The organism is Halotalea alkalilenta (assembly GCF_001648175.1).
Lineage (GTDB): Bacteria > Pseudomonadota > Gammaproteobacteria > Pseudomonadales > Halomonadaceae > Halotalea > Halotalea alkalilenta_A.
In genome coordinates, this window is sequence record NZ_CP015243.1 from 1,708,238 (window position 1) to 1,765,908 (window position 57,671).

At 67.4% G+C, this 57,671-nt stretch carries 46 protein-coding genes (2 of these 46 running past the window's edge); 35 read left to right on the top strand and 11 right to left on the bottom strand.

Going from position 1 to position 57,671, the window contains the following annotated elements; genetic code table 11:
- Positions 1-95, bottom strand: the 5' portion of a protein-coding gene (gene epmB / locus A5892_RS07510) for an EF-P beta-lysylation protein EpmB (protein ID WP_064122278.1). 970 nt of this gene lie to the left of the window's left edge; 95 of the gene's 1,065 nt are visible here — the first part of the coding sequence; the start codon lies at positions 93-95; its stop codon lies off the left edge, out of view.
- A 124-nt stretch (positions 96-219) separates the two neighbouring features.
- Here epmB and efp point away from each other — a divergent pair, with 124 nt between their 5' ends.
- A complete protein-coding gene (efp, locus tag A5892_RS07515; RefSeq protein ID WP_027351121.1) occupies positions 220-786 on the top strand; it encodes an elongation factor P in 567 nt (188 codons plus the stop codon).
- Positions 787-876: 90 nt separating this feature from the next.
- Entirely contained in the window at positions 877-1,872 is a 996-nt protein-coding gene (epmA, locus tag A5892_RS07520) for an EF-P lysine aminoacylase EpmA (RefSeq protein WP_064122279.1), read from the top strand.
- On the opposite strand, the gene A5892_RS07525 is transcribed toward epmA, so the two are convergent.
- The gene (locus A5892_RS07525) at positions 1,789-2,811 is read right to left on the bottom strand and encodes a LysR family transcriptional regulator (RefSeq protein ID WP_064122280.1); all 1,023 of its coding nucleotides are present in this window, start codon (positions 2,809-2,811) and stop codon (positions 1,789-1,791) included. The genes epmA and A5892_RS07525 overlap by 84 nt on opposite strands.
- Before the next feature lie 255 nt (positions 2,812-3,066).
- Here A5892_RS07525 and A5892_RS07530 point away from each other — a divergent pair, with 255 nt between their 5' ends.
- The 14 genes from A5892_RS07530 to A5892_RS07595 all read left to right on the top strand — a co-directional run bounded on the left by A5892_RS07530 (position 3,067) and on the right by A5892_RS07595 (position 22,284).
- Complete coding sequence (locus tag A5892_RS07530; RefSeq protein WP_064122281.1) at positions 3,067-4,554, top strand: M81 family metallopeptidase; 1,488 nt, start codon at positions 3,067-3,069, stop codon at positions 4,552-4,554.
- A 122-nt stretch (positions 4,555-4,676) separates the two neighbouring features.
- Positions 4,677-6,275, top strand: coding sequence for an ABC transporter substrate-binding protein (locus A5892_RS07535; RefSeq protein ID WP_064122282.1), 1,599 nt, complete (start codon positions 4,677-4,679; stop codon positions 6,273-6,275).
- 50 nt (positions 6,276-6,325) lie between these two features.
- The gene (locus A5892_RS07540; RefSeq protein ID WP_064122283.1) at positions 6,326-7,243 is read left to right on the top strand and encodes a LysR family transcriptional regulator; all 918 of its coding nucleotides are present in this window, start codon (positions 6,326-6,328) and stop codon (positions 7,241-7,243) included.
- 98 nt (positions 7,244-7,341) lie between these two features.
- Positions 7,342-8,733 (top strand): amidase, encoded by a 1,392-nt coding sequence (locus A5892_RS07545; RefSeq protein ID WP_064122284.1) that lies wholly within the window; start codon positions 7,342-7,344, stop codon positions 8,731-8,733.
- Positions 8,734-8,793: 60 nt separating this feature from the next.
- Positions 8,794-10,404, top strand: coding sequence for an ABC transporter substrate-binding protein (locus A5892_RS07550; protein ID WP_223302820.1), 1,611 nt, complete (start codon positions 8,794-8,796; stop codon positions 10,402-10,404).
- Between the two features lie 167 nt (positions 10,405-10,571).
- Positions 10,572-11,513: an ABC transporter permease gene (locus A5892_RS07555; RefSeq protein WP_064122285.1), complete on the top strand. Its 942-nt coding sequence runs from the start codon at positions 10,572-10,574 to the stop codon at positions 11,511-11,513.
- Between the two features lie 44 nt (positions 11,514-11,557).
- Positions 11,558-12,421, top strand: coding sequence for an ABC transporter permease (locus A5892_RS07560; RefSeq protein ID WP_223302821.1), 864 nt, complete (start codon positions 11,558-11,560; stop codon positions 12,419-12,421).
- The gene (locus A5892_RS07565; RefSeq protein ID WP_064122286.1) at positions 12,421-14,118 is read left to right on the top strand and encodes an ABC transporter ATP-binding protein; all 1,698 of its coding nucleotides are present in this window, start codon (positions 12,421-12,423) and stop codon (positions 14,116-14,118) included. Before A5892_RS07560 ends, A5892_RS07565 begins: the two co-directional genes overlap by 1 nt.
- Before the next feature lie 289 nt (positions 14,119-14,407).
- Entirely contained in the window at positions 14,408-15,529 is a 1,122-nt protein-coding gene (locus A5892_RS07570; protein WP_064122287.1) for a M20/M25/M40 family metallo-hydrolase, read from the top strand.
- Between the two features lie 42 nt (positions 15,530-15,571).
- On the top strand, positions 15,572-16,894 hold the full coding sequence (locus A5892_RS07575; RefSeq protein WP_064124367.1) for an ArgE/DapE family deacylase: 1,323 nt from the start codon (positions 15,572-15,574) through the stop codon (positions 16,892-16,894).
- A 121-nt stretch (positions 16,895-17,015) separates the two neighbouring features.
- On the top strand, positions 17,016-18,608 hold the full coding sequence (locus A5892_RS07580) for an ABC transporter substrate-binding protein (protein WP_064122288.1): 1,593 nt from the start codon (positions 17,016-17,018) through the stop codon (positions 18,606-18,608).
- Between the two features lie 51 nt (positions 18,609-18,659).
- On the top strand, positions 18,660-19,823 hold the full coding sequence (locus tag A5892_RS07585) for a M20 aminoacylase family protein (protein ID WP_064122289.1): 1,164 nt from the start codon (positions 18,660-18,662) through the stop codon (positions 19,821-19,823).
- Positions 19,820-21,262, top strand: coding sequence for an amidase (locus A5892_RS07590; protein ID WP_064122290.1), 1,443 nt, complete (start codon positions 19,820-19,822; stop codon positions 21,260-21,262). Before A5892_RS07585 ends, A5892_RS07590 begins: the two co-directional genes overlap by 4 nt.
- Complete coding sequence (locus A5892_RS07595; RefSeq protein ID WP_064122291.1) at positions 21,259-22,284, top strand: P1 family peptidase; 1,026 nt, start codon at positions 21,259-21,261, stop codon at positions 22,282-22,284. Before A5892_RS07590 ends, A5892_RS07595 begins: the two co-directional genes overlap by 4 nt.
- A 4-nt stretch (positions 22,285-22,288) precedes the next feature.
- On the opposite strand, the gene A5892_RS07600 is transcribed toward A5892_RS07595, so the two are convergent.
- The 3 genes from A5892_RS07600 to A5892_RS07610 form a co-directional block, all read right to left on the bottom strand.
- Positions 22,289-23,110: a hypothetical protein gene (locus A5892_RS07600; RefSeq protein WP_064122292.1), complete on the bottom strand. Its 822-nt coding sequence runs from the start codon at positions 23,108-23,110 to the stop codon at positions 22,289-22,291.
- Positions 23,111-23,436: 326 nt separating this feature from the next.
- Complete coding sequence (gene asd, locus A5892_RS07605) at positions 23,437-24,282, bottom strand: archaetidylserine decarboxylase (protein ID WP_064122293.1); 846 nt, start codon at positions 24,280-24,282, stop codon at positions 23,437-23,439.
- Between the two features lie 89 nt (positions 24,283-24,371).
- The gene (locus A5892_RS07610) at positions 24,372-25,193 is read right to left on the bottom strand and encodes a sulfurtransferase (RefSeq protein WP_064122294.1); all 822 of its coding nucleotides are present in this window, start codon (positions 25,191-25,193) and stop codon (positions 24,372-24,374) included.
- A 291-nt stretch (positions 25,194-25,484) separates the two neighbouring features.
- On the opposite strand from A5892_RS07610, the gene A5892_RS07615 reads away from it, so the two are divergent.
- The 4 genes from A5892_RS07615 (at position 25,485) to A5892_RS07630 (ending at position 34,148) form a co-directional block, all read left to right on the top strand.
- The gene (locus A5892_RS07615) at positions 25,485-26,810 is read left to right on the top strand and encodes an NCS2 family permease (RefSeq protein WP_082890327.1); all 1,326 of its coding nucleotides are present in this window, start codon (positions 25,485-25,487) and stop codon (positions 26,808-26,810) included.
- 221 nt (positions 26,811-27,031) lie between these two features.
- Entirely contained in the window at positions 27,032-28,441 is a 1,410-nt protein-coding gene (locus A5892_RS07620) for a hypothetical protein (RefSeq protein ID WP_064122296.1), read from the top strand.
- Entirely contained in the window at positions 28,438-29,301 is an 864-nt protein-coding gene (locus A5892_RS07625; RefSeq protein WP_064122297.1) for a hypothetical protein, read from the top strand. The genes A5892_RS07620 and A5892_RS07625 overlap by 4 nt, the downstream gene beginning before the upstream one ends.
- Positions 29,298-34,148: a hypothetical protein gene (locus A5892_RS07630; RefSeq protein ID WP_064122298.1), complete on the top strand. Its 4,851-nt coding sequence runs from the start codon at positions 29,298-29,300 to the stop codon at positions 34,146-34,148. The genes A5892_RS07625 and A5892_RS07630 overlap by 4 nt, the downstream gene beginning before the upstream one ends.
- Positions 34,149-34,244: 96 nt before the next feature.
- On the opposite strand, the gene A5892_RS07635 is transcribed toward A5892_RS07630, so the two are convergent.
- The 4 genes from A5892_RS07635 to A5892_RS07650 all read right to left on the bottom strand — a co-directional run bounded on the left by A5892_RS07635 (position 34,245) and on the right by A5892_RS07650 (position 37,789).
- Positions 34,245-34,844 (bottom strand): class I SAM-dependent methyltransferase, encoded by a 600-nt coding sequence (locus A5892_RS07635; RefSeq protein WP_064122299.1) that lies wholly within the window; start codon positions 34,842-34,844, stop codon positions 34,245-34,247.
- A 190-nt stretch (positions 34,845-35,034) separates the two neighbouring features.
- Complete coding sequence (locus A5892_RS07640) at positions 35,035-35,751, bottom strand: HAD family hydrolase (RefSeq protein WP_064122300.1); 717 nt, start codon at positions 35,749-35,751, stop codon at positions 35,035-35,037.
- A gap of 50 nt (positions 35,752-35,801) precedes the next feature.
- Positions 35,802-37,421 (bottom strand): ABC transporter substrate-binding protein, encoded by a 1,620-nt coding sequence (locus tag A5892_RS07645; protein WP_064122301.1) that lies wholly within the window; start codon positions 37,419-37,421, stop codon positions 35,802-35,804.
- 68 nt (positions 37,422-37,489) lie between these two features.
- Positions 37,490-37,789, bottom strand: a complete 300-nt coding sequence (locus tag A5892_RS07650) for an FAD-dependent oxidoreductase (protein WP_064122302.1) — start codon at positions 37,787-37,789, stop codon at positions 37,490-37,492.
- A 650-nt stretch (positions 37,790-38,439) separates the two neighbouring features.
- On the opposite strand from A5892_RS07650, the gene A5892_RS07655 reads away from it, so the two are divergent.
- Together A5892_RS07655 and A5892_RS07660 are read left to right on the top strand one after the other, a co-directional pair.
- Positions 38,440-39,768 (top strand): IS110 family transposase, encoded by a 1,329-nt coding sequence (locus A5892_RS07655; protein WP_064122303.1) that lies wholly within the window; start codon positions 38,440-38,442, stop codon positions 39,766-39,768.
- 414 nt (positions 39,769-40,182) lie between these two features.
- Positions 40,183-41,334: a hypothetical protein gene (locus tag A5892_RS07660; RefSeq protein WP_064122304.1), complete on the top strand. Its 1,152-nt coding sequence runs from the start codon at positions 40,183-40,185 to the stop codon at positions 41,332-41,334.
- A gap of 157 nt (positions 41,335-41,491) precedes the next feature.
- Here the strand turns inward: A5892_RS07660 and A5892_RS07665 are convergent, their stop codons facing one another.
- A complete protein-coding gene (locus tag A5892_RS07665) occupies positions 41,492-41,821 on the bottom strand; it encodes a YnfA family protein (protein WP_150123509.1) in 330 nt (109 codons plus the stop codon).
- 207 nt (positions 41,822-42,028) lie between these two features.
- On the opposite strand from A5892_RS07665, the gene mnmH reads away from it, so the two are divergent.
- The gene (mnmH, locus tag A5892_RS07670; protein WP_064122305.1) at positions 42,029-43,129 is read left to right on the top strand and encodes a tRNA 2-selenouridine(34) synthase MnmH; all 1,101 of its coding nucleotides are present in this window, start codon (positions 42,029-42,031) and stop codon (positions 43,127-43,129) included.
- A gap of 62 nt (positions 43,130-43,191) precedes the next feature.
- Here the strand turns inward: mnmH and A5892_RS07675 are convergent, their stop codons facing one another.
- A complete protein-coding gene (locus A5892_RS07675) occupies positions 43,192-47,532 on the bottom strand; it encodes an Lhr family helicase (protein WP_223302822.1) in 4,341 nt (1,446 codons plus the stop codon).
- Between the two features lie 256 nt (positions 47,533-47,788).
- Here A5892_RS07675 and phnC point away from each other — a divergent pair, with 256 nt between their 5' ends.
- The 12 genes in view from phnC to phnN are tightly spaced (at most 56 nt apart) and all read left to right on the top strand, a layout consistent with a single transcriptional unit that may run on beyond the window.
- A complete protein-coding gene (gene phnC, locus A5892_RS07680) occupies positions 47,789-48,628 on the top strand; it encodes a phosphonate ABC transporter ATP-binding protein (RefSeq protein WP_064122307.1) in 840 nt (279 codons plus the stop codon).
- Between the two features lie 40 nt (positions 48,629-48,668).
- Positions 48,669-49,700, top strand: a complete 1,032-nt coding sequence (gene phnD, locus A5892_RS07685) for a phosphonate ABC transporter substrate-binding protein (RefSeq protein ID WP_064122308.1) — start codon at positions 48,669-48,671, stop codon at positions 49,698-49,700.
- A 56-nt stretch (positions 49,701-49,756) separates the two neighbouring features.
- On the top strand, positions 49,757-50,554 hold the full coding sequence (gene phnE, locus A5892_RS07690) for a phosphonate ABC transporter, permease protein PhnE (RefSeq protein WP_064122309.1): 798 nt from the start codon (positions 49,757-49,759) through the stop codon (positions 50,552-50,554).
- Between the two features lie 39 nt (positions 50,555-50,593).
- Positions 50,594-51,352 (top strand): GntR family transcriptional regulator, encoded by a 759-nt coding sequence (locus A5892_RS07695; protein ID WP_082890328.1) that lies wholly within the window; start codon positions 50,594-50,596, stop codon positions 51,350-51,352.
- On the top strand, positions 51,349-51,828 hold the full coding sequence (gene phnG, locus A5892_RS07700) for a phosphonate C-P lyase system protein PhnG (protein ID WP_064122311.1): 480 nt from the start codon (positions 51,349-51,351) through the stop codon (positions 51,826-51,828). Before A5892_RS07695 ends, phnG begins: the two co-directional genes overlap by 4 nt.
- A 2-nt stretch (positions 51,829-51,830) precedes the next feature.
- Entirely contained in the window at positions 51,831-52,451 is a 621-nt protein-coding gene (phnH, locus tag A5892_RS07705; protein ID WP_064122312.1) for a phosphonate C-P lyase system protein PhnH, read from the top strand.
- Positions 52,451-53,617, top strand: a complete 1,167-nt coding sequence (locus A5892_RS07710) for a carbon-phosphorus lyase complex subunit PhnI (RefSeq protein WP_064122313.1) — start codon at positions 52,451-52,453, stop codon at positions 53,615-53,617. Before phnH ends, A5892_RS07710 begins: the two co-directional genes overlap by 1 nt.
- Entirely contained in the window at positions 53,614-54,513 is a 900-nt protein-coding gene (locus A5892_RS07715; RefSeq protein WP_064122314.1) for an alpha-D-ribose 1-methylphosphonate 5-phosphate C-P-lyase PhnJ, read from the top strand. The genes A5892_RS07710 and A5892_RS07715 overlap by 4 nt, the downstream gene beginning before the upstream one ends.
- Positions 54,510-55,322: a phosphonate C-P lyase system protein PhnK gene (gene phnK, locus A5892_RS07720; RefSeq protein WP_064122315.1), complete on the top strand. Its 813-nt coding sequence runs from the start codon at positions 54,510-54,512 to the stop codon at positions 55,320-55,322. Before A5892_RS07715 ends, phnK begins: the two co-directional genes overlap by 4 nt.
- Positions 55,319-56,080: a phosphonate C-P lyase system protein PhnL gene (gene phnL / locus A5892_RS07725; RefSeq protein WP_223302823.1), complete on the top strand. Its 762-nt coding sequence runs from the start codon at positions 55,319-55,321 to the stop codon at positions 56,078-56,080. The genes phnK and phnL overlap by 4 nt, the downstream gene beginning before the upstream one ends.
- Positions 56,077-57,219, top strand: a complete 1,143-nt coding sequence (locus tag A5892_RS07730) for an alpha-D-ribose 1-methylphosphonate 5-triphosphate diphosphatase (RefSeq protein WP_064122317.1) — start codon at positions 56,077-56,079, stop codon at positions 57,217-57,219. The genes phnL and A5892_RS07730 overlap by 4 nt, the downstream gene beginning before the upstream one ends.
- A protein-coding gene (phnN, locus tag A5892_RS07735) for a ribose 1,5-bisphosphokinase (protein ID WP_064122318.1) crosses the window boundary here: on the top strand, positions 57,219-57,671 show its 5' portion. Its footprint extends 147 nt past the window's final position; the window shows 453 of its 600 coding nt (coding positions 1-453); its start codon is at positions 57,219-57,221; the stop codon falls past the right edge of the window. The genes A5892_RS07730 and phnN overlap by 1 nt, the downstream gene beginning before the upstream one ends.

The following is a 57,671-nucleotide window of genomic DNA, read 5'->3' on the forward strand; positions in this document are numbered from 1 at the left end:
ATCGCGCCGGCCAGCTGGCGGCGCCAGTCGCCGCTGTGCTCACCACCCTGGTCGCTGGCGACGGTCTGCACTCTGTTCACACTTCGGGTTATCATCTGCGCACTTCTTTGGGGTTGTCACCGCCGGGCGGTGAGGGTCTGGAGAGTCACGCGGGCGTGCCGCGACCATTTCAAATAGCGTTAGGCGGCGGTGAGTCCGCCGTCCATTCGAGAGGCGTTCATGGCGAGTTATTCTACCAACGAATTCAAGGCCGGGCTGAAAGTGATGCTCGACGGCGACCCCTGTTCGATCGTCGAGAACGAGTTCGTCAAGCCGGGCAAAGGGCAGGCGTTCAACCGCGTCAGGCTGCGCAACCTGATGACCGGCCGGGTATGGGAACGCACCTTCAAGTCGGGCGAGTCCCTCGAGGGCGCCGACGTCGTCGATCTGGACATGGAGTATCTCTACACCGATGGCGAAATGTGGCACTTCATGAAGACCGACGGCTCGTTCGAGCAGTTCGCCGCCGACAAGAAAGCGATCGGTGACAACGAGAAGTGGCTCAAGGAGCAGGTCAAGTACATCATCACGCTCTGGAACGACAACCCGATCTCGGTGACGCCGCCCAACTTCATCGAACTCGAAGTGATCGAGACCGATCCGGGCCTCAAGGGCGACACCGCCCAGGGGGGCTCCAAACCTGCGAAGCTCTCCACCGGCGCGGTAGTGCGCGTGCCGCTGTTCATCAACCAGGGTGAAGTGCTCAAGGTCGATACCCGCACCGGCGACTACGTCAGCCGCGCCTGAATTCCCCTCGGGCGTGCTGTCACGCCCTGCTGTCCACCCGCGCGGGCCTCTGGCCTGCGCGGGCGTTGATTCACCGTACTGGACGCCCCGATGATCGAACCCACAGATTGGACCCCGAGCGCCTCGCTCGAGGCGCTGCGCTTTCGCGCCAATCGCCTGCGCGAGATTCGCCGCTTCTTCGACGAGCGGCAGGTACTCGAGGTCGAGACCCCGGTGCTCGGCCACGGTGGCAGCGTCGACCCGCTGCTCGATTCGCTCAGCCTCGAGGCGCGCGGACCCAAGGGGGTCGAGCGGCTGTGGCTTGCGACCTCGCCGGAGTTCCATATGAAGCGGCTGCTCGCCGCTGGCAGTGGACCGATCTTTCAGCTCGCCCGCGCCTTTCGAGATGGCGAGCGAGGTCGGCGCCACAACCTCGAGTTCACCCTGCTCGAATGGTATCGGCCCGGCTATGGTCTGGAGCTTTTGCGCGAGGAGTGCGTCGAACTGATCGAACGGGTGATCGAGCGGCCGGTGCAGCTGCGCGTGCACCGCTATCGCCAGCTGTTTCGCGACGCTCTCGACATCGACCCTTTCGACGTCGGCGGCGATGAGCTCGCTCGCCTGGCCGGTGAGCTCGCCGCGGTCGACTGTGCCGGCTGGGAGCGCGACGACTGTCTCGACCTGCTGTTCAGCCATGTGATCGAGCCCGCCCTCGGCGCCGACCCGGGCGGTCCGGTGGCGCTGCTCGACGCGGTGGTCGACTACCCGGCGAGTCAGGCGGCGCTTGCCCGCAAGCGTCTCGATCCCGAGGACGGGGCCGAGCTCGCCGCGCGCTTCGAGCTCTACTGGCAGGGGGTCGAGCTCGCCAATGGTTATCATGAGCTGGTCGATGCCGGCGAGCAGGCGACGCGCTTTGTCGCCGACAATGCCGCGCGGCGCGCGCGTGGCAAGCCCGAGGTCGACATCGACCGCGCGCTGCTGGCCGCGCTCGATCATGGTCTGCCGGCCTGCAGCGGTGTGGCGCTAGGCGTCGATCGGCTGCTGATGCTGGCCGCGGGTGAAGCTCGCATCGATGCCGTGATCGCCTTCCCCTTCGAGCGCTGTTGAGCCCTCACCGAACGGTGGCAGGCGGCGGATCTCCTCGAGCAGGTGCCGGCACGCCCGCGACAGCGGGCGATGCTGGCGCACCATCAGGTGCACCTCGGCGGCATTGAGGATCGGATGGTCGATCGACAGCGCCCTGAGCCGCCCCGGCGCCAGCGACTCGGTGTAGGGCGGATTGGCGAGGAAGGTCACCGCCTGGGTGTCGCAGACGTATTCACGCAGCATCGCCAGCGAATTGCTCTCGAGGCTGGGTTCGAAGTGGCACTTGTCGAGCGCCTCGACGGTGTCGAGCAGCTGGCGTAGCCCGTAGCCGCTGGCCACCAGCGCCACTGGATAGTCGAGGATGGTGTCGAGGGAGAGCGGCTGCGCGAGCCGGGTCAGGGGGTGGTTGGCGTTGACCACCGCACAGACCGGCTGCGGCGCCGATGCCACCGATTCGATCCCCGGCACTAGCCGCGGCGAGTAGCCGAGCCCGATATGCGCATCTCCCTCCAGCACCTGGCGTACCACGACCTGCACGTTGGCGATCATCAGCTCGATCCGCAGCCGCGGATGGCGCCTGGCGAAACGAGTGATCACCTGCTGCATCAGCCGCTCGCTGTAGCCTTCGCTCACCGCCAGGCGCAAGGTGCCGCGCTCGAGCCCATCGAGGGCGGAAAAATCCCCGAGCAAAGCCTCCTCGGCAACCCGTCTTTCGCGGTGGAAATCGAGCAGCAGCAAGCCCGCCTCGGTGGCGCGTACGCCGCGGCCATGGCGCTCGAGCAGGCGAACCCCAAGGCTCGCCTCGAGCCTTCGAATCTGGCGGCTGATCACCGAGGGTTCGACCTCGAGCCGCTCGGCGGCGCGGCGGATCGAGCCGGATTGGATCGCCTCGGCGATGTAGCGCAGCCGGCGTGGGCTGAGATGCTCGTCGAGGTCGAGCAGGGGAAAAGGTGTGACCACTGGCGTGCTTCCTTCGAATGACGGGCCGGCATCATGCGGGCCTTAAGCTCAGTGCCCTACTGGTTTTTTCAGCAATGATTCAGCACCCGGCTGCAGTAAGGCGTTACTTGCGCCGATCGGCATGAGCGTTGCCCTCAGGGCAACGCAATCATGATGCGGCGGTCGTTGCATGTCCAACCGTCACACGCATAACGTTGGGGCGGTTCGGACCATTCGTGTCCACGCATCGACCTACAATCAAAAGGCCAAGACGTCATGCGCATCCTGATTGCTGGTTTCCAGCATGAAACCAATACCTTCGCGCCTACGCCGGCCGACTATCGAAGCTTTCTCCACGGTGGTGGATTTCCCGCGCTATGCCGGGGGCAGGCGCTGTTCGAGCTCGCCGAGGTCAATCTGCCCCTCGGTGGCTTCATCAGCGCGGCGCAAAGCGCCGGGCATACCCTGGTGCCGGTGCTATGGGCGGCGGCGGCACCCTCGGCCGCGGTGACCGAGGAGGCATTCGAGCGCCTGGCGGGGGAGATCGTCGAGGCCGCCCGGCAGGGCGGGTTCGATGCGATCTATCTCGATCTCCACGGGGCGATGGTCTGCGCCCATTGCGACGATGGCGAGGGCGAGCTGCTCTCCCGGCTGCGCGAGGTGGTAGGGCCTGAGCTGCCGATCGCCGCATCGCTCGATCTGCACGCCAATGTCACCGCTGGGATGCTCGAGCACGCAAGCGCTCTGGTCGCCTATCGCACCTATCCCCACGTCGACATGGCGGCCACTGGCGCCCGCGCGCTGGGCCTGCTCGAGCGCATTTTCGCCGGTGAGCGGTTGTATCACCATGCGGTGCGGCTACCGTTTCTGATCCCGATCAACGCAGGCTCCACCATGCTCGAACCCGCGGCTTCGGTGTATGCGGGGCTCGAACTGCGCGACCGCGAGAGCGCGGCGACCCTCTCCTTCGCCGCGGGCTTTCCAGCCGCCGACTTTCCCGAATGCGGCCCGGTGGTCTGGGGGCACGGCGCGGATCGCGCTCGGCTGGTCGAGGCGGTCGAGGCGCTCGCCGCCGAGATCGTCGCGCTCGAGTCACGCTGGTCGGTGCCATTTCTCGACGCCTTCGATGCGGTCGCCGAGGCGCAGCGCCTCGCCCAGGGCGCGAGCCGCCCGGTGGTGATCGCGGATACCCAGGACAATCCCGGCGCAGGGGGCGATGCCTCAACCGTTGGGCTTCTGCGCGCGCTGCTCGCAGCCAACGTCGAGCGTGCGGCGCTGGGGCTGATCTGCGATCCTGAGGCAGCCGAATTGGCGCATGCCGCGGGGGAGGGCGCACGGCTGCGGTTCAGCCTGGGTGGCACCCCGAGTCTCGGCGAGCCGCCGCTCGAAGTCGACTGCGAGGTGATCCGCTTGAGCGACGGGTGCTGTCGCTACGATGGGCCGATGATGCACGGTACGCTGGCCGAACTCGGTCCCTGCGCCCAGCTGCGGATCCAGGGTGTCAGCGTGCTGGTCAGCTCGCGCAAGGCCCAGCTGATCGATCGCAACCTGCTGCGGATGGTCGGGATCGAGCCCGAGCGGATGGCGATCCTGGTGCTCAAGAGCTCGGTACATTTTCGCGCCGATTTCGCCCCGATCAGCGAGGCGATCCTGGTCGCCAAGGTGCCGGGGCCGATGGCGGCCGATCCCGCCGATCTGCCCTGGCGGCGGCTAGGCGAGGGCATGCGCTCGAAGCCGATGGGGATGCCCTTCAGCCCGGCTTGAGCTCGCCCTGGCCAGCGGCTTCCATCAAGGAGCGAAAGCAGCGACAGTCATTCCCAGGGATCCTTTCCCACCAAGCATTCAAGACCCGGCATCGATAACAAAGACAAAGAGGAAGTACGAAGATGATCGACCCCAAACTGTTCCACATCGACCTGCGCAAGCTGCTTGGCGCCGCCCTGCTCGGCGCGGGAGCGATGACGGCGAGCGTGCCGGCCTCGGCACAGACGGTGAATGCGATGATGCACTCGGGTCTGCGTGTGCTCGACCCGATCCTCACCACCGCGCACATCACCCGTAACCACGGCTACATGGTCTACGACACGCTGCTCGGCATGGACGAGAACTTCCAGCCCCAGCCGCAGATGGCGGACTGGCAGGTATCCGATGATGGGCTGACCTACACCTTCACCCTGCGCGAGGGGCTCAAGTGGCACGACGGTACCCCGGTCACCGCGGCCGACTGCGTCGCCTCCTTGCAGCGCTGGGGCAGCCGCGACTCGGGCGGCCAGATGCTGATGAGCCACGTCGCGAGCCTCGAGGCGAACGATGACCGCACCATCACCCTGACGCTGGCCGATCAGTTCGGCTACGTGCTCGAGCTGATCGCTAAACCCTCCTCGGTGCCGGCCTTCATGATGCCGGCCCGGCTCGCCGAGACCCCGAGCGACCAGCCGATCCCGGAGCAGATCGGCTCCGGGCCGTTTCGCTTCGTAAGCCAGGAGTTCGATCCCGGCAGCCGGGTGGTCTATGAGAAGTTCGAGGACTACGTGCCGAGGAGCGAGCCGCCGAGCTGGACCGCTGGGGGCAAGGTGGTCAACGTCGATCGGGTCGAGTGGCTGACGATGCCCGACCAGCAGACCGCGGTCAACGCGCTGAACTCGGGCGATCTCGACTTCATCGAGCAGGTGCCGATCGATCTGCTGCCGCTGCTCGAGGGCAGCGACGGGGTCTCGACCGGGGCGATCAATCCGCTGGGCTACCAGACCATGGGTCGGATGAACTTCCTCTACCCTCCCTTCGACGACATCAAGGTGCGCCAGGCCGCGCTGGTCGCGCTCGACCAGGAGGACGTGCTCGCCTCGCTGATCGGCAACCCCGAATACTATGAGGTCTGTCCTTCCTTCTATGGCTGCCAGTCGCCGCTGGCCAGCGACGAAGGGACCGAGGGCTTCACCGCCAACGGTGACATCGAGCGCGCCCAGGCGCTGCTGGAAGAGGCCGGCTACGACGGCACCCCGGTGGTGATCCTCCAGCCCACCGACGTGGCCACGGTGAGCCCGCAGCCGGTGGTCGCGGCGCAGGCGCTGCGCCAAGCCGGCTTCAACGTCCAGCTGCAGCCGATGGACTGGCAGACCCTGGTGTCGCGTCGGGCCAGCCAGCAGCCGCCGAACGAAGGCGGTTGGAACCTGTTCTTCACCAACTGGATCATCCCGGAGGTGTGGAACCCGATCGTCAACCCGATGCTCAACGGCCACGGACGCGAGGGCGGCTTCTTCGGCTGGCCGACCGATCCGGAGCTCGATCGGCTGCGTGGAGAGTTCGCCGCGGCCCAGGACGACGCCGAGCGCGAGCGCATCGCCGGGGTGATCCAGGCCCACGCGCTCGAGCAGGTCAACTACATCCCGCTCGGTGACTACCGCTCCGTTTCCGCTTGGTCGGACCAGGTGAAGGGACTGCTGCCAGGACCGGTACCGGTGTTCTGGAACCTGACCAAGGACTGACCACCGTGATCACGCCTCGCGTCGAGCGAGGCGTGAGGAGGGAGTAGCCCATGCAGCTGCGTTCGCTTCACTATTTCGATGCCGTCGCCCGCTGCCGCTCGCTGCGCCAGGCGGCGGCGCTCCTGCACATCGTGCCCACCGCGCTGAGTCGCCAGATCGTACAGCTCGAGCATGAGCTCGGCGCCAAGTTGATCGAGCGCAGCCCCAAGGGTGTGCGCTTGACCGCCGCTGGCGAGCTATTGGCCGAACAGGCCTCGCGCACGCTCAAGGAGCTCGATCGGGTTCGCGAGCGGATCGACGACCTGCGCGAGCTCGGCGCCGGCCACGTCAGCCTCTACGTGACCGAAGGGCTCGCCGCCGGGCTGGTCGCGCCGGTGCTCGCCAGGCTCACGCGCGATCATCCGCGGCTGCGCTTCACCCTTTGCATCCAGAGCGCCCCGGCGATCGTCAGGGCCCTGCGCGAAGGGGTGTGCGACATAGGCGTTGCGTTCTTCATCGACGAAGAGGAGGGCATCGAGCGTCGGCGGGTCGGGCGCCTGGAGCAGTGCATGATCGTCGCGCCCTCGCATCCGCTGGCCAACGCCCAGCGGGTGTCGCTGGCGACGCTCGCGGCCCAGCAGCTGGCGCTGCCCGACCAGGGCTATGGTGTACGGCGCACCCTCGACGCCTTGGCCAAGGTGGCCGGGGTGGAGATCGACCCTGCCTATGTGACCGCTTCGATCGAGATGCAGAAGGCGCTGGCGCGCTCGGGCGCCGCCGCCCTGGTGCTGCCGCGGCTCGCGGTGGCCCACGAATGCGTGCAAGGGGAGTTCGTCGCGGTGCCGATCGACGAACCCAGGCTGAGCAGGGTGGCGATCGATCTCTGCGTGCCGGCCCATGCGCAGCCCGGTTTCGCCGTGGTCGAGACCCTGGCGCGGCTCGCCCACGCCTTCGATGAGGGGGGTGTGGCCCAAACGTGTGCAGCCTGAGCGCTAAATTGAACTGCCGAGCTTGTCACCAGCCTGGGTAGAGTGGCATGGCCGTATTACGACAATCACAACGATGCCTCGATGGGAGGTGAAACCCGATGTTGCCATGCCATCAACTCGACGCGACCCAGGTGCTCGAACTGTTCCGTCATCGCGAACTGTCACCGAGCGAGTATCTGGCTGAGATCGAAGCCCAGATCGCTCGCTGGGAGCCGCGGATCAATGCGCTCTACGGCTACGATCCCGAGCCGCTGCGCGCCGCCGCCGCTGCCTCCAGCCAGCGCTGGGCGAGGGGCGAGCCGATCGGCCCGCTCGACGGGGTACCGGTGACGCTCAAGGAGCTGATCAGTACGCCTGGGCTGCCAATTCCGCTTGGCACCTCGACCACCGAGCTGGTCCCGATGCAGCATGAAGCACCGCCGGCGGCGCGGATGCGCGAAGCTGGTGCGCTGATGCTGGCCAAGACCACCTGCCCGGATTTCGGCATGCTCTCCTCGGGGCTTTCGAGCTTCCACGGCACCACGCGCAACCCCTGGAACCTCGATTGCAACACCGGCGGCTCGAGCTCCGGCGCCGGAGCGGCGGCGGCGGCGGGGTTCGGTCCACTGCACGTCGGCACCGACATCGGTGGCTCGGTACGCCTGCCGGCGGCCTGGTGCGGGGTCGTCGGCTTCAAGCCGAGTCTTGGACGGATTCCGATCGATCCTTACTATGTCGGTCGCTGCGCCGGGCCGATGACCCGCAGCGTCGAGGACGCCGCGCTGATGATGGCGGCGCTGGCCCAGGACGATCGACGGGATGCGATGCGCCTGCCCCCGGCGCGGATCGACTGGTCGAACCTGCCCACCTCGGTGGCGGGGATGCGGATCGGCGTGATGATCTCCTCCGGCTGCGGCCAGCCGCTCGACGACGAGATCGCGACCGTGGTCGAGCGCGCGGCCAAGTGTTTCGAGGCCGCCGGCGCCATATTGGTGCCGCTCGAACCGGTGCTCACCCGCGAGATGCTCGACGGCCTCGACGACTTCTGGCGCGCCCGCCAGTGGAGCCAGCTCGAGCGGCTGCCGGCGGACAAGCGCGAGGAGGTGATGCCCTACATCCTCGACTGGGCCCGGCGTGGCGGCGAGATCGACGGTGTCACCGCGGTGCGGGGGTTCGAGCAGACCATGATGATGCGCGCGGTCACCGAGGCGGTGTTCGATCGGGTCGATGCGCTGCTCTCGCCGACCACCCCGGTGGTGTCGTTCGCAGCCAGCGCCCACTCGCCGCTCGACGATCCCCAGCGTCCGTTCGAGCACATCGCCTATACCTTGCCGTGGAACATGGGCGAGCAGCCAGCGCTCTCGCTCAACGCCGGCTGGAGCCGCGATGGCATGCCGATCGGATTGCAGATCGTCGGTCCGCGCTTCTTCGACCGCGAGGTGCTCGGTCTCGGCCGCGCTTTCGAGCTGTTCGGCGAGGTAGAGCGTCGCAGCCCAACGCTACCCGGCTGATCGCGGCATCCGTCGATGCCACGACCGCCCCCAAATAGTCACCCTCATGAAAGGCCGCCCATGACCATCATGTATCCCGGCGTTCTGCGCCATTCCCGCCAGCTGGCCGTCGCTGCAGCGCTCGGCCTCGGCACCCTCGCCTCGCCGCTCGTCGCCGAGGCGGCCACCACCATCCGTGGGGTGATGGACTCGCCGCTGCGGATGCTCGATCCGATCGCCACCACCGCGCACATCACCCGCAACCACGGCTACATGGTCTACGACACCCTGCTCGGCATGGACCTGGAGCACCAGCCGCGCCCGCAGATGGCGGACTGGACGGTGTCCGACGACGGGATGACCTATACGTTCACCCTGCGTGATGGGCTGAAATGGCACGACGGCGCGCCGGTCACCGCCGCCGACTGCGTCGCCTCGATCCAGCGCTGGGCGGCGCGCGACGCGGGCGGCCAGATGCTGATGGACAACGTCGCTGAGCTCGAGGCCAGCGACGACAAGACCATCACGTTGAGCCTCTCCAAGCCGTTCGGCTACGTGCTCGAGCTCTTGGCCAAGCCCTCCGGGGTACCGGCGTTCATGATGCCGGAGCGGATCGCGCGGACCCCGGCCGACCAGACCATCAGCGAGGCGATCGGCTCCGGGCCGTTCAAGTTCGTCGCCGATGAGTTCCAGCCTGGCGTCCAGGCGGTTTATGAAAAGTTCGCCGACTACGTGCCGCGCTCCGAGCCACTCAATGGCACCGCCGGTGGCAAGCAGGTCGAGGTCGATCGGGTCGAGTTCGTCGCCATGCCCGACGCCCAGACCGCGATGAATGCGCTGCAATCGGGCGACATCGACTTCTTCGAACAGGTACCGATCGACCTGCTGCCGCTGCTCGAGGGCAACGACGAGATCCACACGCAAGTGCTCAACGAGCTCGGCTACCAGAGCATGGGGAGGATGAATTTCCTCCAGCCGCCGTTCGACGACGTCAACATACGCCGCGCCGCGCTCACTGCGCTCGGCCAGAGCGACGTGCTCGCCGCGATGGTTGGCAACCCTGAATACTACGAGACCTGTGGGTCGGTGTTCGGATGCGGCACGCCGCTTGCAGATGAAACCGGCGGCCAGAGCCTGGTCGACGGCGGTGATCCCGCCAGGGCCAGGCAGATGCTCGAGCAAGCGGGGTACGACGGCACGCCGGTGGCGATCCTCCAGGCCACCGATGTGCCGATACTGGTCGCACCGCCCGTGGTGGCGGCCGAACAGCTGCGCAAGGCCGGGTTCAATGTCCAGCTGATGCCGATGGACTGGCAGTCCATCGTTGCCCGCCGGGTCAACCAGGGACCGGTGGCGCAGGGCGGCTGGAACATGTTCTTCACCAACTGGATCGTCCAGGAAGTATGGAACCCGATCAACAACCCGATGCTCAACGGCGGTGGCCCAGCCAAGGCGTGGTTCGGCTGGCCCGAGGACGAAGAGATCGATCGCCTTCGCGCCGAGTTCGCCGCGGCGACCGACGAAGCCACCCAGCGCGAGGTGGCGAGCCGGATCCAGGCCCACGCGATGGACTACGTAAGCTACGTGCCGCTTGGCCAGTACCGGGTGGTGAGCGCCTGGCGCAGCGAGCTCGAAGGTATTCGGCCCGCGCCGGTGCCGGAGTTCTGGGGCGTGAGCAAGCGCCAGGATTGAGCCGCTGGAGCGCGATTGGCGGCCGGTCATAACCACAAGGCAAGGCACTGCTACGAACAGGTATGCGACAGGCCTCGCTCCATTGTTAAGCTGTCCCGGGCATCCTCGAGCGGGTGCCCGGGAGTCAACCTAAACCGCCCTTTACAACCACAACCAAAGGAGGCGTCATGCTCAGCTATTTCGTGCGTCGCGTCATCGCGGCGATTCCAGTGATGCTGGTGGTCGCGCTGTTCGTCTTCCTGCTGCTCAGGCTCTCGCCGGGCGACCCGGCGGCGATCATCGCCGGCGACATGGCCACTCCCGAGCAGCTTGCCCGTATCCGTGCCGCCCTGGGCCTCGATGAGCCGCTCTACATCCAGTTCTTCGTCTGGCTCGGCGAGCTGCTGCGCGGTGACTTCGGCACCTCGTTGATCTCCCAGACCCCCGTGCTGACGATGATCCACCAGCGCCTCGAGCCGACTCTGAGCCTTGCGCTGGTGTCGATCCTGTTCACCGTGCTGATCTCGGTACCGCTTGGTGTGATCGCTGCGTGGCGTCACGGCAGCTTCATCGACAACTTCGTGATGTCCGCCTCGGTGGTCGGCTTCTCGGTGCCGGTGTTCGTGATCGGCTATCTGCTGATCCAGCTGTTCGCCATCGAGCTGCGCTGGTTCCCGGTCCAGGGCTTTCGCAGCCTGTTCGATGGTGTCGGTCCGTTCGCCAGCCGCATCGTGCTGCCGGCGCTGACCCTGTCGTCGATCTACATCGCGTTGATCAGCCGGATGACCCGCGCCAGCATGCTCGAAGTGCTCGATGAGGACTACATCCGCACCGCACGGGCCAAGGGGCTGGGCGAGCGCGCGGTGCTGTTTCGCCATGCGCTGCGCAACGCCGCTGTGCCGATCCTCACCGTGATCGGCACCGGCTTCGCGCTGATGGTCTCGGGCGTAGTGGTCACCGAGAGCGTGTTCAACATCCCCGGCCTCGGCCGGCTGATCGTCGATGCGGTGCTGGCCCGCGACTATCCGGTGATCCAGGGGCTGATCCTGCTCACCTCCGGGCTCTACGTGGTGATCAATCTGCTGATCGATCTCTCCTACGCCGCCACCGATCCGAGGATCCGCTACTGATGAACATGCAGACCCTGAACCCATCCCGGACGGGAGGCGACGCCATGCCCGAAGGTCGCGGCGCCAGCCGCCTGCTCTCCCGGCTGTTCGCCACCCGGCCCAAGGCGGTGACGCTGATCGCCGCGGTGGTGCTTGCGCTGATCGTCGCGATCGCGCTGCTCGCGCCCTGGCTCGCCAACCACGATCCGCTGGCGCTGTCGCCGGCCAACCGCCTCCAGGGCATGAGCGAGAGCTTCTGGCTCGGCACCGACGCCTATGGACGCGATCTCTACTCACGCATCCTCTATGGTGCCCAGGTGTCGCTGATCGTCGGTGTCGGGGTGGCGATACTGAGCGTCGCGATCGGCCTGCCGCTGGGCCTGCTCGCCGGCTACTTCCGCGCCATCGATGCGATCCTGATGCGGATCATGGACGGCCTGATGGCGATTCCCGGGATCCTGCTCGCGATCGCGATCGTCTCGCTGACCAGCGCCAACCTATGGACGGTGATGCTGGCGATCATGGTGCCGGAGATCCCGCAGGTGGTGAGGCTGGTGCGCTCGCGGGTGCTCTCGGCCCGCGAGGAGCCGTTCGTCGAGGCTGCGGTGCTGATGGGCACCCCGACGCTCAAGCTGATGATCCGCCATCTGATGCCGAGCACGATCGCGCCGCTGATCGTCCAGGGCACCTACATCTGCGCCTCGGCGATCCTCACCGAGGCGATCCTCTCGTTCCTCGGCGCCGGGATCGGCACCGAGATCCCCTCGTGGGGCAACATCATGTCGGAGGGCCGGATCTACTTCCAGATCAAACCCTCGCTGATCTTCTGGGCAGGGCTTTTGCTCTCCGCCTGCATCCTGTCGATCAACCTGCTCGGCGACAGCGCTCGTGACGCGCTGGATCCGAAGATGAAACGGAGGAACGCCTGATGAGTACCGCCACAGTGACGTCCGAACGCGATTCTGCCGACCCGGCCGCGGAGAAGGTGCTCGAGGTCGAGGGGCTGGTGGTCGAGACTGGCGGCAAGCATCCGGCGCCGATCCTTCGCGGCGTGTCGTTCTCGATCCGCCCCGGTGAGACCCTTTGCCTGGTCGGCGAGTCAGGCTCGGGCAAGTCGGTGACCTCGCTCGCCACCATGGGACTGCTGCCGCGCGGTGCGCTGGTGGCGCGAGCAGGGCGCATCCTGCTCGACGGCGAGAACCTGCTCGAGGCCACCCCTTCGCGGCTCAAGGCGCTGCGGGCCAGCCGCATGGCGATGATCTTCCAGGAGCCGATGACCGCGCTGAACCCGGTGCTCAGCGTTGGTCGCCAGCTCGATGAAGTGCTCGAGACCCACACCCGGCTGTCGTCGCGTGAGCGCAAGGCCAAGGTGCTCGACGCCTTCTCCCAGGTCCATCTGCCGGAGATCGAGCGCATCTATTCGAGCTTCCCGCACCAGCTCTCGGGCGGCCAGCGCCAGCGGATCATGATCGCGATGGCGCTGGTGCTCGAGCCTCGGCTGTTGATCGCCGACGAGCCGACCACCGCGCTCGACGTCACCACGCAAAAGCAGATCCTCTCCTTGATCAAGGAGCTGCAGCAGAAGCACGGCACCGCGGTGCTGTTCATCACCCACGACATGGGCGTGGTGGTCGACATCGCGGACCGGGTCTGCGTGATGAACAAAGGCGAGGTGGTCGAGAGCGGCGAGGTCGCCCAGGTGCTCGGTGCGCCTCGCGAGACCTATACCCAGACCCTGCTCGACGCGGTGCCTAGCCTCACCCCGCGTGCGCCGCGCATCGAGGCGAGCCAGAAGACCGTGCTCGAAGTCCAGGCGCTGGAGAAGGTGTTCGAAGGCGGCCGCGGACTGATGCGCTGGCTGGGCAAGTCGAGCGAGGGCACGCGCGCGGTGGACGATGTCAGCTTCCGGCTCAAGCGCGGGCGCACGCTCGGCATCGTCGGGGAGTCGGGCTCGGGCAAGTCGACGCTCGCGCGCTGCGTGATGCGCCTCGAGACGCCGAGCGGCGGCGCGATCCGGGTCGATGGCAAGGAAATCTCCGAACTCTCGCGCTCGATGCTCAAGCCGCACCGCAAGCGGATCCAGATGATCTTCCAGGACCCCAATCGCTCGCTCAACCCGCGCCGCACCGTCGGCGACAGCCTGGTCGAGGGGCCGATGAACTACGGCACGCCGCGCAAGCAGGCGTGGGCGCGCGGGCGCGAGCTGCTCGAACTGGTGGGCCTGCCGGCGGATGCGATCGATCGCTACCCGCACCAGTTCTCCGGAGGCCAGCGTCAGCGTATCGCGATCGCACGTGCGCTGATGATGGAGCCCGAGGTGATCGTCGCCGACGAGGCGGTATCGGCGCTCGACGTCTCGGTGCAGGCGCAGGTGCTGGGGCTGATCGATGAGATCCAGCAGCGCCTCGGGATCGCGGTGCTGTTCATCACCCACGATCTCAGGGTGGCGGCGCAGATCTGCGACGAGGTGCTGGTGATGCAGCGAGGCAAGCTGGTGGAGTACGGTCCGGCGGCGGCGGTACTGGCCAACCCCCAGGCCGAGTACACCCGCGCGCTGATGGAGGCGGCCCCGGGACGGCATTGGGACTTCGCCGCCCGTGCACCGTTGCAACCGATCGCTGGATGATCATCGGGCCGCGCCAAGGCGCGGCCCGATGACGTAGTGCCGGCAGTGGGCTTGGTACGAAGGCCATCCGTGCCCGACTACATGGCGTTGAAAATCAGCTCGTGCGCGAATCCGATCGCAGCGCTCATTCACCCCACGCGCGCTTCGTCGTTTCGCTGATTTCTGCCCTGTCCAGTCACCGCCCGTCGACTTTTCGTGCGAAGTCCGAGGCCAAGCCCGGAGCCCAGCGTGCTGGGCCGGTTTCTTCCTCCCGGTTTTTCCACTTGGTTTCATTCCCTAGGGAAATGGCATGCATACCCACGATCTACCCTTCGACGTCGATGAGATGCTGGCAGGGCTCAAGACCTGGATCGAATGTGAAAGCCCGAGTCTCGATCCGGCGGCGGTCGACCGGATGATGGACCTCGCCGCCTTCGATCTCGCCGCCGCGGGCGCCACGGTGGAGCGCATCCCGGGCCGAGCGGGATACGGTGGCTCGGTTCGGGCGAGATTTCCCCATCGCGACTTCGGCAAGCCGGGGATCCTGATCGCGGGGCACATGGATACCGTGCACCCGCTCGGTACGCTCGAGGTGCTGCCGTTCAGGCGCGAGGGCGAGCTGTGCTACGGCCCCGGCATCATGGACATGAAGGGCGGTAACTACGTAAGCCTCGAGGCGCTGCGCCAGCTCCTGCGCGCCGGCCTCGAGACGCCTTTGCCGGTGACCGTGCTGTTCACTCCCGACGAGGAGCTCGGCACGCCCTCGACCCGCGCGCTGATCGAGAACGAGGCGCGCAAGCATCGCTACGTGCTGGTGCCCGAGCCGGCCCATCCTGGCGGTGCGGCGACGATCGGCCGCTACGCGATCGCACGGTTCGACCTGGCGAGCAAAGGGCGCCCGAGCCATGCCGGGGCGAGACTGTCGGAAGGGCGCTCGGCGATCGCGGTGATGGCGCGCAAGATCCTCGAGATCGAAGCGATGAGCACCGACGACTGCACTTTCAGCGTCGGCGTGGTCCACGGCGGGCAGTGGGCCAACTGCGTGGCTTCCGCCTGTCGCGGCGAGGCGCTGAGCATGGCCAAGACCCAGCAGGACCTCGATCGCGGCGTGGCTCGGATGATGGCGCTGGCCGATGACGATTTCTCCATCGTCCGTGGTGTCACTCGTCCGGTCTGGGAGCCCAACCAGCCCGGTACCATGGCGATGTTCGAACTGGCCAAGGAGATCGCCGCCGAGCTCGGTTTCGAGTTGTCCGGCCAGAGCAGCCCGGGCGGCTCCGACGGCAACTTCACCGGCGCACTGGGCATTCCCACGCTGGATTCGCTCGGCGTGCGCGGCAATGGCCTGCATACGCTGAACGAGCATATCGAGGTGTCGAGTCTGGTCGAGCGGGCCCGGCTGATGGCGGCACTGCTGATGCGGCTCGAGTGAGCCGGTCATTTCCCTCGCATGGAGAAGGGCATGGAGCACGGCATGAATAGCGACATAGAGATTTCCGCAGAGCTTGAGCGCGCGCTGATCGACTCGGTGGAAGCCGGTTTCGCCGAACAGCTGGCGTTCACTCGCCGGATGGTGGAGTTCCGCTCGTTGCGAGGCGACGAGTCCGAGCTGCAGGCGTTCTTCCACCAAGCGCTGCAACAGCGCGGCTACGAGGTGGAGAGCTTCGGCATGGACCGGGAGCTGATCGAGCGCCATCCCGGCGGTTCGAAATGGTCGGATACCCATTCCAGCGCACCGATCGTCGTCGGCACCCATCACCCCCGCGAAGAGCGGGGGCGTTCGCTGATCCTGCAGGGGCACGTCGACGTCGTACCGACCGGGCCGCAGAGCTGCTGGGAGCGCGACCCCTTCGCCGGCGAGATCGATGGGCAGTGGATGTACGGACGCGGCGCGGGAGACATGAAGGCCGGTTGCGCGGCCAATCTGTTCGCCCTCGACGCGCTGCGCAGGATCGGCCTGCAGCCGGCGGCGAGAGTCCATATCCAGTCGGTGGTCGAGGAAGAGTCCACCGGCAACGGCGCATTGATGGCGCACCTGCGCGGCTACCGCGCCGACGCGGCGCTGGTGCCCGAGCCCGAGGGGGAGCAACTGGTGCGCGCCAACGTCGGCGTGCTGTGGTTCCAGGTCATGGTGCGCGGCCTGCCGGTGCATGTGCACACCATGGGCGAAGGCGGCAACGCGATCGACGGAGCCTATCGTCTGATCGGTGCGCTGCGTGAGCTCGAGCAGCAGTGGAACGAGCGCAAGGTCGACCATCCGCTGTTCGCTGAGCTTGCGCATCCGATCAACCTCAACATCGGCAAGATCGAAGGCGGGGACTGGGCCTCGTCGGTGCCGTGCTGGTGCCGGGTCGACTGCAGGATCTCGCTCTATCCTGGCGTGGATGCCGACTCCGCCGCCAAGCAGATCAGCGACTGCATCGCCGCCTTCGCGGCGAGCGACCCGCTGCTGTCCGAGTTTCCACCGGAGCTGACCTTCAATGGCTTCTACGCCGAGGGATACGTACTCGAGCCCGGATCGCAGGCCGAGGCGGTGCTCGCCCGCGCCCACCGTGCGGTGTTCGGCAGGGAGCTCGAGACCATGGTCTCTCCGGCCTATCTCGATGCCCGGGTCTACGCGCTCTACGACCGGATTCCGGCGCTCTGCTACGGGCCGGTGGCGAAGAACGTCCATGGCTACGACGAAGCGGTCGACCTCGATTCGCTCAAGGAGATCACCAAGGCGATGGCGCTGTTCATCGCCCAGTGGTGCAAAACCGAACCGGTGGCGGCAGAAGGCCCCGGCGGCCAGGGGTGAGCCATCGCCGCTCGGTCGAGCGGCAAGGCGCGGATCGAACCGTTGTGAGATGAACGCCGGGCTGCGGCGTAGACGCAGCTATATACCAATAACAATCAAACCAAGGCAGAGGTCGATCACGATGAAGGCTATACGCTGTTTCCACCGCTTGGGTCGCTGCGCGGCGGTCGCACTGCTCGCGAGTGTCGCGTCCACGTCCGCCGCGCTCGCCCAGACCACCATCACCGCGGTGATGCACTCGCCGCTGCGGGTGCTCGACCCGGTGATGTCCACCGCCCATATCACCCGCAATCACTCCTACATGATCTACGACGTGCTGGTCGCGGCGGACGAGGAGTTCACTCCCCGCCCGCAGATGGCGAGCTGGACGACCTCCGACGACGGGCTGGTCTACACCTTCACCCTGCGCGACGGCCTCAAGTTCCACGACGGCGCGCCGGTTCGCGCAGCCGACGCGGTGGCGAGTCTCAAACGCTGGGGCCAGCGCGATGGCGGCGGCCAGATCCTGATGGACTTCACCTCGTCGCTCGAGGCGGTCGACGACAAGACCCTGGTATGGCAGCTGCGGGAGCCGTTCCCGGCGCTGCTCGATACCCTGGCCAAGCAGTCGGGTCTGCCGCCGTTCATCATGCCCGAGCGAATCGCCTTGACCGCGTCGGAGACCGCGATCAGCGAGCATATCGGCTCAGGTCCGTTCCGCTTCATCGAAAGCGAGTTCCAGCCCGGTGTCAGCGTCGCCTACGAGAAGTTCGAGGATTACGTGCCGCGTGAGGAGCCGGCGAGCTGGATGGCGGGAGGCAAGGTGGTCAACGTCGACAAGGTGGTCTGGGTCACCATGCCGGATGCGCTGACCTCGGTGAATGCGCTGGCGGCAGGCGAGATCGACTACCTTGAGCAGGTCCCGGTCGATCTGGTGCCGATGCTCGAGTCGGAGGATGAGGTCACAGTCGAGGTGCGCAGCGATCTTGGCTACCAGAACTTCGGCCGGATGAACTTCAAGCATCCGCCCTTCGACGACGTCAGGCTGCGCCAGGCGGCGCTGCTGGCGATGGACCAGCAGGCCATCCTTTCCGCCCAGGTCGGCGATCCGCGCTACTACACCCTGTGCGGCGCGATCTTCGGCTGCGGCACTGCGCTCGAGGACCAGACCGGCGCAGAGACCCTGCTCTCGGGCGGCGACCAGGAGCGGGCGCGGGCGCTGCTCGAAGAGGCGGGGTACGACGGCACGCCGGTGGTGATCCTCCACGCGACCGACGTGGTCAGTCTCAGTACCCAGCCGATCGTCGCCGCCCAGGCGCTGCGGCAAGTGGGCTTCAACGTCGAAGTGCAGTCGATGGACTGGCAGACGCTGATCTCCCGCCGGGTCAGCATGGCGCCCCCTGCGCAGGGCGGCTGGAACATGTTCTTCTCGACCTGGATCGTGCCCGAGATCAACACCCCGCTGGTATCGAGCATGTTGAGCGGCCGGGGCGATACCGCCTTCTTCGGCTGGCCGGACGATCCGGTGGCCGAGGAGATCAAGATGGCGTACATCCGTGCCGAGACCGCCGAGGCCCAGCGTGAAGCGGCCTTGCGCTTCCAGCAGCATGCCATGGAGCAGGTGCTCTACATTCCACTCGGTGAGTTCGGGCTGCCGCAGGCGCGGCGCAACACCCTCGCCAACATGATTCCTTCACCGGTGCCGGTGTTCTGGAACATCGAAAAGAACGAGTGAGCCGTACCTCCGCTACTATCGCAAACCTAGCACCAGCCAAGGAGCCAACGAATGAGCAACATCGCCCGGATCGACGAGTACTTCGAGGAACTTTGCGCGATTCGCCACGACCTCCACGCCCATCCCGAGATCGGCTTCGAGGAGACCCGTACCGCCTCGATCGTCGCTGGTCTGCTGCGTGAGTACGGCGTCGACGAGGTGCACGAGGGCATCGCCGGTACCGGGGTGGTCGGGGTGATCCACGGCCGCCTCGGCGGCGGCGGGCGGGTGGGCCTTCGCGCCGACATGGACGCGCTGCCGATGGACGAGGCGACCGGCCTCGAGTTCTCTTCGACCATCCCCGGGCGCTTTCACGGCTGCGGCCACGACGGCCACACCACCATGCTGCTCGGCGCGGCGCGCTACCTGGCCGAGACCCGCAACTTCGCCGGCCGGGCGGTGCTGATCTTCCAGCCCGCCGAGGAGGGGCTGGGCGGTGCGCGGCGGATGATCAAGGAGGGGCTGTTCGAACGCTTCCCGGTCGATGAGATCTACGCCATGCACAACTCTCCCCAGCACGCCCCGGGGCAGATCGCGGTGTTCGCGGGCCCGGCGATGGCGGGGGCCGACTTCTTCGATATCCTGATCCACGGCCGCGGCAGCCACGGCGCCGCACCGCACTTCTCCCGCGACCCGGTGGTGATCGCTGGCGCCTTGATCCAGGCGCTGCAGGGAGTAGTCAGCCGCAACGTCGACCCGCTCGATCCCGCGGTGCTGTCGATCACCCAGGTGCACGCAGGCTCGGCCTACAACGTGATCCCCCAGACCGCGACGCTCGCCGGTACCGTGCGGGTGTTCTCCCAACAGGCGCGCGAGCTGATCCGCTCGCGGATGCGCACCATCGTCGCGGGGATCGCGGCGAGCTTCGAAGTCGAGATCGAGCTCGACATCCGCGATGTGTTCAGCGTGCTGGAGAACGCCGAGGGGCCGACCAAGGCGATCGAGGAGGCCGCTCGCGAGCTGGTTGGAGAGCAAAACGTGCTGACCGCGGTCAAGCCGTTGATGGGCAGCGAGGACTTCGCCGACATGCTCGCCTCGGTACCCGGTGCCTATTGCTGGGTCGGCCATAGCGGCGACGTGCCGGTGCACAACCCGGGCTTCACGCTGGGCGACGAGATCCTGCCGCTCGGCGCCAGCCTGTTCGCCCGCCTGGTCGAGCGGCGGCTCGCGCCATGAGCCTGACCGAACTCGACGCGCGAGCGCTGTCGCGGCAGATCCACGCCCGCGAGGTCTCGTGCGAGGAGGTGATGAGCGCTCATCTGGCACGAATCGAGCGGCTCAATCCCAAGGTCGATGCGATCGTCTCGCTCGAGCCCTTCGATGCGCTGCTCGACCAGGCCCGCGAGCGCGACCGCGAGCTCGCCGCCGGCCAGGACCGCGGCTGGATGCACGGCTTTCCGCTGGCGGTGAAGGATCTTGCCTTGACCCGCGGGATTCGCACCACCTTCGGCTCGCCGCTGTTCAAGGATTTCATCCCCGATCAGGATGCGGTCGTCGTCGAGCGGATGAAGGCGAGCGGGGCGATCGTGATCGGCAAGACCAACGTACCCGAGTTCGGGCTGGGCTCGCAGACCTACAATCCGCTGTTCGGCGCCACCGGCTGCGCCTTCGACCCCGAGCGCACCGCCGGCGGTTCGAGCGGCGGCGCGGCCGCGGCGCTGGCGCTCGAACTGGTGCCGGTGGCCGACGGCAGCGACATGATGGGCTCGCTGCGCAACCCTGCCGCGTTCAACGGGGTGGTCGGCTTTCGTCCCTCCCAGGGCCGCGTGCCCGCCGCTCACTCGCCCGACGGCTTCTACTCCCAGCTCGGTACCGAAGGCCCGATGGGCAGGAGCGTCGCCGATGTCGCCCGGCTGCTCGCGGTACAGGCCGGGTTCGACGCCCGCGCGCCGCTGTCGCTGGCGGGCGACGGCACGGAGTTCGCTTCGCCCTTGGCGTCTCCCACTGCGCCGCGCTTTGGCTGGCTTGGCGACTTCCAAGGCCATCTCGCCACCGAGCCGGGGGTGCTCGCGCTCTGCGAGGGCACCTTCGCTGCGCTCGAAAGCCTCGGCGGCGGCGTCGAGCCGGCCAAGCTCGAGTTCGACCTCGATCGGCTGTGGTCGGCGTGGTGCACGCTGCGCAACTTCTCGGTCGCCGGCACCCACGCCGGCGGCTATGCCGACCCGGCCAGGCGCGAGCGGATGAAGCCTGAGCTGCGCTGGGAGATCGAGGGTGGGCTCGCGCTCAGCGCCCTCGACGTCCATCGCGCCGGGGTGGTCAGGACCCACTGGTACCGGACGATGTGCAAGGCGTTCGAGCGCTACGATTTCCTGCTGCTGCCGAGCGCCCAGGTGTTCCCGTTCGACAAGCGCGAACACTGGCCGAAGTCGGTCGGCGGGCGGGCGATGGATACCTATCACCGCTGGATGGAGGTGGTGATCGGTCCGAGCCTCGCCGGGCTGCCGGCGATCAGCGTACCGGCGGGCTTCGACGCTCGCGGCCTGCCGATGGGGATCTCGATCATCGGCCCGCCGCGCGCCGATCTTGCAGTGCTCCAGGTCGCCCACGCCTTCGAGCGTGCGGCCGGCGGCTTCCGCCAGCGTCGCCCTGGCCTTGCTGAGGCGGACCGCTCATGAACCGCGCAGTGGCGCACGGGCTGATCCCGGGCTCGATCACCGACGTACCGGGGATCGAGGCCGGCCATCACACCCTCAGCGGACGCCCCACCGGCTGTACCGTGGTGCTCTGCGAGCAGGGTGCGGTGGCGGCGGTCGACGTACGCGGAGGCGCGCCTGGCAGTCGCGAGACGGCGCTGCTCGATCCGGCCAATCTGGTCGAGCGCATCCATGCGGTGGTGCTCAGCGGTGGCAGTGCCTATGGGCTCGACAGCGCAGGCGGGGTGATGCGCTGGCTCGAGAGCCGAGGCATCGGCTTCCCGATCGGCAGCGACGCGGGGATGCTCGGCCGGGTACCGATCGTATGCGGTGCGGTATTGATGGACCTGGGGGTGGGTGATTTCTCGCTACGCCCGGACATCGAGGCCGGCTGGCGTGCCTGCGAGGCGGCGGGACCCGAGGCGTTGCCCGAGGGCAACCTGGGCGCTGGCGCAGGGGCGACGGTGGGCAAGCTGTTCGGCGCGCAGTGGGCGATGAAAGGGGGCTTCGGTGGTTCGAGCTGGCGCTTCGCCGAGCAGGGCTGGACGCTGGGTGTGGCGGTTGCGGTCAACGCGGTGGGCGACGTGCGCGATCCACGCGACAACCGGCTGATCGCCGGCGCCCGTGATCTCCACGGTCTGCGCGACAGCCAGGCGGCGATGTTCGGCGTGGCGCCCAACGGCGGCGTACCCGGCGGGAACACCACCATCGGCGTGGTGGCGACCGATGCACCGCTCAGTCGTGGGCAGGCCGGACGTCTTGCCCAGATGGCCCAGGACGGCTATGCGCGGGCGATTTCTCCGATCCACACCCCGTTCGACGGCGATACCCTGTTCGCGCTCTCCACCGCGCCACCGGGGAGCGGTGAAGTCAGCGCGCGAGAGCTCACCGCGCTCGGCAGCGTCGCCGCCACCCTGGTCGCCCACGCCATCGCCCGAGCGGTACTCGCCGCCGAAGGGCTGCCCGAGTACGGCCTGCCCGCGGCTCGCGACCTGCCCGCCTAGCGGCTCAGCAGCTCTTCGCGCTGGCCCAGATCGGCTCGCCGATCACCCCACCCTGGCCATAGCGATAGCTGACTCGGATGCCGACGCCCTGGGTGCGCATCTCGCGGAAGAAGGCGCCCTTGCAGTATTCGCTTCTGATGTTGCCGGTCATGCCGGCGACGAACTCATCCTCATCGACTTCCATCGCATCGAAGTTGTCGACCGAGTACTCGAGTTTCATCGTCTTGTTGGCCGCGACGTACTCAGCGTGGGTCAGTCGCGAGTAGTCGTCGGCCCGCCTTGGCAGCTGGCGGTTGAGATCCGCGGCCCAACGGGTGAAATCGGTGCCGCCCGACGCCGCCGGCCGCGATGGCGGCGCTGACGAGGAAGGAGCGGGCGGGGAGGGCGCCGGCCGGCTCGCGGGCGGCGGCGCGGGGCGCTCGCTCGCGGTCGGGGCCGCAGGTGCTGGGCGCGAGGTGCTGGGCGCGGTGGAGGGCTCACCGGAAAGCAGCCCGATCACGCGCTGGATGCCCTGGTCGAGCAGCACGCGGCCCTGCTGCTTGACCTCGTCGCCCTTGAGGATCAGCAGCATCGCGACGGCGAGGAAGACCACCAGCGCGATGTTGGCGAACGCTTTGTCGCGATTGGCGCGTTTGCGTAGGAGGCTGCCGAGGTAAGCGCACACCAGGGCCACCCCCAGAGCCGCACCGTAGGTCGGCAGATAGGCCATTGCGACCGACAAGGCGTCGTCGAGTCCGCCGTTGCTGCGCGAGCTGAACAGATAGCTGGTACCGCCGAGGAAGGCGAAAAAGGCAACCGTTACGGGCAGGAACTTGGAGCTGGGCATGGCTTCCTTGGCGTTGCTTGCGTCTTCATCCCCCGATGATAGCCGTTTGCGCGCCGCGGTGGCAGCCGCTGGAGTGCAGGCGGCGAGGCGTGGTTCGAGACGCTCGTTCCTCGCTCCTCACCACGAGCGGATATTGAAGCGTCCTCGCTCCTCGCCGGCTATCCGAGCATCCCGAGTAAGCGAAGCGCATCGAGGGGCACGAGCGGCTCGATAAATCCGTTCGTCCCGAGCGGCGCCCATACGCGCCAAGGTCGGGCACCGACTCGGCAATGAGGGGCGCCAGTCGAGGGAGTAAGCGGCGGCGATGAGGCCTTGGTTAGACTCGCTTAGATCCGCTGCATCAGCCGTTGGCCCAGGCGCAGCGGGAGACCCGCTGCGAGCTGGGCGATGGGCGCTACTCCCTCGCCAAAGCAGAGGATCACGGTCGAGCCGAGCTTGAAGCGTCCCATCTCCGCTCCTTTGTCCAGGCTCACACCGTCGCTGAAGTCGTGGCGCTGGATCTGCTCGCCGTGCGGCGGTACCTGTCCGGCCCAAACGGTTTCGATGCCGGCGACGATCATCGCGCCGACCAGCACCATCGCCATCGGTCCGTACTCGGTATCGAAGTGGCACACCAGCCGCTCGTTGCGAGCGAACAGGTGCGGTACCTCGGCGGCGGTGGCGCGATTGACCGAGAAGATCCGCCCCGGTACGTAGACCGTGCGCCGCAAAGTGCCGGCGCAGGGCATGTGTACCCGGTGATAGTCGCGCGGAGAGAGATAGAGGGTGGCGAAGCTGCCGTGGCGAAACGGCTCCGACCAGACGTCGCCACCACCGAGCAGGGTATCGACCGAATACTCGTGGCCCTTGGCCTGGAGGATGCTGGCGTGGCGAATCGCACCGCACTGGGAGATCGCTCCGTCGGCGGGGGAGACGATCCCTTCCTCGATCGGTCGGGCGCCGGGCTTGAGCGCGCGGGTGAAGAAATCGTTGAAGCAGGCGTAGGCGCGCGGGTCTTCGATCTCGGCCTCGGTCATGTCGATGCCGTAGAGCCGGGCGAATCGCTGGATCAGCAGGTTCTTGAGCCACGGCGTGCGTGCGCTGGCGATTCGACCCGCCAGCCGGGAGATCAGCGCATGGGGCAGCGGGTACTGGAGAGCGGCGAAGAGCTTGTCGCGATTAAGATCGGGCATCGGTCTCGGCAACGAATGGTGAGCGGGCGGTACGCCGGGTTATCGGGGCAGGCAGTATAGCCTGCCCCGCATCGGCGGCGCAGACGGCTTCAGCGTTCTATCGGAGTATCGTCGCGGTTGCCCCACTCCTTCCACGAGCCAGGGTAGGCGCGGATGTGGGTGAAGCCGAGCGCGCGGCCGACCAGCCAGCTGAGTCCGCTGCGGTGGTGGCTCTGGCAGTGGGTGACGATATCCTCCTCGGTGGTCAGGCCGCGGGCCTCGAGCAGGGTCATCAGCTCGACGTTGTCGCGCAGCCTCAGGTCGCGGTCGCGGTCCATCAGCTCCAGCCAATCGAGGTTGACCGCGCCTGGGATATGACCAAGATGGCGGTTGTCGCCTTTCTCCCCGCGGTACTCGGCGGGGGAGCGCGCGTCCCACACCACCACCTGGTCGAGTGACTCGAGCAGCGTCTCGCGGTCGATCGAGACCTCCGGATGGAGCAGCTCCGCGCGATAGTCGCTCGGCGTGGGGGTGTTCGACTCGCGCTCGAGCCGCAGGCCTTCGCCGCGCCAGGCGTGGATCCCTCCGTTGAGATAGGAGTAGTGGCGATGGCCGAGCAGCTCGAGGGTCCAGAGCAGGCGTCCGGCCCAGCCGCCGCCCTCGTCATCGTAGGCGACCACATGGTGGTTGGGGCTGAGGCCGAGTTCGGAGAACAGCCGGGAGAGCGCCTCCAGGTCGGGCAGGTCGTTGGGCACCGGGCCCTCGCCCTTGAGCAGCCGGCGATGATCGAGGAACAGCGCCCCCGGCACGTGGCCGTCCGCGTAGCTCTCGGCCTTGAGCGGCACGTCGATGATCAGCAGGTCGGGGTGGTCGAGCCGCTCGGCGAGCTGAGCGGGCTCCGTGATCAGGGGCAGCAGCTTGTCGTTGGGCATGGAGCTCTCCTTCCTGGTGTTTCGAGCACGATGGGATAATGGGTCCGCCCAGCATCGCATATCCGCTTTCCTCCTGCCTGTGCGCTGAGGAAGGCGACGGTGTGGCGCCCAAACGGCGACGCCGTCTGGTGTCGGATACGACCTTCGGATGGATATACTACGCGCTGTCCGCGCGTCCCTGGCGCCGGCTGTGCCACGCACCCGCTGAGCGGTGGGGAAGGGCGAACACAATAACGGCACCGGTGCCCCGCGTGGCGCATCCGGTGCGAACCCCCTCAAGGAGAACGACGCGTGCTAGAGCGACTGTTCGATACCGCGCGGCAGGGCACCAGCCCACGGCGCGAAATCATCGCGGGGATCAGTACCTTCCTCGCCGCCATGTACATCATCGTGGTCAACCCCACCATCCTCAGCGCCGCCGGCATCTCCTTTTCCGCCGCACTCACCGCCACCGTGCTGATCAGCGCCTTCGGCAGTCTGGCGATGGGGCTCTACGCCAAGAACCCGATCCTGGTCGCGCCCGGCATGGGGATCAACGCGCTGTTCACCTACACCATGGTGCTCGGCGCGGGCGTGCCGCTGCCGGTGGCGCTTGGCTGCGTGTTCTGGTCCGGCGTGCTGTTCGTGGTCCTGGCGGTGCTCAACGTGCGCCAGTACGTGATCGATGCGATTCCCGCCTCGCTGCGCCACGCGATCGCCTGCGGCATCGGGCTGTTCATCACCGTGATCGGCCTGGTCAACGCCAAGTTCCTGGTCGGCAATCCCGCCACGGTGATCGGCCTTGCCCATATGAGCGCGCCGGTCATCACCTTCCTGATCGGACTCGCGGTCACTGCTGCCCTGGTGGCACGCAACGTACCGGGCGCGCTGATCATCGGGATCATCACCACCACCCTGCTGGCCAGTCCGATCGGGCGGCTATGGGGCGATGGCTCGGCCTATGCGCCGGGACTCTCGACCCTGGTCAACTTCAACGGCATCTTCGCCTGGCCGGATTTCAGCGGGCTGTTCCAGGTCGACCTGCTCGGCGCACTGAACGTGGCCTACTGGCCGTTCATCTTCGTGATCCTGTTCACCACTTTCTTCGACGCGCTCTCCACCTTCATGGGCGTGTGCCAAGCGGGCAACCTGCTCGATGAGAAAGGCGAGCCACGCAACATCAAGAAATCGATGGTGGTCGACGCCTTCTCCGCGCTGATCTCGGCACCGCTCGGCACCAGCCCCGCCAACGCCTACGTCGAATCCGCCGCTGGCATCAGCCAGGGCGGGCGCACCGGGCTGGTGGCGGTGACCTGCGCGGTGCTGTTCCTGCCGTTTCTGTTCCTCTCGCCGCTGCTCTCGCTGGTGCCCGCGATCGCCACCGCTCCCGCGCTGATCATGGTCGGGGTGTTCATGCTCGCGCCGATTCGCCACATCGACTGGGTCAAGCTCGACGACGCGATTCCCGCCTTCCTCGCCATGGTGCTGATCCCGCTGACCTACTCGATCACCCACGGGGTGGTGTTCGGCTTCCTCGCCTTCGTGGTGTGCAAGACCGCGATGGGCAAGACCGACGAGATCCGCCCGACCATGTGGGTGCTCGCCGCGCTCTCGCTGCTGCTTTTGTTCCAGGAGTGAGGATGCGTCCGGCGCGGATCGGATGACGAATCCCGTCGGCTTCCCCGGCGCTCCCCCCGGTCCACCCGCTTTGCTATCATCCTCCCGCCGACGCCGCCGCAAGCGGCGTCGGCGTTTTCGTCTCCGCCATCGCGCGCCGCGCGTTCAGACAAGTTGCCCGCTATGCCGATTTTTCCCCCTGCCGTGCCTCGCGTCCTGTCCCGTAGCCTGAAGGTAGCTCGATGAGTTCGTCGTGGAGCCGGCTGCTCGCCGCCACCGCGCGCTTGATCGACCTGCACGATAGCGCCCACGAACCCGGCTCTGCCTTCATCCAGGTCAGCCAGGAGAGCCGCCGGGGCCTGCGCGATGGCTACTGGCTCGATCTCGGCTGCCTGCTGCTCGACTATCTGCTCGAGGTCGATTTCGACGCCAACGGCGCCTTCATTCCGCAGTCGCGCTGCCTCGCGCGGCTGCGCGAGGAGTATCCCGCGCTCTCGGCGGACGACCTGGGCTTCGTGGTCAACCTGCTCTCGACCCCGAGCGAGCTTTACTTTCGAATACCACCACCTCAGCGAGTACCCCCGCCCCAGGCGCTGGCCGGGTCGTCGAACCGGGTCAGCGCGAGCACCAAGCGCACTGCGCCGATCGAGCGCCAGCGCCAGACCGGCCAGGTACGCCTCAGCGCAGCGGGGCGCCAGGCGGCGACGCTGGCGGCCCAAGTCGAGGACGTGCTGTACAGCGAATACGATGCCGCCAAGGTGCTCGCCGCGCTCGATCGTGGCGATTTCGCCCGGGTGCCGCAGATCTGTCGCCAGATCCTGATCGCGATCCGCGGCCTGACCCAGGAGGTGCGGCGGGTGCGCGAGCATCCAAGCCTGGCCAGCAAGCTCACCGCGCTCACCGAGCAGCATCGCCACTACCATCATGCGCTGGGCCAGATCCAGGGCACTTTGCTCTCCGCCCGCGCCAAGCTCGCCACTGCCGAGCTCGCCGCTCGCTTCGAGCACTGGTGTGAGCGGCGCCCTTCGGAGCAGTGGGATCTACTGGTGCTGAGCGCTGCGATCGCCCGAGTGCTGACCGCGATCGAGAACCTCTCGCGCCGGCTCGCCGAGCTGCTGGCCGACATCGCCGAAGGGCGGATCCAGTCGATGGGGGTGATCGACTTCAGCGCACTGGCCAAGCGCCTGCTGCTGGTGCCGCCCAGCGAACGGCTGAGCGAAGCCTGGCTTGGCAAGAGCATGCCGTTCGACTGCTCGGCGAGCTTTCCGAGACTCGCGCCGATGCTGGCGATCACCCAGCGCGAGCGCGAGGCGCGCAGTACCACCACCCTGGTGTTCGACTCCGAGACCAGCAATGACGCGCAGGACCGCCTCTTGGCCCGCTTTCTCGCTCGTCGTGCCGCGCCGCTTCGCGAGCGCATCCGCCGCGCGCCGCTCTCGCTGCCCGAGGCGATCGAGGAGGGCTGGCACTGGCTCGACGACGAGGAGTGCCTGGCCCAGCTGGTCAACGCTTTCGTCGACACCGAGCTGCTCGGCGAGCCGCTCAGGGTCGGGTTGGATGCCGCCCCGTTCGTGGTCGAACTCGCCGATGGTCGCCTGATCGAGGGCGACCTTACCCCGACACTGCGCTTCGCCGAGGAGAGCCCAGGATGAACATGACCGAGATGGGCGAGGTGGTTGCCTTCCTGCTGCGCTATCGCGCCGCCGAATCCCACCCGGCCGGTGGACGCAAACGCCGCGGCCTGCGCGCGGGGCAGCTTTCCGAGCGCGACGTCTGCGCGCTGTTGAACGGCGCCGAGGAGCACGAGCGCACCGCACTCGCCGCACTGCTCGAGGGCTTCGGCCTGCGTCTCACCGAGCTTGGCGCTGGCGACTATCCCGGCATCCAGCCGGGCGCGCGGGTCTATCTGCTGCTGCCCGACCCCGAGGCGGAGCTGCCGCCGCTGTTTTCGCTCGACCCCAGCTTCGCCGCCCTGCGCCTGCGCCAGGAGAGCAAGGGCGAGCTGGCGCAGTGGTTCCTGCAGCTGTGGATGCTGACCATGACGTTGCTCTACACCCGCTGCAACCGCGCGCCCTCGGACGTCAGCCGCTACCAGGAGGCGACCTTCTGCGCCGAGGAGCTGGTGGAACTGGTGCGCGAGCAGCTCGAATACCTGCGCGGGCTCGGCGAGCGGGCGCCGCGCTCGAGCAGGGTGCTGCTCGAGGAGCGCGGCGAGGATCTCGCCCGCCGTGTGCGCGGCTTCATCGAGCTGCTCGCCCGCGCAGGCCACCTGGAGCATCCGCGTGAGAACGAAAGCGCGCAGGAGGTCTGGCAGCAGACCCTGCTCGGCGCCGTCGAGGTCGCCTCGATCAGCATCCACCACCTGCGTCATCTGATCGAGGCCACCGCGGCCGCGGAAGAAGAGCATCCGCTCGGCGCCTGGCTCGGGGCGGGAAGCGGCGCAAGCGCTGAGTCCCCGGCCAGTGACACCGAAGCAGTCGACCAGCCATTGGACCAGGAGAACCCTCGATGAGCGTGATCAACCGGATCGAGGTCGCCAACCTGCTCAACAAGCACGGCGATATCGGTTCTCCCTGGGACGCCAAGATGCGCCACCTGCTGCTCGACCTGCGCGGTCAGTCGAGTGCGATCAGCATGGAGAACGGCTTCGGCAAGACCACCCTGGCCGAGGCGCTGATCGGCCTGCTGGCACGTGACCGTACCCTGCTTTCGCGCACTCGCACCAAGTGTTCGCCGTCCAACGTCGGCGGCCAGGCCAGGAGCTGGACCCATCTGCGGGTCGAATTCCGCGCAGGCTCGGGCGGCGCGCAGAGCGACCTGCTCGCCGAGAGCGGGCTGGAGAGCGGTGGCGAGACCTTCGTCTTCGGCTGCCACGGCTACAGCGACTCGGGCAGCCTCGGCTTCTATCACTACGCGGGACGGCTCGAGCAGCTCCCGGTCCATTACCTGACCCGCGACGACAAGCTGGCGCTGTCGAGCAACGCCGACTTCCTCGCCGCGATGAAGGCCCTCGACGTCCAGCGCGGCGCCAGTCGCGAGGAGTGGCTCGACGCGGTGGGCGAGCATATCTCGCGTCGCGAGCTGGCCCAGATGGCGGCGTTCCAGAAGGAGGGCGGCGCCGACAAGAGCCAGATCTTCAATGCCATTCGTCCGCGCGCCGGGGAGAAGCCCGACCAAGCGTTCTTCTTCGAGGTGCTGGCGCCGCAGATCCTGCTCGGCGCGATGCGCGGCGAGAGCGATGAGAACGAAGAGCTGATCGAGGAGGTGATCCTCAATTCGGGCCACAAGGTCTCGACGCTTCGCCACAACCTCGATGAGGCCGAGCGTGACCAAGATCGCGCCGAGCACAAGGTCGCCAAGCTGTCCGCCCTCAATGCCCAGGGGCTCGAGCTGATCGAGGCGCGGGTGGGCTTGAGCGCGCTCGATGACGAGATCGAGGGGGTCGAAAGGCTGCTCGGCGGTGGCGCCATCGGCGGGCTGCCGGGGCTGCCGGGGCTGCCGGCGAGCGACGATGAACCGGCGCGCTGGTGCGCCTGGGGGCTCGAGGAGGAGGGGCGCCCGCGCGTTGCGGTGGCGTTCATCGCCAGGCTCTGCGCGCAGTCGAGCGCCGATGTCGAGGCTGCGCTCACCGCGCGCGGCCAGGCGGTGGCGCGCCATCGCCGGCTGGTCGCGCTGCCCGAGGCAGGCTGGCTCGACGACGAGCGCGCGGCGCATCTCGACTACCGCCAGGCGCGCGACTACCTCAAGCAGCACGCAGGCTTCGCCGATGAACAGGCGCGCCGGCAGGCTGTGGAGAGGTTCGAAGAGGCGATCGAGGCGTTCGAGAGCGGCGGCGGCAATCCGTATCGGGTCGAAGTGATCGCCGACCGCGCCCATCTGGCCAGTCTCGAGGAGGAGCGCGTGCGGGCCGAGCGCGAGGTCGAGCGGTTGGAAACCGAGCGCGAACGCCTCGATTCCCGCCACCAGGCCTTCGCCGACAACCAGAGCTTCTACCAGCAGGCCCTCTCCGACGGACTGTTCGAGGCCGCCGAGCTCGATGATCTCGCCGAGCTCGAAGCACTGGAGGCGCGCTGCCAGGCGCAGGCCCGCGAGGCGTTCGAGGCGCTCTCCAGCCACCAGCGCCAGCGCGGCGAATGGGCCAGGCCCTATGCCGACTATCTCGCCTTCATCGAGCGTCATCCTGGCGATACCCCCGAGACCCTGCTCGAGCTCAAGGAGGCCCGCAGCGTTGAGCTCGAGGAGCGCATCGCCCTGCTCGAAGGCGAGCTCGAGGCGCTCGAGCGCGATTTCACCGATGCCCAGGCTCGGCTCGATGCGCTGGCGCTCGAGCGCCAGCCGCTGCAGAGCGAGCTCGACCAGCTCGGTGGCGGGGTCGAAGCGTGGCGCGAGTTCCAGTCGCGCTGGCCCGATCAGCAGGCCGCCGGCCTCTGGCACGCGCGTCGAAGCGCGCTCGATGCGCTCGAAGCCGAGCTCGGCGAATGCCAGCGCCGGCGCGACGAGGCCGAGCGTGAGCGGCTCGAACTGGTACTGCTCGAACAGGACGCCGAGCGCTATCGCAAGCTCCACGGCGACGAGGAGCCGGTGCACCTGCGCCAGCGCTTGATCGACGAGCGCCAGCGGGTCGACCGCGAGAGGGAGAAGCTCGGCCGAGAGGCGCAGCGCTACGAAGGGCTGCTGCACGCACTCAAGGAGTTTCGCGAGGAGAGTGAACTCACCCCCGAGGGGTGGCTCAAGGATGCGCGCGGACGCTATCCGAAGCTCCTGCGCGAGCGCGAGGCGCTGCTCGAGGGGATCAAGGCCCGCGAGGCTTATCTCGAGCGCCTGAGCGAAGATCCGCTGGCGCGCCAGCAGGTCGAAGCCGAAGCGCACGCCTGCCTGAATCAAGCGGGGATCGATTTTCTCGCCCTGCATCAGCGCCTGAGTGCGGCGAGCGAGGACGTCGAGCGGCGCCGCGCCTGGCTCGCCCAGGCCGCCGGCTGCCTGTTCGCCCCGGTGGTCGACGGGGTCGAGCAGGCTGAACGAGCAGCCAGGCTCTTGCTCGAGCGCAACCTCGCCACGCTGGTGCTCGAGGGTGGGGCGCTGGCCGCGCGGATCGAAGCCGGGCAGCCGCCGCTCGGCGCGGTGGTCGGGCTCGAGACCCTGGCGGTCAAGGCCGCGCTCGACCCGCGCCATCTCGACGAGCTGCGCACCCAGACCGAGCAGCGCATGCAGGCCGAGCGCCTTCGCCTGGCGGCGCTGGAGGAGGAGATCGAGCGCCTCGACCCCGAGGGCTACGCCTACGCCCTGGCGCAGGCCGCGGGCAAGGCGCTCGAACTCGAGGTCGAGACCGCGCTGCCCAAGCTCTCGATCGAGGCGGGCGCGCTGGCTGAGCGTGAGGCGCTGCTCGACCAGCGCTTGAGCCCCGAGGGGGTGAGCTGCATCCAAGGCCTGCTGCGCTTCATGGAACGCGGCGGCGCGGCCGCGCTCGAGCAGACGCTGGCGCGGCTCACCGAGGCCGACGAACGGCTGCCCGAGCTGCGTGCCACGCGCGAGCGCCAGGCGCTCGAGATCGAGCGCTTCGGGGCGCTGTGGCTGACCGTCGAGCGCTTCCACCAGCATGGCGGCGAGCAGGCCCTGACCCGGCTGGAAGCGCAGCTCGCGCTGCTCGACCAGCAGCGTGAAACGGGGAGCGATCAGCGCGCAGCGGCAAGCGAACGCCGCGAGCGGCTGCGCGGTGAGCTGCTCGACGCGCGTCGTGCGTATGAGGCGGTGTTCGCCGATGGCGAGCGCGCTGCGCTGAAGGGGCTGGTCGAGTTTCTCGATGCCGGCGGCGACGGCTTCATGGCCGCGGCCGACCAGCAGCAAGCGCTGCTCGATGAGCGGCTGCAAGCGGCCAACCGGCGTGCCGGCTTCGACTTCGAGCGCGTTCGCGGCTATCTCGAAGTGGTCCAGCAGGGCGCCGGCGGCAAGCGCTTCGAGCGCGAACTCGCCGAGCTCAAGCGAGCGATCAAGGAGGCTCGCGACGGGCTCAAGGCGGCAAGCCGCGAGCATGCCGAGACGCTCACCCGGATCACTCGCCATCGCCGGGCGCTGAGCGCGCTCGACCGTTTCGGCCACGCCTGGCTCGAGCGCCTGCGCCAGCTGCCCAAAGGCTGGCGTGAGCGCATCGCCCTCGCCCCGGCGCGCGAGCCAGATGAATCCATGCGCGGGCTCGATGCCGCCCTCGATGAATGGCGTCGCAGTGCGGTCGAGCCGCTCGAAACCGATGCCGACGCCGATCGACTGCTCGGGCTCTCCCAGCGCCTGCTCGGCGGCCTCGAGGCGCTGCGGCTGGGCGAGCGCGGGCGCGAGCGCGACCGTCTGGGTCGAGAGATCCAGCGCCTCGAGCTCAAGCTCGGCAAGGCGCTGTTCGATGCGCTCGAAGGCGGGTTGTTCAATGCCCTCGAACGTGCCCGGCTCGAGGCCTTGTCGAGTCTCGACCCTACCGCGCTGGATGGCCTCGAAGGGCTCCACGCCCAGCTCACCGAGCAGCTGGCCGAACACCGCCAGCGGGTCGAGCAGCTCAACGCCTCGCGCGGGCAGATCGAGGAGACCCTGGTCGAGCGTCTCGGCTCGATCACCGTCGACGCCGCCGCCAACCTCGACATCCTCAAGCGCGTCGCCAAGCGTAGTGCCAGCGGTGGCGCTTTCTTCGAGGTCCGCGCCGAGCTGATCGCGCTCGACCAGGTCCATCGCCTGATCGAGGCGCTGCTCGCCGAGATCGACGAGCACCTCGACCAGCGCCGCCGCCGCGAGACCGACGATGCCAGCCAGCAAGCCAAGCGCGACGCGGAGCTGACCAAGCGCATCCGCCAGCGGATCTACCGCGGGCTTTTCACCCACGTCTCGATCCGGCTCAAGCACGACGCCATCCGCCCCCACGGCCGGCTGTTCTCGCTCAATGAAGGCATGTCCGAAGGCCAGCGCGAAGCCGTCTCATTGATGTGGCTGGTCAAGCTCTCCGAATTCGCCATCGAACGCGAACTGCGCGAACTCAACGCCAGCCAGCGCAGCCGCGGCCAGGTTCAGCGCGAAAGCGTGATCCTCCTCGATGGGCTGTTCTCCAAGCTCTCGCACCGCAAGATGATCCAGGACTCGCTCGAGTCGCTGCGCAACACCCGCGGGCGCTTCCAGATGATCGGCCTGATCCACAACCCCAACTACGAAAACGACCCCGGCATCTTCCCCACCTACCTGGTCGGCAGCGTGATCGGCGCCCGCCACGGCCAAGGCGGGCACGTGCTGGTGCGCAACGGCGAAGTGGTCGAGCCCGAAGCGGTGGGCCGCAGTGAAGGGGAGGCGAGCCTGTTCGGGATCAGGGTGAGGGAGAAAGAAGGGTAGAAGAAGCAACGGTAGGATCGAAAAAGCGCTCCAGGAGGAGCGCTTTTTCACCTTGGATTGGGCTTGCGTTGGCATCGAGGCCGGGATGGCAGGCTTTCATCTCCTGCGCGCGATGATATCGAATCGATGCCAATGTTTAGGGCCTCTCATGCTGCTCCCATCTTCTTCGATCTCGGCAAACGAGAGCACTTCGAATTCGAGCAATGAAGCTTCCACCTGGGCCAGGGAGTGAAAGGTCATCGACGGTATGCTCGACCACCCGTCCCTGTCTCCGAGCAAGTTGCCGACGAACACACCGCCCGGCGCCAGTGCGTGAGTGATCAATGCCCATAGCCGGGGAAAACCATCCGGGTGGCAGAAGGGCAAGCTCATTCCCGCGAATACCAACGACGATGAGGGCAGCGGGCCGAGATTTTCGAAATGGCTGGTGACGGTCGTCAAACGGCCTTGCGGTAATCGTTGCGCAATCGCCTCTACCCTATCGATCGCCGATCGTTGCTTGTCCACTGCATGGACGCTCCAACCTCTCTCCAACAGCAGCCCGCTTTCGAGTCCCGCGCCGCAGCCCAGGTCCACAGCCGATTGGCCATGCTGGTCCGGCACGATCATAGCAAGAGCGCGTCGGAGCAAGGGTGAGCCTTGGCGTCTGTCATTGCGCTTGTAGTAACGCTCCCAGCCATCTGGGTCTTCCATCATCAACCGGCCTCATGTCGGTATGCCTGATTGCCATGAGCTGCATATGAGCACCATTTGTCCCGCGCTGGAATGCTCAGCCTGCAACGCAAGGTGCCGCGCTGCGGTGGCGAGGCCATTCGACACGCCCGAATCGCGTGGAAGAGCGAAGAAGGAGGCCGGCGTGCTCTGGTCTCCTTCTCCTCACTGGACCTCAACGCCGCCCGTCGTACTCGGCCTCGACGGCATCGGCCAGCGATTCGAGCCGGGCGTAGTGGTAGTCGGGTACGGTGAGGTCGGTGGGCGGTTCTCCTCCCGGCCCGGGCTTGCCCTGCCGGCGCTCGATCCAGCACACCTGGTAGCCCAGGCGGCGCGCGACGCCGATGTCGTGGTACTGGCTCTGGGCGACGTGGAGGATCTGTTCGAAGCGGATGCCCTTGGTGCCCGCCAGCAGACCGCGTGCGTAGGCGAAGAACTGCGGGTCGGGTTTCTCGAAGCGCACGTCATCGACCGTGACGGTGAGATCGAATGGGTGGCCGAGGGTGTTCGACATGATTTCGAGCGCCCAGCGTTCAGCATTGGTGGTCGCCACCAAGGTGTAGTGCCGGCGTAGGCGTTTCAGTGCGGCGACCGAGTCATCGAAGGCGGGCCACTCGAAGATCGAGCGCGGCAGCCCCTTGGCGATCAGTTCGGAGTCGGGCAGGCCGAACCGCTCGGCGAGCACGTGATAGCAGCGCTCCAGGTCGCTCGGCCATTTTCCTGCGCCGGGGGAGTTGTGCGCGGTGCTGTAGGCCTCGAGGATCTGCTCGTCGGAGAGCGCGGCGGCGGCATCGCCGCCCACCTTGCGTACGTAGTCCAATATGCCGCGTTCGTAATCGATCAGCGTGCCGACCACATCGAAGGTCAGCGCCTTGAATTGCTTGAGCTGCATCTGTTCCATCCTTTGCCGTGATGTCGGGGGTTGCAGGTAAACGGCCTGGTCTAGCCTTCGAGCCAAACGTGTTCGGCGAACATAAAGCCCATGAAGCCGCCGAGGGGGATCGAGCCATAGCCTTTGAGCGAGGGGTGGTGCGCATCGATGGTGCTGATGAAGGCGGGAATGCCGATGCCGCTCTGCTCGTGGATCAGCGTCTGCATGTCCGCGTACATCTGCTTGCGTCTGGCTTCGTCGCTCTCGGCGCGGGACAGGCTCAGCAGCTGGTCGAACTGGGGATTGCGCCAGCGCGATTCGTTCCACGGCGCATCGGACTTGAAGAACTGGGTCAGCAGGATGTTGGCGGTAGGCCGGGCGATGATGTTGCCGAAGGCGAAGGGCGAGGTGAGCCAATGGTTGTCCCAGTAGCCGTCACCGGGTACCCGGTTGATGTTGATCTGGATGCCCGCGGAGAGCGCCGACTGCTGCAGCACCGCGGCGATGTCCAGCGAGCTCTCCGCCGCCGGCGAGGCGACCAGGCTCAGTCGGGCGCCGGCGACACCCGCCTCGGCCAGCAGGGACCTGGCCCGGTCGGGATCGAAGGTGCGCTGGGGCAGGTCGGCGAAGTAGTAGGGGGTGCCGGGCATGATCGGCTGGTCGTTGCCGATCACCGCATAGCCCTGGAACACCGAGCGGTTGATCGTCTCGCGATCGAACAGCAGTTTGATCGCCTCCCGCACCCTGGGGTCGCTGAAGGGTTGTGCATCGGTATGCATGATCAAGTCGGTATAGGTGCCGGCATTGGTGGCCAGCAGACTCACCCGCCGGTCCTGTTCCAGACGCTTGGCGGTGCGCGGATTGATCGAGCTGATCAGCTGCACGTCTCCGGCCAGCAGGGCGTTGACCCGTGCGGGCTCGTCGCTGATGCCCACCAGCTCGACCTGGTCGAGGAACGGGTGTCCCGAGCGCCAGTAGTTCTCGTAGCGTACCGCCACGGTGCGCACGCCCGGAGTGAACTCCTGGCATTTGAACGGGCCGGTACCGATGCCCAGGGAGAAGTCCTCCGTGCCGGCCGGTACGATCAGCATGTGCGGCACGCCGAGAATCGACGGCAGTTCGATATCGGGGGCGCTCAGGGTGATCATCACCTCGCGCTCGCCGGTCGCTTCGATCGCCTTGAACTGCTGGGCCAGGGTCATCGCCTTGGAGGCGGTGTTCGGGTCCTGGTGGCGGCTGAGGGAGAACACCACATCCTGCGCGTCCAGCGGTTTGCCGTTATGGAAGGAGACCCCGGCGCGGAGGATGAAGCGCCAGGTGGTGCCGTTGTCGAGGGTCTCGAAGCTTTCCGCCAGCGCTGGTTGGGGCTGCAGCTTGTCATCGAACGCGGTCAGGCCGTTGTAGAACATATTCATCCTGACGTAGTCGGTATTGTTCGACCCCTTGGCTGGGTCCATCTGGTCGAGGGTCGAAATGGTGTCGCTGGCGACGCGGATGCTGCCGCCCCGGCGTGGCGTGGCGGCCTCGGGGCTGGCCGCCTGTGCGCTCGGGACGATGAGCGAGCCGCCGGACATCGAGGCGCCGAGCACTCCCGCCATGCCGAGCAGCTTGAGGGTATCCCGGCGCGAAAGCCCGGCGCTGGCATCGGTGAGCAGTGGCGGGATCGAACCGTTCGGGTAGGTGTTGCGCATCTTCTTGCTCCATCGGTTGAAATTGTTATGGATGTGGAACCGGCGCGGGAGAGATCGTCGATGTCGGGCTATCGGCAGCGGCCTTTGAACCGCTGCCAGACACCGAACAGGGGGAGGAACCAGCTAAGGCCGAAGTAGCCGGGAATCGGCGGCCAGGGGGCATTCAGCCAGGGGATGTCCGGCCGGCCGCCCTTGATCAGCGTCGCCATCGCCATGCCCATGTGCACGGACATCTGCACGCCGTGGCCGCTGTAGCCCATCGCGTGGTAGAGGCCGAGGTGCTCGCCCGCATGGGGCAGGCGGTCTCTGGAAGAACGGGGGCGGGGTGGATGCCTTTCTCGACGGGTCATCGTGACTGCGCTACTCATGCCTTGTCCTCATTATTGGAGTTATCAGCGAAGCAAGACTGGCAAGTCGACGGAACCCATTACAGCAGCTCGATTGGAGAATATGAGCGAAGATTAGCGGGCGGAAAAAGCACAACCATCCATATCATCGTGCCATTCAAGCAAAACCTGCCGGGCCTTCACCGACCCGGCTCATCACGGCAAGGGCCGTGGAGGCCCGAGTCGAACCACTGCCTCATCGCCGCCGCTCGATCCCTCGACTGGCGCCCTTCATTGCCGAGTCAGGACTCGATCTCGGCGCGTGCGGGCGCCGCTCGGGACGAACGGATTTATCGATCCGTTCGTGCCCCTCGATGCGCTTCGCTTACTCGGGATGCTCGGATAGCCGGCGAGGAGCGAGGACGCTTCAATATCCGTTCGTGGTGAGCCTCCTGTGCCATCGCGATGGCACTGCGCATGGACCTTGAACCCGAGTAGCATGGCTGTGTTGCCGCAAGCAGCGTGGCCGCATGTCTTTTGGTGCCGGGTGCCCGGTGGTGAGAATGGCTCTGGTCGTGGGCTGCTGCGCATTATGGTGAGCCTGGCTTCCCGTTGGAAAGATTTGTCTTCCCAGAACACGACCGGGCTTGCGGTAACCCCTTCTCCATCGACCCGTTCCCAGGAGCTATGAGATGGCCCACTTACCGGTATTGGATCCATTGGCAGCCTTCGTGGATGTCGGCAGCGAGCAGATGTATGTGTCGATTGCCGGAGGGGAGCCGAAGGTATTCGGCACGTTCACGGCACAGCTGCATGAGCTACGCGACTGGCTGTTGTCGCAGAAGGTGAAGTCGGTGGCCATGGAGGCCACGGGGATCTACTGGCTGCCCCTGTACAGCGTGCTGGAAGCCGCGAAACTACAGGTGCTGATGGTCAACGGTAAGCACACCCGCAATCTGCCGGGTCGCAAGACGGATATGAAGGATTGCCAGTGGGGAGCGACGTTGCACGCGCACGGACTCTTGCGGGCAGGCTTCGTGCCCCCAGCCGAGATCCGGCGCTTGCAGGATTACCTGCGACTGCGCCAGGACCACATCACGCTGGCCGCAGGGCATGTGCAGCATCTGCAGAAGGCCTTGGAGCGGATGAACATCAAATTGCACGATGTCATCAGCAACCTGGTGGGCCGCAGCGGCATGGCGGTGATCCGGTCGATGCTCGAGGGTGAACGCGATCCTGAGCGACTGCTGGCTTTGTGCGACGTGCAGATCCGCCAGCAGAAGGCCGAACGGATCAAAGCCTCTCTGCAAGGGACCTGGGCCGAGGAGCATCTGTTCGCGTTGCGCCAGGCGCTGGAAAGCTGGGAGCACTACCAGCGTTTGATCAGGGCTTGCGACCAACAGATCGAAGCGGTGCTCTGTTCGATCGACGTCGATCCTCCGACGTCGCCGCCGTCCAAGGCGCACAAGCGAGGCGGTGCCAATGCACCCCAGATCGATGACCTGCATCCGATGCTGGTGGCTCTGTGTGGAGGCAATGATCTCACCGTGCTTCCCGCCCATACGGACTACAGCGTCCTGCAACTCATAGGTGAAGTGGGAACCGACCTGACCCAGTGGCCGACCGAGAAACACTTCACCGCTTGGGCCGGGCTGGCCCCCGGGAGTCATCAGAGCGGTAAGCGCCAACGCTCGGCCAAGCGCAGGCGTAATCGTGCTGGGCGCCTGTTTTGCGTCATGGCCCGCAGCCTCGCTCGCAGCAAACACATTGCGCTGGGCGGTTTTTACCGTCGGATGGCGGGTCGCCGAGGTGGATTGATCGCCAATATCGCCCTGGCGCGCAAACTCGCGGCGCTGTTCTGGCGCGTCATGGTCAAAGGATTGGACTATGTCGAACACGGACTCCAGTACTACGAGGCACAGGCGCTGGAAACCAAACAACGTTCCATGCGTCGACTCGCCAAGCAGCTCGGGTTCTCCGTGACGCCTATCCAGACTGAAGCTCAAAATGCTTCTGCCTGAAAGTTGAGGAAGAACGATATGACGACCGCCCAATCTCCCCCTGATCATCCCCCTGTCGAGGAAAACTCGGAGGGGGTTCATGGAAAGCCGGGCCTTCGCCAACCGGGCCCATCACGCCAAAGGCCGTGGAGGCCCGGGTCGAACCACGGTCCGGCGCCGAGGCCGGCAGGAACGCGAGTTGCTGAATTGTTGTTGGCGTTTGTTTGTATTTGGTGACCTATTGTATCGGTGGGCCCGCGAACCACCCGCTCTTGCGGGTAGACTCTGATCCATCACCTCGCCTCACCTGGATCGCCCGATCTTCATCGCGCGATGGCAGGACGGGGTGGGTATGGCTTGGCCGGGACCGGGCCGTCTTTGCCGCTATTGCGCCAAGCTTTCGAGTGCGGATGCGCGTTTCAAGGAGAACACTGGATGTCCAGAGCTGCTAAGCGGCGCGTATGGCCAATCGCATTGGCGCTGGCATTGGGCAGCGCGGCGGTGATCGCTGCCGCCTCGGATGGGCGCAGCTATGCGCAACGTTTGCTGCATTTGGAGCTGTCGCAGCGCTTGCCGTCGCTGTCGTCGGCGCTGGAGGGCGAGTCCGATGCGGTGAAGATCGTCTTCATCGCCTACGCCGAGGATGAGCAGCTATGGCTCAATGCCCGGTTGGCGCTGCTGAAGTATGGCGATGAGGCTCGCGAACTGCTCTCCGAACAGGGACTCGAGCCTGAGTTCCAGCACGCACTGCGTGAATACGGGCCGGATATGCTGCTGCCGGTCATCTACTTCCGCCAGCATGGCTACTTCCTTTCCCGCTGGAAACGACAGGCCGAGTCGGGCTACCAGACCCTGGCTGAATGGTGGCGCGACGAAGTGCAGCCCGGGGAGGTGATGCCCGACGAGGCGGCGCTGCGGCGTGCGGACGGGGCCAGGGCGGTCGAGTTCGTCAATGACGAAGGCTACGACTTCATCCAGCAGTTCACCCGCAACCCATCCAGCGGAGAGGTCGATTGGCTCAACACCGAGCGCATCTCGCGAGGCATGACCAATCTGCTGCTGGGAGACACGAAGCGCTGGGAAGCGCTGCGTGCTCGTGGGGAGGAGGTACCGAGCGCGGTGATGTTCGGCTCGGTGCTGGAGATGGGATCGCTCGGCCTGCTCGCCGCGGGACCTGCGATCAAGGCGTTGAGCGGTGGTTCGCGTATGGCGCGCTGGGGGATCGCATCGCGCTCCCCGAGCGCCAGTGCGACCGCCGGTGCGCGAGCCTCCCGGGTCGCCCTCGCGGCACGCCGGGGCGTGACGGCGGTGACTTGGCTAGCGGGCAGCCGCTGGGCCAAGGTCGCCGGAGGCGCTGCGCTGGTTTACTTGGTCGTCCAGCATCCCACGCTGCTCAATGGGGTTGGCAACGCGCTGGCCTGGGCATTGGGGATCCCGATGTGGCTCGGGGTGGCGGCGGTATGGTTCTGCGTGCTCGCACCGCTTTACTGCTTGGCGCGTCCGTTCCTGCGCCTGCTGGGCGGGGTGATTCGCTCCTGCTTGAAGGTCTCCGGCTGGGTACGTAGGAGCGCGGTGTCCTCGGGCTGAACATGCATTGCCGCTGCAATGCTTCAGAAAAGCGGCATCATCGGCTATGCCACCTTGTCCCTGAGCGCTACTCTACCGGCGCCGATCGTGCCGTAGAACTTCCCGGCGTGGCCGCTTGCCAGCATGGGGCTTCCGCACCGGCGTTGGTCCACCGTGATCAGCTGCTCGGCGCGAACATGATGATCCCCATCCCCGCCATGGCCACCGAAGCGCCGAGCAGGTCCCAGCCGCTCGGCCTGATGCCGTCGACCGACCACAGCCAGAAGATCGCCACGAATACGTAGACGCCGCCGTAGGCCGCATAGACCCGTCCCGCTGCGGTGGGATGCAGGGTCAGGAGCCAGGCGAAGAGCATAAGGCTCAGCGCCGCCGGCACCAGGAGCCAGGCCGATCGGCCTTCCCTGAGCCAGAGATAGGGCAGATAGCAGCCGATGATCTCGGCCAGCGCGGTGACGAAGAACAAGGCGACGGTCTTGAGTATCAGCATGGCGAGAGGGCTCCTCGAAGTCGCTCGGAGTCTACCAGCATGGTCCGCTGGCCGGTGAGAAGGATGATGCGGCTGAGCGGGCACCCGCCCTCGCTGGGTGGCTTGGTGATCCGGACCAAAAGCCCACCGTCCATTCGCGCCGATGCGGCACGGGCCCGCCGGACCCTGATATCGTCAGCGCTCTTCGCACACCGATGGAGAATCAGGATGTCGCAGAGTAGGACCGATTTCGCCACGCTCTTCGTCGACGAGGTGGCGTTACTCGACGTGCGTGCGCCGGTGGAGTTCGCCAAGGGCGCTTTCCCCCAGGCGGTCAACCTGCCGCTGATGGACGATCTCGAGCGCCAACGGGTCGGTACCCGCTACAAGCGGCAGGGCCAGCAGGCCGCGCTCGAACTCGGCCATCGGCTGGTCAGTGGTGAACTCAAGCGCAGGCGGATCGAGTCTTGGGCGAGGTTCGCCCGTGCCCATCCCGAAGGCTGCCTCTATTGCTTTCGCGGCGGGCTGCGCTCTCAGATCGTCCAGCGTTGGCTGCGTGACGAGGCGGGCATCGACTACCCTCGCGTGGCGGGTGGCTACAAGGCGCTGCGTGGTTTTCTCAGTGAAGTGATCGAGCGTGCGGTGGTCGAGTGTGAATGGGTCCGGATCGGCGGGCTGACTGGCGTCGGCAAGACCGAGGTGCTGGCCGGGGTGGCGAACGCGGTCGATCTCGAAGGCTTGGCCTGCCACCGTGGTTCGAGCTTCGGCGGACGCGTCACGCCACAGCCGGCGCAGATCGACTTCGAGCATCGGCTGGCGATCGCGCTGCTCAAACTGCGTGAGGCGGGTACTGCTCGATTGATAGTCGAGGACGAGGGAGGGCGGATTGGACGCTGCATGCTGCCGCTTGCGCTGCAGCGCAGGATGCAACGTGCGCCGCTGATATGGCTCGAGGCACCGTTGTCGCAGCGGATCGAGCGCGTGCTCAAGGACTATGTCATCGACCTGCGTGCCGAGTTCATCGCCGCCTTTGGCCTAAAGCCGGGCCTCGAGCATTTCGCCGAGCGTCTCGAGCAGAGTCTCGCGAGCTTGTCCAAGCGGCTCGGTGTAGAGCGCTACCGCCGGCTCGCCGCGCTGATGTCATGGGCGCTCGCCAGTAGCGCAGAGGAGTCTCTGGCGTTGCACCGCGGCTGGATCCATCTGCTGCTCGACGAGTATTACGACCCGATCTATCGCTATCAGCGTGACAGCCAGCAGCAACAGGTGTTGTTCAGCGGTGAACGCGAGGCGGTGCTCGACTATCTGCGCTCGATGGCCTGTGCCCGGTAGGGCCGCGGTTAGATCGGCCAGGTAGGGGAGGGGGCGAAGCCGCTGAAAGCTGGCCGAGCGTCTCAGCCCTTGCCGTGCCTGGCGAGCAGTTCGCGCACCTGGGCCTGCTCCTGTGCATCCAGCGGAACCTGGTATTCGAGCTTTGCGCCCAGGGCGCGCGCTATCGGCACGCCATCGCGATAGACGATCCGGTTGCCGGCGAGCGCAGGAACCCGTTCACCCGGCAGCAGGATACCGACCAGATTGAGCGGGTCGGTGGCGCAGACCAGCTGCAGCGTACCCTCCTTGCCCCGATGCCGTGCCCGGCGCAGCGGTCCCACCGCTTCGGGCAGGGCGAACTGCTCACCGGACGTGCCATTGACGAAGCGCCCGCCGCGGATTTCGCCGCGCGCCTCCAATCGATGCAGCACGCGTAGCAGCTCCCGCCAGGGCGGCAGCCAATCGGCCTCGCGCTCGAGCAGCCGCCAGAACACTACGCCGTAGCGGCGCAGCAGCACGCGGACGAGATGCTCCAGGGCGTCGGCCGGATACGCCGGGTGCGCGGCGGGCGAGGCCGCCTCGCTCGGTGCTCGTCGCAGCAGCGCCCAGCGCCCGGCCTGCTCCATGGCGTGGGCCAGTGGGGAGCCTCGCGTGTGTCGGCCGTGGCGATGCGCCCGGGTGCGTCTCGGGGCGGGTGAGATCAGCACCCGCAGGCCGGCGAAGCCATCGGCATTGACCAGGCCCGCGCCGACCAGCTCCGCCAGTGCGTTTTCCAACTCGCTGCGCAGCAGCCGAGTCTGTGCCAAGAGCTCATCGAAGAACAGTGCGCCTTGGTGGCGCAGCACCTCGGCGACCCGTTCGGCGCGGGGCGAGGGCGCCACCTCCGGCACGCTTGCCGCCAGCGCGTCCCAGGTCGCAAGACGGCTTCGGGGCAGCAGCACGATCGGCGTCGCCCGCACTGGCCCACCGCCGGACCTGGGCCTGGCCGACTGACGCGCCGCTTGGCGTTTCCATACCACTCGTCCTGAGCGGCAGAGCTCATCGAGTCGATCCTCGCCATAGTCGATCAAGCGGGCCGGAAGAATGTCGCTCTCCCAGCTCGATGCCGCGGCCTGATATCCCTCGAGCTGCTCGACTATCGCGGCCAGCGCCTGGGTGCCCTGTCCTCGGGTGTCGGCGGAAAGACGCTGCCAGTCGAACAGGAAACGGATGAAATCAGCCGGCTCGACCGGTGCGATCTCGCGCCGCAGCCGTTTCAGTGTCAGGCGATGAATGCGCGCCAGCAGCTGGCGCTCGCACCACTGTTCATCGGTGGTGTGCGGATCGAAGCGCCCGCGCAGCGCGTAGCCCTGGGCTTCAAGCGTGGCCAGCGCCTGGGCTGCGCGGGCTGTCGACAGCGCCAGCGGGCGGGCCAGCTGGGCGAGGGTGACCGGGCCGCTGGCGCCGAGCCGCGCGCGGACCAGGGCGATCAGCGCCTGCTCGGCGCAGTGGCTCTGGTCGAACCCCGGCGGCGGCTCAAGACTCGGCTCGACCCTGGGGAGCCCGGCCGAGGTGGCATAGACCGCGCGCATTTCGTTCAGCCGTTCCACCGCGACCCACAGCCACTCACCTTCGGCGATGTTCACCCGGGCGGCGCGACCGCTGGCCGCCAGCGCGTCGAGCCAGGGCCGCCACTCGTCCGGCACCTCGCCGAGGTTGATCCCGGCGAGGCTGTTCAGCGCCTCGCTCATCTCATCGGCGTCGCGCACCCGCGGCCAGGCCTCCTCGCGCACCTCGGCGATCGCCGCTGGGTCGAGCGCGCCGAGATCGTCGGCGGACTCCGGATCGCTCCAGCGTCGCGCCAGCACCGCTTGGGTACGACGCTCCTCCAGCGGCGCGTCGTCGAGGAACGCATAGGGCTGCGCACCGAGCACCTCGGCGGCGAGCGGCGATGGCGCCGGCAGGTCGCGGGCGATGAGCCGGATGTCGCCCGCCTCGATGCGCTCGAGCAGCTGGATCCAGCCGTGGCTGTCCATCGCCTCGTGCAGGCAGTCATCGAGGGTCTGCCTGACCAGCGGATGGTCGGGAATCTCCCGCTCGCCGACGATGTTCTCGACGCACGCCACCTGGTCGGGGAACACCGCCGCCAGCAGGTCGTCGCTTCTCATCCGCTGCAATTGAGGCGCCACCTTGCGCCCGCCGGCCATGCGCGGCAGCGCCAGCGCGACGGTGGCGTTCCAGCGCCAGCGCACGCCGAACAGCGGTGCGTCGAGCAGCGCCTGAATGAGTAGCCCTTCGGCGCTCGCCGCGCGCAGGTAGTGCCATACGTCGTCCAACGCGAAGCTGTGGCTGGTGGAGAGCGACAGCACGATGGCGTCCTCGGTGGCTGCCGCCTGCAGCTCGAAGTCGAAGCCGCGGCAGAAGCGCTTGCGCAGCGCCAGCCCCCAGGCGCGGTTGATCCGGCTGCCGAAGGGCGAGTGGATGACCAACTGCATGCCGCCGGATTCGTCGAAGAAGCGTTCCATCACCAGGGTGCGCTGGGTCGGCAGCGCCCCCAGCGCCGCCTTGGCCACGGCGAGGTAGTCGACGATCTGCTGCGCTGCGGCCTGGTCGAGGCCCAGCTCGTCTTCGAGCCAGGCGATCGCCGGCGCGAGCCGGGAGGTGCCGTCGCAGCGCTGATCGCCCAGCCGCTGGTCGATCTCCTCGCGCAGCCGCGCCACGCCTGCCGAGAGTGCGTCGCTGCGCCCCGGAGCCTCGCCGATCCAGAACGGGATGTTCGGCGGCTGGCCGCGGGCGTCTTCGACCCTTACCCGGCCGGGTTCGATCTTGATGATCCGGTAGGAGGTGTTGCCGAGCTGGAAGATATCCCCGGGCAGGCTTTCCACCGCGAAGTCTTCGTTCACCGTGCCGATCGGGTGGCCGGTGGGTTCCAGCACTACGCTGTAGTCGCCGCTTTCGGGGATGGTGCCTCCGCTGGTCACCGCGACCAGCCTGCTCGCACGCCGGCCGCGCAGAGTGCGGGAGACACCGTCGCGGTGCAGATAGGCCGCGCGCGGGCCAAAGCGACCGCTGAAGCCCTGGGCGAGCATGCCGAGCAGCGCCTGGTAGCGCTCGGCGCTGAGTTCAGCATAGGGGCCGGCGCGGCGGATCAGCTCGAACAATTGATCCTCGTACCACTCCTGGCAGGCGACCTCGGCGACGATCTGCTGCGCCAGCACGTCCAGCGGTGCCTGGGGAATCACCAGGGTGTCCAGCTCGCCGCGGCGCACGCAGTCGAGCAGCGCCGCGCATTCGATCAGGTCGTCACGCGAGGTCGGGAACAGCCGCCCGCGGGGGACCCCTGAGATCTGGTGGCCGGAGCGGCCGATGCGCTGGAGGAAGGCTGCGATCGAGCGCGGCGAGCCGAGCTGGCAGACCAGGTCGACCTCGCCGATGTCGATGCCGAGCTCGAGCGATGCGGTGGCGACCAAGAGGCGCAGCTCGCCGCGCTTGAGCCGCTGTTCGGCGTCGAGGCGCTGCTCGCGGGCGAGGCTGCCGTGGTGCGCGGCCACTGCGTCGTGGCCCAGGCGCTCGGAGAGGTGGCGCGCCGCGCGCTCGGCCATCCGTCGGGTATTGACGAAGACCAGGGTCGTGCGTTCGCCGCGCGCAAGCTCGGCGAGCCGGTCGTAGACCCGCTCCCACACATCGTTGGCCATTACCGCGGCCAGCGGTACCGGTGGCACCTCGATGGCGAGCTCGCGCCGGCGCGCATGGCCGATGTCGACGATCTCGCAGTCGCCATCTCCCGAGCGGCCGACCAAAAAGCGTGCTACCGCCTCGATCGGGTGCTGCGTCGCTGAGAGCCCGACGCGCGCGAGCGGTTGGCCGCACAGCGCCTGCAGCCGCTCGAGGCTCAGCGCAAGGTGGCTGCCACGCTTGGTGCCGGCGACGGCGTGGATCTCATCGACGATCACCGCCCGGGTGCTGGCGAGCATCCGCCGACCGGAGTCCGAACCAAGCAGCACATAGAGCGACTCAGGCGTGGTCACCAGGATATGCGGCGGGCGCTTGCGCATCGCTACGCGCTCGCGGCTCGGCGTGTCGCCGGTGCGCACCGCGGCGCGAATGGCGATCTCCGGCAGCCCGCGCGCGCGCAGCTCGTCGCGAATTCCGGCCAGCGGCGCTTCCAGGTTGAGCTGGATATCGTTGGACAGCGCCTTGAGCGGCGAGACGTAGACCACCGTGGTCTGGTCGGGCAGCTCGCCACCGGCGGCCAGGCCCTGGCGGACCAGCTCATCGATCGCGGCGAGAAACGCAGTCAGCGTCTTGCCCGAGCCGGTGGGCGCCGCCACCAGCGTATGACGCCCAGCGCGGATCGAAGGCCAGGCCGCGACCTGCGCCGCGGTCGGGTGCTCGAAGGCACGCCTGAACCAGCCGGCCACCGCCGGGTGGAAGGCGTCGAGCACGGCATCCGACGCCACCGTGGGCGTGGAAGGGGAGGGAGAGCGGTCCATCCAAGCAATATGGCGGCTCGGCGGCGGGAAACAAGCGCATCGTGTCGCCTTGCGCCGTCGGTTCGAAGCGAAACCGACATCGAATGTTCACTTCCTCGCCATCGTCTAGACAAGTGGGGGTCACATCCGTCGCGCAGACTCTCGTCATCGAACGAGCCGTGGATCGATACCTCTCCACCGCTGGTTTCCATCGATGAGGACGCGAGTCATGACACCGGTGATCAAAGTCTCAATGCTGAGCAAGACCTTCGGCGCACGCCGTGTACTCGACCAGATCGGCTTCGAGGTGGCGCCGGGCGAACGGGTGGCGTTGATCGGGCCCTCCGGCGCGGGTAAGTCGACGCTGCTGCGCCAGCTGGTTGGGCTGAGCCATCCCGATCGCGGCAGCCCGGCACGGGTCGAGGTGCTTGGCCGCGCGCTTTCGCGCGCGGGCCGGGTGCGGCGCGGCTCCCGGGCCGAGCGGCTGCGCACCGGCTACATCTTCCAGCAGTTCAATCTGGCCGGGCGGCTGAACGTACTGACCAACGTGCTGATTGGTCGGCTCGGGGCGATGCCGCGAATGCGTGCGCTGTGCGGGTGGTTCTGCGCCGATGAGCGGCGCATGGCGCTCGACGCACTGGCGCGGGTCGGCATCGATCACCTCGCCGGCCAGCGCGCCAACACCCTTTCCGGCGGACAGATGCAGCGTGTCGCGATCGCTCGCGCGCTGGTCCAGGACGCCGAGCTGATCCTCGCCGACGAGCCGATCGCCTCGCTCGATCCGAGAGCCGCGCGCGAGGTGATGGAAATCCTCGAACGAGTCAGCCGCGAGGATGGACGCACGCTCCTGGTCTCGCTGCATCAGGTCGACTACGCCCGGCGTCACTGCGAGCGGGCGATCGCGCTCAAGGATGGGCGGCTCTACTTCGACGGGCCGATCGGGGAGCTCACCGACGACCGGCTCGAAAGCCTCTACGACAACCTCGCGCTCGATGCCATCGGTGTCGAGCGCGATGCGCGCCGTCGCGCGCTGGACGTGCCGGGCGGCATGCTCGGCGCCACCGGCTGACTTCCCATCGATCCTCGTCCGATCCAACGGAGAACCGATCATGAAACTTGCCGCCAGGCTTCGCACTCCACTGCTGCTGCTGGGAATGGGCATCTCCTCGGTCGCGTCGTTCCAGACCCAGGCCGCGGAGACGATCAATTTCGGCATCATCTCCACCGAGTCGAGCCAGAACCTCGCCCAGGTCTGGCAGCCGTTCCTCGACGACATGTCGCGTGAGCTCGGCGTCGAGGTGAAGCCGTTCTTCGCCACCGACTACGCGGCGGTGATCCAGGCGATGCGTTTCAACCAGATCGATCTGGCCTGGTACGGCAACAAGTCGGCGATGGAGGCGGTCGATCGCGCCGGTGGCGAGGTCTTCGTCCAGACCACCGCCGCCAACGGCGACCCGGGCTATTGGAGCCTGATGATCGTCAATCAGGATGCGCCCTACCAGGATATCGACCAGGTGCTCGCCGACGCCGACAAGCTGACCTTCGGCAACGGCGACCCGAATTCGACCTCGGGCTACCTGGTACCGGGCTACTACGTCTTCGCCCAGCGCAACGTCGATCCGAGCACCGCATTCAGGCGCACCCTCAACACCAATCACGAGACCAACGCGCTGTCGGTGGCCAATGGCCAGGTCGACGTGGCGACCTTCAACACCGAGGGCATGGAGCGGCTCAAGCAGGTCAACCCCACCGCCGCGGCCCGACTGCGCGAGGTGTGGCGTTCGCCGCTGATCCCCTCCGATCCGCTGGTCTGGCGCAAGAACCTCGACGACGAAGAGAAGGAGAAACTGCGCGCGTTCTTCCTCGATTACGGCACCACCGCCGAGCAGCAGCAGATACTCGCCGACCTGCAGTGGGGGCGCTTCCAGCCTTCCGATGACGACCAGCTGCTGCCGATCCGCCAGCTGGAGCTGTTCCGCGAGCGTACCCAGCTGGCCGCCCGCGACGATGGCGACGGCGAGGCCAGGCGCGCTCGGCTGGCGGAGATCGACGCCCAGCTGGAGCAGATCGAGCAGCGTATCGAGACCCGCAGCGCGCAGGCCGGAAGCACGCAGGCACCGCCGCTCGCCGCTGCGCAGTGAAGACTTCGCGCGCGGCCGCACCCGCGCGCTTCGACCGACGCATGGAAGGACCAAGCATGACTCCGACCGCTTCCCCCGTGCCGGCCCTTGGCGGCAAGCGCAGCGTCAAGACCCTGTTGCTGTGGACCGTGATGCTGCTGGTGCTCGCCTGGGCTTGGCAAGGCGCCGAGATGGCGCCGCTGCTGCTGGTCGAAAACGCCGGCAACATGGCAATCCTCGCCAGCGAGTTCTTTCCACCGGCGACCGGTGGCCTGTGGCACTACATCGATCTGATGATCGTCACCGTGCAGATCGCGATCTGGGGCACGGCTCTGGCGATCATCTGTGCGGTGCCCTGCGGCCTGCTCTCCTCGGAAAACCTCACCCCTTGGTGGATCCACCAGCCGGTGCGCCGGCTGATGGACGCCGCGCGTTCGATCAACGAACTGGTGTTCGCGATGCTCTTCGTCGTCGCCGTCGCCGTCGGCCTCGGGCCGTTCGCCGGCACGCTGGCGCTGTTCGTCCATACCACCGGGGTGCTGGCCAAGCTGTTCTCCGAAGCGGTCGAGGCCTCGGAGCCCGGACCGATGGAGGGCGTGCGGGTCACCGGCGCGGGGCGGATCGAGGAGATCCTGTTCGGTTTGATTCCCCAGGTGCTGCCGCTTTGGATCTCGGTGAGCCTCTATCGCTTCGAGTCGAACATCCGCTCGGCCACGGTGCTCGGCATGGTCGGCGGTGGCGGCATCGGCGTGGCGCTGTGGGAGACCCTGCGCGGTTTCCAGTACGCCGAGACTGCGACCGTGATGCTGGTGATCATCGTCGCGGTGAGCCTGCTCGATATCGCCTCCCAACGGCTGCGCAAGCGCTTCGTCTGAAGCGCTTTTCATTCTCCCATCCTCTCCGATGGAGTGCGGATGTCTAGACAACTCGCCGCCGCCCCGATGTATCGACGGCTCGCCGAGACCCTGGCCGACGAACTTCGCGCGGGCTGTCACGGGCGCGAATGGCTGCCCACCGAACAGGCCCTGGCCGCGCGCTTCGCGGTCAACCGCCATACCGTGCGACGGGCGCTCGACGAGCTGGCGCGAGCCGGCCTGGTCAGCCGCCACCAGGGGCTCGGCACCCGGATCGTCGATCGCCATATCGACTATGCGGTGACCCGCAGCAGCAAGGTCTCGCGCAATCTCGCCGAGCTCGGGCTGGTCGCCGAGACCCTCTGCCTGGACCAGCGGCTGGTCGTTGCGCCCGAGGCCGTCGCGCGGCGCTTCAGCGTCGATGGCGTGACGCCGGACGAACTGCTCCGCGTCGATACCCTGCGGCTCAGCGAGGGCGCGCCGCTCTTGCGCTTGCGCCACTGGTTCGATCCCGCCTGGGTGCCCGATTGGTGCGCGTACTATCGCGGCGGCTCGACCCGGGCGCTGCTCGCCCGGCGCTACGGCCTGCGTCTTGCCCGCCGCCGGGTGCGGATCGAGGCCTGTCTCGCCGATGGCGAAGACGCGCTGCTGCTGCGCTGCGCCAAGGGCGCGCCGCTGCTTTCGCTGGCAAGCGACAACCATGAGCCCGGCGGTCGGCTGGTCGAGCACTCGGTCTCCCGTGGCCGCGCCGACCGACTCGCCTATCGCTTCGATTTCTCCCCTTCGCAACACGGCGACGACGCCGAGGAGCTTCGATGAGTGATGATCCCCAGGGCAGCGCGGCGCGCGCCCAGCGCCAGCGCCTGATGGCGCTGACCCCTTATCCCGCCTTGCGCGAGGCTTGGCGAGCGCTGGACATCGATCCGGTGCATCGCCGCGTGCGTGGTCCCGAGAGCGGTATGGCAATGGTGCGCGGCCGCGTCGGCGGCGAGGGCCGTGCGTTCAATCTGGGCGAGATGACCATGTGCCGCGCCAGCGTCGCGCTGGATGACGAGGCTGGCGACGCCGCGCTTGGCCATGCCTGGCTCGCCGGGCGCGATCATCGCCAGGTCGAGCTGATGGCGCTGATCGATGCCTGCGCCCAGCGCCCCACCCTTGCCGCGCGGATCGAACGCGAGTTGATGGCACCGCTGGCCGCGGCCCTGGCACGCAGGCGTGAGCTCGAGTCCCGCAAGGTGGCGGCGACCCGGGTCGAATTCTTCACCTTGGCGAGAACTTCAACGAGAGGAGAGTGAGCATGCTCTGGCATCCATTCAGCGACCCGGTCCACGACGCCCAGCGACACTTCCGCCAGCTGCTCGCGGCGATGGCCGAGCCCGGTCTGCCGCAGCAGACCGGGCCGGCCACGCCGCGACCCCAAGGGGCGATTGGCGCCGCCGCTTGGGCGACGCTTTTGACCCTTTGCGATCTCGACACTCCGGTATGGATCGATCCTCGCCTCGAAGGCGATGGCCTGCGTGAGTCGCTCTCCTTCCACACCGGCTGTGCATTGTGCGATACGCCTGCGTGCGCGGCATTCCTGCTGCTCGCGGCCGAGAGCCTCGAGGAGGCTGTCTTGGTCGAGCGCTTTTCTATCGGTACCGATCTCGAGCCGGAGCACAGTGCGACGCTGATCGTCGAGGTCGAGTCGCTGAATGGCGCGGAGAGTGGAAAAGGCGACTGGCGCTTGAGCGGTCCCGGCATCGCTGGACAGCGCGCGATCTCGGTCGGTGGCGGGGTCGCGCTGGCGCGGCTGCTGGCCGCCAACCGAGCCCACTTTCCTCGCGGGCTCGACGCGATCCTCTGTGCCGGTGGGGGATTCACCGCGATACCGCGCAGTACTCGCATCGAAAGCGCGAGCTTGCGGGAGGTGGCCTGATGTACGTCGCGGTCAAGGGAGGAGAGTGTGCGATCGACAATGCCCATCGGCTGCTCGCCGATCGGCGCAGGGGCGATCGGGATCGCGCCGAACTGGAGGTCGGGCAGATCCGCGAGCAGCTGGGGCTTGCGGTCGACCGGGTGATGGCGGAAGCCTCGCTGTTCGACCCCGAGCTCGCCGCGCTGGCGCTCAAGCAGGCCAGCGGTGATCTCACCGAGGCGGTGCTGCTGCTGCGGGCCTATCGCACCACGCTGCCGCGCTTCGCCGTCACCCGAGCGCTGGATAGCGGGGCGATGCGGATCGAGCGCCGGGTCAGCGCGACGTTCAAGGAGCTTCCCGGTGGCCAGGTACTCGGCCCGACCTACGACTATACCCACCGGTTGCTCGATTTCATCGCGCTGGCCGGCGGCCAGCCGCCGCCGGCGCCGGTGCTCGCCGAGGCCGCGCTCGAGCCCTGCCCGTCGCTGCTCGGTCTGCTCGACGAGGAGGGGCTGATCGAACGCGAGCATGACGATGGCGCGGAGCCTTTCGATATCACTCGTGCACCGGTCGACTTCCCTCCCGAGCGCTCCGCCCGGCTGCAGATGCTGGCGCGTGCCGACGAGGGCTACCTGCTCGCGCTCAGCTACTCGACCCAGCGCGGCTATGGGCGCACCCATCCGTTCGCCGGCGAGATCCGCATCGGCGCGGTGGAGATCGAGATCGAGGTCGATGAGTGGGGGGAGGAGGGCGGGGCGACCGCGGTGACGCTGGGCGAGATCGTGCTCAGCGAATGCCAGATGATCAATCAGTTCACCGGCGGAGAGGGCGAGCATGCTGGGCCTGCGCGCTTCACCCGTGGCTACGGGCTGAGCTTCGGGCGTGGCGAGCGCAAGGCGATGGCGATGGCGCTGGTCGATCGTGCACTGCGCGCCGAGGAGCTCGGCGAGCCGCTGAGCTCGCCGGCGCAGCAGGCCGAGTTCGTCCTTGCCCATGCCGACAGCGTCGACGCCGCCGGTTTCGTCTCGCACCTGAAGCTGCCGCACTACGTCGATTTCCAGTCCGAGCTCGAACTGCTGCGCCGCCTGCGCCAGCGATTCGAGCGGCGTCACGAGGGCGCGTTTGCGAACGAAGCCGATCAGCGCTGCGATGCACTGGCGCAACAGCACAACGGAGACCCGCGATGAGTTCCATCGATGCCGATGCGCTCCAGAACACCGAGGAGCAGCCGGCGCCAGGCTACAACTTCGCCTATCTCGATGAGCAGACCAAGCGGATGATCCGCCGCGCGCTGCTCAAGGCGGTGGCGATTCCCGGCCACCAGGTACCGTTCGGCGGTCGCGAGATGCCGCTGCCCTACGGTTGGGGCACCGGGGGGATTCAGCTCACCGCCAGCCTGCTCGGCCGCGACGACGTGCTCAAGGTGATCGATCAGGGCGCCGACGACACCACCAACGCGGTCAGCATCCGCGCCTTCTTCGCTCGCGTCGCCGGCGTCGAGACCACCACCTCGACCCGTGCGGCGAGCCTGATCCAGACTCGCCATCGGATTCCCGAGGCGCCGCTCGCGCCGGGCCAGCTGCTGGTGTTCCAGGTGCCGATTCCCGAGCCTTTGCGTTTCATCGAGCCCTCCGAGCGCGAGACCCGGCTGATGCATGCGCTCGAGGAGTACGGGGTGATGCACGTCAAGCTCTACGAGGACATCGCCCGTCATGGCCACATCGCCACCAGCTACGCCTATCCGGTCAAGGTCGATGGACGTTACGTGATGGATCCTTCGCCCATTCCCAAGTTCGATAACCCCAAGCTCGACATGAGCCCAGCGCTGATGCTGTTCGGCGCCGGACGCGAGAAACGGCTCTATGCGCTGCCGCCCTACACTCGGGTCGAGAGCCTCGATTTCGAGGACCACCCCTTCGAGCGCCAGCGCTGGGAGGAGCCCTGCGCGCTGTGCGGCGCGCGCGACAGCTTCCTCGACGAACTGATCACCGACGATGCAGGTACGCGGATGTTCGTCTGCTCCGACACCGATCACTGCGCCGAGCGGCTGAGCGCGGCGGCGAACGAAGGAGCGCGGCCATGAGCCTGGATTCGATTCCTTTCTTGCGTCCTTCGCTGAGTGCGCATCCCTTGCTCGAGGCGACGGGGCTTTCGCGCGACTACGGCGGTGGCCAGGGCTGCCGAGGCGTCGACTTGCGCCTGCACCAAGGCGAGGTGCTCGGCATCGTCGGCGAGTCCGGCTCCGGCAAGTCTACCCTGCTGCGGATGCTCGCCGGGCGCGAAAGCCCTGACCGCGGCAGGGTGCTCTACCACCGCGAGGATGGCGGCACGCTCGATATCCATGCCGCACGGGAAGCCGAGCGTCGCCGGCTCGCCCGCGATGCCTTGGGTCTGGTTCACCAGCACCCGCGCGATGGGCTGCGCATGAATGTCTCCGCCGGTGCCAACATCGCCGAGCGGTTGATGAGCCGCGGCGAGCGCCACTACGGCCGGCTGCGTGCACAAGCGCTTGCCTGGATGGCCCAGGTCGAGCTCGACCCGGTGCGGATCGACGATCTGCCCGTGACCTTCTCCGGCGGTATGCAGCAGCGCCTGCAGATCGCCCGTGTACTGGTCACCCGTCCGCGCCTGGTGCTGATGGACGAGCCCACCGGTGGACTCGACGTTTCGGTCCAGGCGCGGCTGCTCGATCTGCTGCGCACCTTGGTGCGCGAGCTCGGTCTCTCGGTGGTGCTGGTCACCCACGATCTCGCCGTCGCTCGACTGCTCGCCCACCGGCTATTGGTGATGCAGCACGGCCGGGTGGTGGAGTCGGGCCTCACCGACCAGGTGCTGGACGATCCTCAGCACGCCTATTCGCAGCTGCTGGTCTCTTCGGTGCTCACCCCATGAATGAGGAAGTCGTGATGTTCGCCACACCATCGATCGACGCTGAACCACCGCTGCTCGAGGTCGAGGCGCTGAGCAAGCGGTTCGTGCTCCACGCCCGCGACGGCCTGGCCCTCGAGGTGATGCGCGAGCTTTCATTCAGCCTGCGCCGTGCCGAGTGCCTGGTGCTCGACGGCCCCAGCGGGATCGGCAAGAGCACCCTGCTCAAGCTGATCCACGGCGACTATCTCGCCAGTGGGGGGCGGATCAGGCTCAATTTCGCCGACGGACCGCTCGAGCTCACCGAGCTGCCGGCCAGTGCCTGGCATCGGCTGCGGGCGCGCACGATCGGCTACGTCAGCCAGTTTCTGCGCGTGGTGCCGCGGGTGCCGGCGGAGGAGGTGGTCATCGAGCCGCTGCTCGCCCGCGGTGTCGACGAGCGCACCGCGCGCGACCGGGCACGTGAAATGCTCGCTCGGCTCAACCTGCCCGAAAGGTTGTGGCGGCTGCCTCCCGGTACCTTTTCCGGTGGCGAGCAGCAGCGGGTCAACCTCGCCCGCGCCTTCGTCGTCGACTATCCGATCCTGCTGCTCGACGAGCCGACCGCCTCGCTGGACGGCGCCAATCGCGAAGTGGTGATCGAGCTGATCGACCGTGCCCGCCGTCGCGGAGCCGGAATGATCGGGATCTTCCACGATCCCGATGTACGCGAGCGGGTGGCGGATCGCCGCCTGGCTCTGGAAGGGCACCTGCTCGGCGCCCGAGAGGGGATACGTCGATGAGCGAGACGATTTTAAGCAATGCCCGGCTGGTGCTCGACGACGAGGTGGTGCTCGGCAGCCTGCTGATCAGAGACGCCGCGATCGGGGGCATCAGCCTCGGTGCAAGCCGTGCGCCAGGGGCGATCGACTGCGACGGTGATCTACTGCTGCCCGGGCTGGTCGAGCTGCACACCGACAACATGGAGCGCTACTTCCAGCCCCGGCCCAAGGTCGCGTGGCCCGGGCGCCAGGCCGCCGTGGCCCATGACGCTCAGATTGCCGCCAGCGGCATCACTACGGTGTTCGATGCGGTAACGATCGGCGATCACGGCGTCGATGGCGTACGCGGTGACGGCGTCGGGGCGATGGTCGAGGCGCTCGAGGCGCTGGTCGAGCGCGGCCTCGCCCGGGTAGATCATCGCCTGCATCTGCGCTGCGAGGTGAGTGCGCCGAATGCGCTGGCACGCTTCGAAGCGCTCTCGGCGCGGTCGCGGGTAGGGCTGGTTTCGCTGATGGACCACGCCCCCGGCCAGCGCCAGTTCGTCTCGCTCGACGCCTATCGCACCTACTATCAGGGCAAGCTCGGCCTCACGCCGAAGGCGCTGGAGGCGCTGATCGAGACACAGCTGGGCAATAGCCAGCGCTATGCAGCGGCCCATCGTACGTTGATCGCCGAACATTGCCGCCGCGTGGGCCTGACGCTTGCGAGCCATGATGACGCCACCGTCGAGCACGTCGACGAGGGGCTTGCGCTGGGCGTTGGGATTTGCGAGTTCCCGACTACCCGGGAGGCCGCCGAGGCCGCGCACCGCGCCGGGCTGGCAGTGGTGATGGGGGCGCCCAACGTGGTGCGTGGGGGCTCCCACTCCGGCAACATCGGTGCCAGCGAGCTGGCCGCGGCTGGGCACCTCGATGTGCTCTCCTCGGACTACTATCCCGCCTCGCTGCTCGACGCGCTGTTCGGCATCGTCGACGCGGGGATCGGCTTCGATCTGCCCCGCGCGCTGGCGCTGGGCAGCGCCGCGCCGGCCCGGGCGGTCGGCCTCGACGATCGAGGGCGGCTCGCCGAGGGGCTGCGCGCCGACCTGCTGCGGGTACGCTTGATCGATGGGCATCCGGCGATCCAGCGGGTCTGGTGCCAAGGGCGGCAGGTGCACTGATGCCGCCCCTTTCCCCTTTGATCTATCTGGTCGGTCCCAGCGGCGCCGGCAAGGATCGGTTGCTCGACGGCGTGCGCCAGCGGCGCCCCGAACTGCTCGTAGCCCATCGCTACGTCACCCGGCAAAGCGGGCAGAGCGAACGCGCCATCGCGCTCGATGAGGCCGAGTTCGCGCACCGCGCGAGGCTTGGCCTGTTCTGCCTCGGCTGGTGCGCTCATGGGCTGCGCTACGCGCTTGGTGTCGAAGTCGAGCAGTGGCTGGCGCGCGATGCCCCGGTCGTGGTCAACGGCAGCCGCCGGGTTTTGACTGATGCGCGCGCGCGTTTCGGCACCCGGCTCAAGGTGATCGTGGTCGAGGCATCCAGCGAGCACCGCCGCGCCCGGCTGCTCGCTCGTGGTCGTGAATCGGCGCAGGCGATCGAAGCCCGGCTCGCGGTGGCTCCGGCCTGGATC

Bases quoted from the DNA above. Each gene is read 5' to 3' on its own strand.
- efp (WP_027351121.1), top strand. From the start codon at position 220: ATGGCGAGTTATTCTACCAACGAATTCAAGGCCGGGCTGAAAGTGATG.
- epmA (WP_064122279.1), top strand. From the start codon at position 877: ATGATCGAACCCACAGATTGGACCCCGAGCGCCTCGCTCGAGGCGCTG.
- A5892_RS07530 (WP_064122281.1), top strand. From the start codon at position 3,067: ATGCGCATCCTGATTGCTGGTTTCCAGCATGAAACCAATACCTTCGCG.
- A5892_RS07535 (WP_064122282.1), top strand. From the start codon at position 4,677: ATGATCGACCCCAAACTGTTCCACATCGACCTGCGCAAGCTGCTTGGC.
- A5892_RS07540 (WP_064122283.1), top strand. From the start codon at position 6,326: ATGCAGCTGCGTTCGCTTCACTATTTCGATGCCGTCGCCCGCTGCCGC.
- A5892_RS07545 (WP_064122284.1), top strand. From the start codon at position 7,342: ATGTTGCCATGCCATCAACTCGACGCGACCCAGGTGCTCGAACTGTTC.
- A5892_RS07550 (WP_223302820.1), top strand. From the start codon at position 8,794: ATGACCATCATGTATCCCGGCGTTCTGCGCCATTCCCGCCAGCTGGCC.
- A5892_RS07555 (WP_064122285.1), top strand. From the start codon at position 10,572: ATGCTCAGCTATTTCGTGCGTCGCGTCATCGCGGCGATTCCAGTGATG.
- A5892_RS07560 (WP_223302821.1), top strand. From the start codon at position 11,558: ATGCCCGAAGGTCGCGGCGCCAGCCGCCTGCTCTCCCGGCTGTTCGCC.
- A5892_RS07565 (WP_064122286.1), top strand. From the start codon at position 12,421: ATGAGTACCGCCACAGTGACGTCCGAACGCGATTCTGCCGACCCGGCC.
- A5892_RS07570 (WP_064122287.1), top strand. From the start codon at position 14,408: ATGCATACCCACGATCTACCCTTCGACGTCGATGAGATGCTGGCAGGG.
- A5892_RS07575 (WP_064124367.1), top strand. From the start codon at position 15,572: ATGAATAGCGACATAGAGATTTCCGCAGAGCTTGAGCGCGCGCTGATC.
- A5892_RS07580 (WP_064122288.1), top strand. From the start codon at position 17,016: ATGAAGGCTATACGCTGTTTCCACCGCTTGGGTCGCTGCGCGGCGGTC.
- A5892_RS07585 (WP_064122289.1), top strand. From the start codon at position 18,660: ATGAGCAACATCGCCCGGATCGACGAGTACTTCGAGGAACTTTGCGCG.
- A5892_RS07590 (WP_064122290.1), top strand. From the start codon at position 19,820: ATGAGCCTGACCGAACTCGACGCGCGAGCGCTGTCGCGGCAGATCCAC.
- A5892_RS07595 (WP_064122291.1), top strand. From the start codon at position 21,259: ATGAACCGCGCAGTGGCGCACGGGCTGATCCCGGGCTCGATCACCGAC.
- A5892_RS07600 (WP_064122292.1), bottom strand. From the start codon at position 23,110: ATGCCCAGCTCCAAGTTCCTGCCCGTAACGGTTGCCTTTTTCGCCTTC.
- asd (WP_064122293.1), bottom strand. From the start codon at position 24,282: ATGCCCGATCTTAATCGCGACAAGCTCTTCGCCGCTCTCCAGTACCCG.
- A5892_RS07610 (WP_064122294.1), bottom strand. From the start codon at position 25,193: ATGCCCAACGACAAGCTGCTGCCCCTGATCACGGAGCCCGCTCAGCTC.
- A5892_RS07620 (WP_064122296.1), top strand. From the start codon at position 27,032: ATGAGTTCGTCGTGGAGCCGGCTGCTCGCCGCCACCGCGCGCTTGATC.
- A5892_RS07625 (WP_064122297.1), top strand. From the start codon at position 28,438: ATGAACATGACCGAGATGGGCGAGGTGGTTGCCTTCCTGCTGCGCTAT.
- A5892_RS07630 (WP_064122298.1), top strand. From the start codon at position 29,298: ATGAGCGTGATCAACCGGATCGAGGTCGCCAACCTGCTCAACAAGCAC.
- A5892_RS07635 (WP_064122299.1), bottom strand. From the start codon at position 34,844: ATGATGGAAGACCCAGATGGCTGGGAGCGTTACTACAAGCGCAATGAC.
- A5892_RS07640 (WP_064122300.1), bottom strand. From the start codon at position 35,751: ATGCAGCTCAAGCAATTCAAGGCGCTGACCTTCGATGTGGTCGGCACG.
- A5892_RS07645 (WP_064122301.1), bottom strand. From the start codon at position 37,421: ATGCGCAACACCTACCCGAACGGTTCGATCCCGCCACTGCTCACCGAT.
- A5892_RS07650 (WP_064122302.1), bottom strand. From the start codon at position 37,789: ATGAGTAGCGCAGTCACGATGACCCGTCGAGAAAGGCATCCACCCCGC.
- A5892_RS07655 (WP_064122303.1), top strand. From the start codon at position 38,440: ATGGCCCACTTACCGGTATTGGATCCATTGGCAGCCTTCGTGGATGTC.
- A5892_RS07660 (WP_064122304.1), top strand. From the start codon at position 40,183: ATGTCCAGAGCTGCTAAGCGGCGCGTATGGCCAATCGCATTGGCGCTG.
- A5892_RS07665 (WP_150123509.1), bottom strand. From the start codon at position 41,821: ATGCTGATACTCAAGACCGTCGCCTTGTTCTTCGTCACCGCGCTGGCC.
- mnmH (WP_064122305.1), top strand. From the start codon at position 42,029: ATGTCGCAGAGTAGGACCGATTTCGCCACGCTCTTCGTCGACGAGGTG.
- phnC (WP_064122307.1), top strand. From the start codon at position 47,789: ATGACACCGGTGATCAAAGTCTCAATGCTGAGCAAGACCTTCGGCGCA.
- phnD (WP_064122308.1), top strand. From the start codon at position 48,669: ATGAAACTTGCCGCCAGGCTTCGCACTCCACTGCTGCTGCTGGGAATG.
- phnE (WP_064122309.1), top strand. From the start codon at position 49,757: ATGACTCCGACCGCTTCCCCCGTGCCGGCCCTTGGCGGCAAGCGCAGC.
- A5892_RS07695 (WP_082890328.1), top strand. From the start codon at position 50,594: ATGTCTAGACAACTCGCCGCCGCCCCGATGTATCGACGGCTCGCCGAG.
- phnG (WP_064122311.1), top strand. From the start codon at position 51,349: ATGAGTGATGATCCCCAGGGCAGCGCGGCGCGCGCCCAGCGCCAGCGC.
- phnH (WP_064122312.1), top strand. From the start codon at position 51,831: ATGCTCTGGCATCCATTCAGCGACCCGGTCCACGACGCCCAGCGACAC.
- A5892_RS07710 (WP_064122313.1), top strand. From the start codon at position 52,451: ATGTACGTCGCGGTCAAGGGAGGAGAGTGTGCGATCGACAATGCCCAT.
- A5892_RS07715 (WP_064122314.1), top strand. From the start codon at position 53,614: ATGAGTTCCATCGATGCCGATGCGCTCCAGAACACCGAGGAGCAGCCG.
- phnK (WP_064122315.1), top strand. From the start codon at position 54,510: ATGAGCCTGGATTCGATTCCTTTCTTGCGTCCTTCGCTGAGTGCGCAT.
- phnL (WP_223302823.1), top strand. From the start codon at position 55,319: ATGAATGAGGAAGTCGTGATGTTCGCCACACCATCGATCGACGCTGAA.
- A5892_RS07730 (WP_064122317.1), top strand. From the start codon at position 56,077: ATGAGCGAGACGATTTTAAGCAATGCCCGGCTGGTGCTCGACGACGAG.